The sequence below is a fragment of the Stenotrophomonas sp. NRRL B-14846 genome (genome assembly GCF_050473585.1).
In the GTDB taxonomy this organism is placed as follows: domain Bacteria; phylum Pseudomonadota; class Gammaproteobacteria; order Xanthomonadales; family Xanthomonadaceae; genus Stenotrophomonas.
This window is the reverse complement of the sequence record NZ_JBFLUN010000022.1, coordinates 1,475,964-1,531,428: the sequence shown is the minus strand read 5'-3', so window position 1 is coordinate 1,531,428 and position 55,465 is coordinate 1,475,964. Positions and strand designations below refer to the sequence as shown.

At 65.6% G+C, this 55,465-nt stretch carries 54 protein-coding genes (1 of these 54 running past the window's edge); 37 read left to right on the top strand and 17 right to left on the bottom strand.

Annotated elements, in window-relative coordinates:
* Positions 1–8: 8 nt before the first annotated feature.
* Positions 9–1,646 carry a fatty acid--CoA ligase gene (locus tag AB1281_RS09280; RefSeq protein ID WP_430345679.1) on the bottom strand — a complete coding sequence of 546 codons (1,638 nt, stop codon included), beginning with the start codon at positions 1,644–1,646 and terminating at the stop codon, positions 9–11.
* Between the two features lie 127 nt (positions 1,647–1,773).
* Between AB1281_RS09280 and AB1281_RS09275 the strand changes: the two genes are divergently transcribed.
* The gene (locus AB1281_RS09275; RefSeq protein ID WP_430345678.1) at positions 1,774–2,448 is read left to right on the top strand and encodes a response regulator transcription factor; all 675 of its coding nucleotides are present in this window, start codon (positions 1,774–1,776) and stop codon (positions 2,446–2,448) included.
* A gap of 4 nt (positions 2,449–2,452) precedes the next feature.
* Here the strand turns inward: AB1281_RS09275 and AB1281_RS09270 are convergent, their stop codons facing one another.
* Genes AB1281_RS09270 through AB1281_RS09255 form a run of 4 tightly spaced genes read right to left on the bottom strand, consistent with a single transcriptional unit; the run spans position 2,453 to position 9,415 of the window.
* Positions 2,453–5,788 carry a hybrid sensor histidine kinase/response regulator gene (locus tag AB1281_RS09270; RefSeq protein WP_430345677.1) on the bottom strand — a complete coding sequence of 1,112 codons (3,336 nt, stop codon included), beginning with the start codon at positions 5,786–5,788 and terminating at the stop codon, positions 2,453–2,455.
* 35 nt (positions 5,789–5,823) lie between these two features.
* Positions 5,824–6,309, bottom strand: coding sequence for a MaoC family dehydratase (locus AB1281_RS09265; RefSeq protein ID WP_430345676.1), 486 nt, complete (start codon positions 6,307–6,309; stop codon positions 5,824–5,826).
* Complete coding sequence (locus tag AB1281_RS09260) at positions 6,306–7,184, bottom strand: alpha/beta fold hydrolase (RefSeq protein WP_075678277.1); 879 nt, start codon at positions 7,182–7,184, stop codon at positions 6,306–6,308. The genes AB1281_RS09265 and AB1281_RS09260 overlap by 4 nt, the downstream gene beginning before the upstream one ends.
* 32 nt (positions 7,185–7,216) lie before the next feature.
* Entirely contained in the window at positions 7,217–9,415 is a 2,199-nt protein-coding gene (locus tag AB1281_RS09255) for a TonB-dependent receptor (protein ID WP_430345675.1), read from the bottom strand.
* 198 nt (positions 9,416–9,613) lie between these two features.
* Here AB1281_RS09255 and AB1281_RS09250 point away from each other — a divergent pair, with 198 nt between their 5' ends.
* From AB1281_RS09250 to AB1281_RS09240, 3 genes are all read left to right on the top strand, one after another.
* The gene (locus AB1281_RS09250) at positions 9,614–10,618 is read left to right on the top strand and encodes an extracellular catalytic domain type 1 short-chain-length polyhydroxyalkanoate depolymerase (protein ID WP_430345674.1); all 1,005 of its coding nucleotides are present in this window, start codon (positions 9,614–9,616) and stop codon (positions 10,616–10,618) included.
* Between the two features lie 85 nt (positions 10,619–10,703).
* A complete protein-coding gene (locus AB1281_RS09245; protein ID WP_430345673.1) occupies positions 10,704–11,060 on the top strand; it encodes an excalibur calcium-binding domain-containing protein in 357 nt (118 codons plus the stop codon).
* A gap of 135 nt (positions 11,061–11,195) precedes the next feature.
* Positions 11,196–12,011 (top strand): S1 family peptidase, encoded by an 816-nt coding sequence (locus AB1281_RS09240; RefSeq protein ID WP_430345672.1) that lies wholly within the window; start codon positions 11,196–11,198, stop codon positions 12,009–12,011.
* Between the two features lie 80 nt (positions 12,012–12,091).
* Here the strand turns inward: AB1281_RS09240 and AB1281_RS09235 are convergent, their stop codons facing one another.
* On the bottom strand, positions 12,092–12,904 hold the full coding sequence (locus AB1281_RS09235) for an endonuclease (RefSeq protein WP_430345671.1): 813 nt from the start codon (positions 12,902–12,904) through the stop codon (positions 12,092–12,094).
* A 123-nt stretch (positions 12,905–13,027) separates the two neighbouring features.
* Between AB1281_RS09235 and AB1281_RS09230 the strand changes: the two genes are divergently transcribed.
* Positions 13,028–13,597: a hypothetical protein gene (locus tag AB1281_RS09230; RefSeq protein WP_430345670.1), complete on the top strand. Its 570-nt coding sequence runs from the start codon at positions 13,028–13,030 to the stop codon at positions 13,595–13,597.
* On the opposite strand, the gene AB1281_RS09225 is transcribed toward AB1281_RS09230, so the two are convergent.
* The 3 genes from AB1281_RS09225 to msuE are packed head-to-tail and all read right to left on the bottom strand — an operon-like array spanning position 13,554 to position 16,245.
* Positions 13,554–14,588, bottom strand: a complete 1,035-nt coding sequence (locus AB1281_RS09225) for a methionine synthase (RefSeq protein WP_075678283.1) — start codon at positions 14,586–14,588, stop codon at positions 13,554–13,556. The two genes, AB1281_RS09230 and AB1281_RS09225, sit on opposite strands and share 44 nt — an antisense overlap.
* A gap of 40 nt (positions 14,589–14,628) precedes the next feature.
* The gene (locus AB1281_RS09220; RefSeq protein ID WP_430345669.1) at positions 14,629–15,606 is read right to left on the bottom strand and encodes a DUF1852 domain-containing protein; all 978 of its coding nucleotides are present in this window, start codon (positions 15,604–15,606) and stop codon (positions 14,629–14,631) included.
* A gap of 57 nt (positions 15,607–15,663) precedes the next feature.
* Complete coding sequence (gene msuE, locus AB1281_RS09215; RefSeq protein ID WP_188484868.1) at positions 15,664–16,245, bottom strand: FMN reductase; 582 nt, start codon at positions 16,243–16,245, stop codon at positions 15,664–15,666.
* A 176-nt stretch (positions 16,246–16,421) separates the two neighbouring features.
* Between msuE and AB1281_RS09210 the strand changes: the two genes are divergently transcribed.
* Both AB1281_RS09210 and AB1281_RS09205 read left to right on the top strand, forming a co-directional pair.
* The gene (locus tag AB1281_RS09210; RefSeq protein ID WP_430346986.1) at positions 16,422–17,336 is read left to right on the top strand and encodes a LysR family transcriptional regulator; all 915 of its coding nucleotides are present in this window, start codon (positions 16,422–16,424) and stop codon (positions 17,334–17,336) included.
* Positions 17,336–18,205 (top strand): methylenetetrahydrofolate reductase, encoded by an 870-nt coding sequence (locus AB1281_RS09205; RefSeq protein ID WP_430345668.1) that lies wholly within the window; start codon positions 17,336–17,338, stop codon positions 18,203–18,205. The genes AB1281_RS09210 and AB1281_RS09205 overlap by 1 nt, the downstream gene beginning before the upstream one ends.
* A gap of 30 nt (positions 18,206–18,235) precedes the next feature.
* Here AB1281_RS09205 and AB1281_RS09200 read toward each other — a convergent pair whose 3' ends face one another.
* Entirely contained in the window at positions 18,236–18,514 is a 279-nt protein-coding gene (locus tag AB1281_RS09200) for a hypothetical protein (RefSeq protein ID WP_430345667.1), read from the bottom strand.
* Positions 18,515–18,731: 217 nt separating this feature from the next.
* Between AB1281_RS09200 and AB1281_RS09195 the strand changes: the two genes are divergently transcribed.
* The 12 genes from AB1281_RS09195 (at position 18,732) to AB1281_RS09140 (ending at position 34,688) form a co-directional block, all read left to right on the top strand.
* On the top strand, positions 18,732–19,259 hold the full coding sequence (locus AB1281_RS09195; RefSeq protein ID WP_430345666.1) for a DUF6622 family protein: 528 nt from the start codon (positions 18,732–18,734) through the stop codon (positions 19,257–19,259).
* A 130-nt stretch (positions 19,260–19,389) separates the two neighbouring features.
* Positions 19,390–19,917, top strand: coding sequence for a hypothetical protein (locus tag AB1281_RS09190; RefSeq protein WP_188489706.1), 528 nt, complete (start codon positions 19,390–19,392; stop codon positions 19,915–19,917).
* Complete coding sequence (locus tag AB1281_RS09185) at positions 19,904–20,482, top strand: hypothetical protein (RefSeq protein ID WP_188489704.1); 579 nt, start codon at positions 19,904–19,906, stop codon at positions 20,480–20,482. The genes AB1281_RS09190 and AB1281_RS09185 overlap by 14 nt, the downstream gene beginning before the upstream one ends.
* A gap of 478 nt (positions 20,483–20,960) precedes the next feature.
* Positions 20,961–21,680 carry an RNA polymerase sigma factor gene (locus AB1281_RS09180; RefSeq protein WP_430345665.1) on the top strand — a complete coding sequence of 240 codons (720 nt, stop codon included), beginning with the start codon at positions 20,961–20,963 and terminating at the stop codon, positions 21,678–21,680.
* Positions 21,677–22,714: a FecR family protein gene (locus tag AB1281_RS09175; protein WP_430345664.1), complete on the top strand. Its 1,038-nt coding sequence runs from the start codon at positions 21,677–21,679 to the stop codon at positions 22,712–22,714. Before AB1281_RS09180 ends, AB1281_RS09175 begins: the two co-directional genes overlap by 4 nt.
* Positions 22,715–22,822: 108 nt before the next feature.
* Entirely contained in the window at positions 22,823–25,279 is a 2,457-nt protein-coding gene (locus AB1281_RS09170; protein ID WP_430345663.1) for a TonB-dependent siderophore receptor, read from the top strand.
* A gap of 46 nt (positions 25,280–25,325) precedes the next feature.
* The gene (locus AB1281_RS09165; RefSeq protein WP_430345662.1) at positions 25,326–27,209 is read left to right on the top strand and encodes a PepSY-associated TM helix domain-containing protein; all 1,884 of its coding nucleotides are present in this window, start codon (positions 25,326–25,328) and stop codon (positions 27,207–27,209) included.
* Positions 27,210–27,400: 191 nt separating this feature from the next.
* Positions 27,401–29,584 (top strand): TonB-dependent siderophore receptor, encoded by a 2,184-nt coding sequence (locus AB1281_RS09160; RefSeq protein WP_430345661.1) that lies wholly within the window; start codon positions 27,401–27,403, stop codon positions 29,582–29,584.
* Positions 29,585–29,642: 58 nt separating this feature from the next.
* Positions 29,643–29,936 carry a hypothetical protein gene (locus tag AB1281_RS09155; protein ID WP_133934670.1) on the top strand — a complete coding sequence of 98 codons (294 nt, stop codon included), beginning with the start codon at positions 29,643–29,645 and terminating at the stop codon, positions 29,934–29,936.
* Positions 29,923–30,222: a hypothetical protein gene (locus tag AB1281_RS09150; protein ID WP_133934669.1), complete on the top strand. Its 300-nt coding sequence runs from the start codon at positions 29,923–29,925 to the stop codon at positions 30,220–30,222. The genes AB1281_RS09155 and AB1281_RS09150 overlap by 14 nt, the downstream gene beginning before the upstream one ends.
* 11 nt (positions 30,223–30,233) lie before the next feature.
* A complete protein-coding gene (locus AB1281_RS09145) occupies positions 30,234–31,844 on the top strand; it encodes a PepSY-associated TM helix domain-containing protein (protein ID WP_430345660.1) in 1,611 nt (536 codons plus the stop codon).
* Between the two features lie 195 nt (positions 31,845–32,039).
* Positions 32,040–34,688: an excinuclease ABC subunit A gene (locus AB1281_RS09140; RefSeq protein WP_430345659.1), complete on the top strand. Its 2,649-nt coding sequence runs from the start codon at positions 32,040–32,042 to the stop codon at positions 34,686–34,688.
* A 106-nt stretch (positions 34,689–34,794) separates the two neighbouring features.
* Here the strand turns inward: AB1281_RS09140 and AB1281_RS09135 are convergent, their stop codons facing one another.
* Positions 34,795–35,748, bottom strand: a complete 954-nt coding sequence (locus AB1281_RS09135; RefSeq protein WP_430345658.1) for an alpha/beta fold hydrolase — start codon at positions 35,746–35,748, stop codon at positions 34,795–34,797.
* Between the two features lie 124 nt (positions 35,749–35,872).
* On the opposite strand from AB1281_RS09135, the gene AB1281_RS09130 reads away from it, so the two are divergent.
* The 3 genes from AB1281_RS09130 to AB1281_RS09120 all read left to right on the top strand — a co-directional run bounded on the left by AB1281_RS09130 (position 35,873) and on the right by AB1281_RS09120 (position 38,218).
* Positions 35,873–36,487, top strand: coding sequence for a TetR/AcrR family transcriptional regulator (locus AB1281_RS09130; RefSeq protein ID WP_430346985.1), 615 nt, complete (start codon positions 35,873–35,875; stop codon positions 36,485–36,487).
* Between the two features lie 61 nt (positions 36,488–36,548).
* A complete protein-coding gene (locus tag AB1281_RS09125) occupies positions 36,549–37,025 on the top strand; it encodes a DUF1348 family protein (protein WP_430345657.1) in 477 nt (158 codons plus the stop codon).
* A 272-nt stretch (positions 37,026–37,297) separates the two neighbouring features.
* Positions 37,298–38,218 (top strand): MBL fold metallo-hydrolase, encoded by a 921-nt coding sequence (locus AB1281_RS09120; protein ID WP_049463386.1) that lies wholly within the window; start codon positions 37,298–37,300, stop codon positions 38,216–38,218.
* A gap of 115 nt (positions 38,219–38,333) precedes the next feature.
* Here the strand turns inward: AB1281_RS09120 and AB1281_RS09115 are convergent, their stop codons facing one another.
* The 3 genes from AB1281_RS09115 to AB1281_RS09105 form a co-directional block, all read right to left on the bottom strand.
* A complete protein-coding gene (locus AB1281_RS09115; RefSeq protein WP_049401562.1) occupies positions 38,334–39,215 on the bottom strand; it encodes an RNA polymerase sigma-70 factor in 882 nt (293 codons plus the stop codon).
* 75 nt (positions 39,216–39,290) lie between these two features.
* Positions 39,291–39,695, bottom strand: a complete 405-nt coding sequence (locus AB1281_RS09110) for a cupin domain-containing protein (RefSeq protein ID WP_032127296.1) — start codon at positions 39,693–39,695, stop codon at positions 39,291–39,293.
* A 55-nt stretch (positions 39,696–39,750) separates the two neighbouring features.
* On the bottom strand, positions 39,751–40,230 hold the full coding sequence (locus AB1281_RS09105; RefSeq protein WP_043033451.1) for a carboxymuconolactone decarboxylase family protein: 480 nt from the start codon (positions 40,228–40,230) through the stop codon (positions 39,751–39,753).
* Positions 40,231–40,319: 89 nt separating this feature from the next.
* On the opposite strand from AB1281_RS09105, the gene AB1281_RS09100 reads away from it, so the two are divergent.
* From AB1281_RS09100 to AB1281_RS09035, 14 genes are all read left to right on the top strand, one after another.
* On the top strand, positions 40,320–40,628 hold the full coding sequence (locus AB1281_RS09100) for a sigma factor-like helix-turn-helix DNA-binding protein (protein ID WP_110712368.1): 309 nt from the start codon (positions 40,320–40,322) through the stop codon (positions 40,626–40,628).
* Positions 40,625–41,656 (top strand): LysR substrate-binding domain-containing protein, encoded by a 1,032-nt coding sequence (locus AB1281_RS09095; protein ID WP_430345656.1) that lies wholly within the window; start codon positions 40,625–40,627, stop codon positions 41,654–41,656. The genes AB1281_RS09100 and AB1281_RS09095 overlap by 4 nt, the downstream gene beginning before the upstream one ends.
* Positions 41,657–41,785: 129 nt before the next feature.
* A complete protein-coding gene (locus AB1281_RS09090) occupies positions 41,786–42,553 on the top strand; it encodes an SDR family oxidoreductase (RefSeq protein WP_430345655.1) in 768 nt (255 codons plus the stop codon).
* Between the two features lie 22 nt (positions 42,554–42,575).
* Positions 42,576–43,091: an OsmC family protein gene (locus tag AB1281_RS09085; RefSeq protein WP_430345654.1), complete on the top strand. Its 516-nt coding sequence runs from the start codon at positions 42,576–42,578 to the stop codon at positions 43,089–43,091.
* Positions 43,092–43,217: 126 nt separating this feature from the next.
* On the top strand, positions 43,218–43,550 hold the full coding sequence (locus tag AB1281_RS09080) for a hypothetical protein (protein ID WP_134950727.1): 333 nt from the start codon (positions 43,218–43,220) through the stop codon (positions 43,548–43,550).
* Between the two features lie 367 nt (positions 43,551–43,917).
* On the top strand, positions 43,918–44,565 hold the full coding sequence (gene paoA, locus AB1281_RS09075; RefSeq protein WP_032127303.1) for an aldehyde dehydrogenase iron-sulfur subunit PaoA: 648 nt from the start codon (positions 43,918–43,920) through the stop codon (positions 44,563–44,565).
* Positions 44,562–45,512: an FAD binding domain-containing protein gene (locus AB1281_RS09070; protein ID WP_430345653.1), complete on the top strand. Its 951-nt coding sequence runs from the start codon at positions 44,562–44,564 to the stop codon at positions 45,510–45,512. Before paoA ends, AB1281_RS09070 begins: the two co-directional genes overlap by 4 nt.
* A complete protein-coding gene (paoC, locus tag AB1281_RS09065) occupies positions 45,512–47,716 on the top strand; it encodes an aldehyde oxidoreductase molybdenum-binding subunit PaoC (protein ID WP_430345652.1) in 2,205 nt (734 codons plus the stop codon). Before AB1281_RS09070 ends, paoC begins: the two co-directional genes overlap by 1 nt.
* Before the next feature lie 9 nt (positions 47,717–47,725).
* A complete protein-coding gene (locus AB1281_RS09060) occupies positions 47,726–48,787 on the top strand; it encodes an XdhC family protein (RefSeq protein ID WP_430345651.1) in 1,062 nt (353 codons plus the stop codon).
* Positions 48,763–49,389 (top strand): nucleotidyltransferase family protein, encoded by a 627-nt coding sequence (locus AB1281_RS09055; protein ID WP_430345650.1) that lies wholly within the window; start codon positions 48,763–48,765, stop codon positions 49,387–49,389. Before AB1281_RS09060 ends, AB1281_RS09055 begins: the two co-directional genes overlap by 25 nt.
* A gap of 182 nt (positions 49,390–49,571) precedes the next feature.
* Entirely contained in the window at positions 49,572–50,132 is a 561-nt protein-coding gene (locus AB1281_RS09050; protein WP_430345649.1) for a hypothetical protein, read from the top strand.
* A gap of 108 nt (positions 50,133–50,240) precedes the next feature.
* Positions 50,241–50,594, top strand: coding sequence for a hypothetical protein (locus tag AB1281_RS09045; protein ID WP_430345648.1), 354 nt, complete (start codon positions 50,241–50,243; stop codon positions 50,592–50,594).
* Positions 50,595–50,681: 87 nt separating this feature from the next.
* The gene (locus AB1281_RS09040; protein ID WP_430345647.1) at positions 50,682–51,137 is read left to right on the top strand and encodes a hypothetical protein; all 456 of its coding nucleotides are present in this window, start codon (positions 50,682–50,684) and stop codon (positions 51,135–51,137) included.
* 433 nt (positions 51,138–51,570) lie between these two features.
* Entirely contained in the window at positions 51,571–51,939 is a 369-nt protein-coding gene (locus AB1281_RS09035) for a hypothetical protein (protein ID WP_430345646.1), read from the top strand.
* Positions 51,940–51,986: 47 nt separating this feature from the next.
* Here the strand turns inward: AB1281_RS09035 and AB1281_RS09030 are convergent, their stop codons facing one another.
* The 3 genes from AB1281_RS09030 to AB1281_RS09020 form a co-directional block, all read right to left on the bottom strand.
* The gene (locus tag AB1281_RS09030) at positions 51,987–52,457 is read right to left on the bottom strand and encodes a hypothetical protein (protein WP_430345645.1); all 471 of its coding nucleotides are present in this window, start codon (positions 52,455–52,457) and stop codon (positions 51,987–51,989) included.
* On the bottom strand, positions 52,458–52,814 hold the full coding sequence (locus tag AB1281_RS09025) for a hypothetical protein (protein WP_430345644.1): 357 nt from the start codon (positions 52,812–52,814) through the stop codon (positions 52,458–52,460).
* A 457-nt stretch (positions 52,815–53,271) separates the two neighbouring features.
* Complete coding sequence (locus AB1281_RS09020; RefSeq protein ID WP_430345643.1) at positions 53,272–54,027, bottom strand: tetratricopeptide repeat protein; 756 nt, start codon at positions 54,025–54,027, stop codon at positions 53,272–53,274.
* Between the two features lie 225 nt (positions 54,028–54,252).
* On the opposite strand from AB1281_RS09020, the gene AB1281_RS09015 reads away from it, so the two are divergent.
* Positions 54,253–55,465: the 5' portion of an RHS repeat-associated core domain-containing protein gene (locus AB1281_RS09015; protein WP_430345642.1), read on the top strand. 3,158 nt of this gene lie beyond the right edge of the window; only the first 1,213 of its 4,371 coding nucleotides appear in the window; it begins with the start codon at positions 54,253–54,255; its stop codon lies off the right edge, out of view.

Here is a 55,465-nt window from a genome sequence, read left to right as displayed (position 1 = left end):
CCCAGGCGTCAGCGGCCAGCGCTTGCCTCCGGGTCATGCAGTCCACGCAGCTTCTTCTTGTTGATCTTGCCGACGCTGGTGCGCTCGATCACATCGACGAAGCGGACGCGTTCCGGAATCGCATAGCGCGAGATATCCCCCGAGCGGCTGCGCGCCGCCACCAACGCGATGATCTCTTCCTCGGTCACGTCACTGCCGGGCTGTCTGACCACCAGCGGCAGCGGCCGCTCGCCCCATTTCGCATCGGCGACGCCGATCACGGCGACTTCGTTGACGGCTGGATGCAGGGCGATGATGTCTTCCAGTGCCAGCGAGGAGATCCATTCGCCACCGGTCTTGATCACATCCTTGATGCGGTCGGTCACCCGCAGATACCCATTCGCATCGATGTTGCCGATGTCCCCGGTGTGCAGGTAGCCACCCGCCCACAGCGCTGCCGATGCATCCGGATCGTGCAGGTAGCCCTGGGTGAGCCACGGTGCGCGTACCACCACCTCGCCGGTGGCGACCCCGTCGTGGGCGACACCCCTCATCTCCGGGTCGACAATGCGCAGGTCCACCAGCGGCACCGGAATGCCGGCCTTGGTCCGCAGTGACAGCGCCTCATCCGGCCCGGCCAATGCATCGGCATCAGTCTGTGCAAGGGTGAGCAGCGGGCAGGTTTCAGACATGCCGTAGCCACCGAAGATATCGATGCCACGTGCGAGTGCCCGCTGCGCCAGTGCTCGCGGCAGCGCCGCGCCGCCGATGATCACTTTCCAGTTGCGCAGGTCGGTCTGTGCCGCGTCGGGGTGTTCGAGCAGCATGTGCAGGATGGTCGGCACGCAGTGCGAGAAGGTCACCTTCTCGCGGGCGATCAGCCCCAGAAGAGTTGCTGGCAGGTAGCGGCCGGGATAGACCTGCTTGATGCCGAGCAGCGTGGCCACGTAGGGCACGCCCCAGGCGTGCACATGGAACATCGGCGTGATCGGCATGTAGACGTCGCCGCGGTGCAGCCGCCCCTGGCTCGGGGCACTGCCCAGGGCCGCCATCGCCGCCAGGGAGTGCAGCACCAGCTGCCGGTGGCTGAAGTACACGCCCTTGGGCAGGCCGGTGGTGCCCGTCGTATAGAACACCGTGGCACGCGTGTTCTCGTCGAAGTCCGGGAAGTGCTCGACCGGCGTGGCCGCGCGCAGGCCTGTTTCATACTCCGTCACGAAGCCCGGTGGCAGTGGCCCTTCCGCGTCGTCCAGCAGCACCCGCGTATGCAGGTCCGGCAGCTGATCTTCCAGACCCTCCAGCAGCGGCAGGAACTCGCGGTTGGCCAGGATCACCCGCGCGCCGCTGTGGTTCAGCGTGTAGGAAACCTGCTCCGGCGCCAGGCGGATGTTCACCATCATCAACACTGCGCCGATCATCGGTACGGCGAAGTAGGCTTCCAGGTAGCGGTTGCTGTCCCAGTCCATCACCGCCACGGTATCGCCCTGGCGGACGCCCAGCGATGCCAGCAGTCCGGCCAGCTGGCCGATGCGCGCCTGCAGCGTGCGGTAGTCGAAGCGGACCTTGTCGCCGTATACGATCTCCTGCCCGGGATGCATTGCCAGCGGGGTGAGCAGCAACTGCTTGATCAGCAGCGGGCAGGTATCGGCGGCGGGGGCGAATGACATGGGGGCTCCTGGTGGGCGGCGTAACGGTCGCCGGTCGTCCCTGCCCACACTAGCCATCCACGCGCACCGCGCCAGCGTACCTAGGTCCCCTGTCCACGCCCGCGTGATTTGCTAATCTCGCCTGGACATGCCAAGCCTGCTTATCGCCGATGACCATCCTTTGTTCCGCGCCGCGCTGCATCGCGCGGCGGCGGAGGCCGTCGCCGACCTGCAGATCAGCGAGGCCGATTCACTGGACAGCGTGCTGGAGGCCGTCGAGCGCCAGCCGGTCGACCTGATGCTGCTGGACCTGCACATGCCCGGCAATCACGGGCTTGCTGGATTGGCGACCCTGCGGGCATTGCAGCCCGGTCTTGCGATCATCATCGTCTCGGCCAATGAAGAACCGCAGGTGATCCGTCGTGCCATTGATCTGGGTGCCGCCGGCTATCTGCCCAAGAGTTCGGGACTGAGCGAACTGCAGTCCGCGCTGCATTCCGTGCTGGAAGGCGAACGTTGGATTCCGGCATTGCTGCGCGAGCCGGTGGCCAGGGTGGCCCCCTTCAGCAAGGATGCGGATCTCGCCGCGCGGTTGGCCAGCCTGTCCGCGCATCAGTACAAGGTGCTGAGCCTGGTGGCCGAAGGCCTGCTCAACAAGCAGATCGCCGACCGCCTGGGCGTGCAGTTGCGCACGGTCAAGGCCCACATGACGCGCATCATGGAACGGTTGGGGGTGCGCAATCGTGCGCAGGCCATACGCGTGCTGCACGAGATGGCCTTGGCTGATCCATCGCGGCAGCTTGAAGACGCGCAGGACGCCTGAATCGTCAGGCCCCGGCTGTGTCCCGTGTGGCCAGAAGATGGTTGATCGCCCAGCGCAGCGCCAGCGGCTTGAACGGCTTGTTCAGCAGCGAAAGCCCGGCTTCGCGTACCGCTTCGCGGGTATCGCTGCCGGTATCGGCACTGAGGATCACGGTCGGCCGCTGCCCGTGCACGGTCACCAGCCGCTTCCAGACCGCCACCCCCGTATCACCCTCATCGAGGTGATAGTCGAACAACCAGAGTGCCGCCTCACCCGCTGACGGCCCGATCGCTGCGGCATCACCTACTGTGGTGACGTCGCAGCCCCAGGACGTCAGCAGCTGCTGCATCGCCGCCAGCGCGTCCCGATCGTTGTCGACCACCAGCACGCGGATGCCTTTCAGCGTGCTGCTGCCGGCAACAGCGGGCAGGGCGTCCGGCGCGGCTGGCGGAGCTGCCCGTGGCACCCGGATGGAGAATGCCGAACCGCGGCCAGGGGCGCTCTGCAGGTGCAACGGCGCTTCCAGCAGGCCGGCGATGCGGTGCGCGATGGCCAGGCCCAGGCCGAGTCCCTGGCCATTGCTGCGGTCACCGCGATGGAATTCCTCGAACACCATCGCCTGCTGCTCCGGCGCGATGCCCGGGCCGCTGTCATGCACGCCGATCACCAGTGAGGTGCCCTGGCGGCGCACGCCCAGCAGCACGCCTCCGCGGTGCGTGTAGCGGATGGCATTGGCCAGGAAATTCTGCAGCACCCGGCGCAGCAGCAGCGGATCGCTGTGCACCCAGGCCCGGGTCGGCACATAGCCGAACTGCAGGCCACGTGCCGCCGCCAGCACCGCGAACTCCTGCGCAAGCGGATCCAGCACGGTGGACAGCGCGAACGGGCGTGGGTCGGCCACCCAGCCACCAGCGTCCAGCCGCGACATATCGAGCAGGCCCGACAGCAGGTCATCGGTGGAATCCAGCGCGCCGCGGATCTGGCGCAGGAAGCTGCCCAGGAACTCGGACTCGATGTGCTGGGACATCGCATCAGCCAGCAACTGGGCCGCATGCAATGGCTGGATCAGGTCGTGGCCGACCGCGGTCAGGAACCGCGTCTTGGCTACGTTGGCTCGTTCGGCCTCGTGCACCGCCTGTTCCAGCCGGGCCGTGCGGTCCTGCACACGGCGCTCCAGTGTCTCATTGCTGCGCTTGAGTGCATCTTCAGCGCGGCGGAATGCGGTGACATCGGTGAAGGTGGCCACGTAGCCGCCGCCCGGCATCGGGTTGCCGCGGATTTCCACGATGGTGTCGTCAGGGAAGATCCGCTCGGACAGATGCGGGGTGCCGCGCCGCATGTGGGCAACGCGGCGCTGCAGTGCCTTTTCGGGCGAGTCGCCAACGGCAGCGCCGATACCCAGTTGGTCCAGGGCCCACGCAGTAAGATGGACCACCGGCTGCCCGACCTGCAGCAGCGCCGGCGGGAACTTGAACAGGTCGGCATAGCGGCTGTTCCAGGCCACCAGCTGCAACTGCGCATCCACCACGCTGATGCCCTGGCTCATGTTCTCCAGCGCGGCTTCCAGCAGGCGCTGGTTGAAGCGCAGCGCCTGGGTGGCTTCACCGACCGCACGGGTGACCGCATCCAGTGGCGCCGCGCCACCCTCGCGTGCCGCCTCCACCAGCAGCCGGGCCATGCCGGCGCCGACCACGGCCGTCAGCTCACGTTCCACCGCCATGACCCGGTCGTCATCCAGCATCTGTCCCGCATGCCCGTCGAGCAGTTGCCGCGCCCGTTCCTGGCCAAGGAAGCGGCCGGCGGTCTTGCGCAGTGATGCCGTGGCCACCGCATCACGCTGGCGTGGCAGCGACGGGCGCACCGCGCGCGATACCAGCACCACGGCAACCAGGTTCGCCGCCAGGCTGGCGCCCATGCTGATGGCGATATGCCCCGGCTGCAGGCGCATCGACAGCAGCGACAGCCAGTGCAGCCCGTCGGGACGGGTCGACGGCGTTGCAGCAGGCACGATCATGGGCAACAGCACCAGCCACAGCCAGACCAGCGAGCCCACCACGATGCCGGTGATGATCGCCGGCGAGGGCGTGCGTGGCCGGTACACCGCCAGCAGCACGGCTGGTGCCAGCTGCGAGAGCGCGGTGAAGGACATCAGGCCGAAATCGCTGAGCGCCTCGGTATCGCTCATCGCCCGGCTGTACAGCCACGCCATCAGGAACACGGCGATGATGCCGGCACGGCGCAGGGCCAGCACGCGCGGGCGCAGGTCGCCGGCAGCCCGGCCGCCATCGATGCCGCCCAGCAGTCGCGAGCCCACGCCATGATTGCCGAGCATGATCGACAGTGTCAGCCCGGACAGGATCATCATGCCGGTGGCCGCGCTCAGGCTGCCCAGGTACGCCACCAGCGCCAACAGGTGGTGTCCGCCAGCCTGCGGCAGGGCCAGCACATACAGATCCGGCGACACCGATGCCGGCAGCTGGGCGGCGCCGTACAGCGCCATCGGCACCGACGGCAGGCCGATCAACAGCAGGTACACCGGGAACAACCAGCGCGCCGTCTTCAGGTCGGAAGGCTGGCGAAGCTCGACCACACCCACGTGGAACTGGTGGGGCAGGGTGAAGGCGGAGATCGCGCCCAGCGCCACCATGGTCAGGTAATCCGGAATGACTGCGGGCGGCGGCAGGTGGGCCATCTTTTCCAGCAGGGGCGTGCCGGCGCGGTGCACCGACAGTCCGGCATACAGGCCGATCGCCAGCAGTGCCACCAGCTTCAGTACCGATTCCAGGCCCAGCGCCACCACGATGCCGCGGTTGTGTTCGGTGGCCGAAGCCTTGCGTGCACCGAACAGCAGGGTGAACGCCGCCATCGTCAATGCAAACCAGAACGACATGTCCAGCTGCCAGCCGGCAGGTGCGAAACGATCGCCCAGCAGGACCCCCAGGCCCTGGCTGACCGCTTTGAGCTGCAGCGCGATGTAGGGAATGATGCCGAACAGCGCAACCAGGGTGATGGTGATGCCCAGGCCCTGGTCAGCGTGCAGCCGTGCGACCACCAGGTCGGCGATGGTGGCGCTGTTGTGCTGCTTGGCCAACCGCCCCAGCCGCACCAGGAACGGCAGGCCGAAAGCAAAGATCAGTGCCATGCCGACCAGGGTCGGCGGAATCGGGAAGCCCCATTGCACGCCCTGCGAGGCCGCTCCGTAATAGGTCCAGGCCGTGCAATGCACGGCCAGTGACAGCGCATAGATGACCGGCCAGATCCGTGCCAGGCGATGCCCCCGGCGCTCGCCCCACAAGGCCACGCCGAACAGCAGAACGGTCCACGCAATACAGGCGAACAGGACGATGGAGGGCGTCAACATCGCTCCAGTGTAGAGAGAAGCGGGGTGGGGCAGCGCTAGGTGGCGACCACGATCAGTGACAGCTGCTCAGCGACCACTGCAACCTCGCCATCGGCAACCCGTTCCACGGTCTTGCGCTGGGTCAGCAGCCACTGCCCCTGCTGCCGCGGCTGCAGGGAGACCAGCTGGGAACGTACCCGTACGTCCGAGCCGCTGGGCACCGGCGCCAGGAAGCGCACCTTGTTCAGGCCGTAATTGAGCACATGCGCGATGCCGGGAAATCCGGCCAGGGCGACCACATCCTCTTCCACCGTCAATGACAGCAGCAGGAAGCCGTGGGCGATGGTGCGCCCACCCGGCAGCTGCGCCTGTGCACGCACCGGGTCGACGTGGATCCAGTTGTGGTCACCGGTGGCGTCGGCGAAGGCAGTGATCCGCGCCTGCGAAACGTGGGTGATGCTGCCCAGCCGCTCGCCGGCCGCCCATTGCTGGAGAGGGCGCAGGGCGGCCGGCAACGCCTCGGTGGATGCGGCCGTGCTCACCGCACGTCGTCCAGCAGGGCCAGGATGGCATCGCGTGCCTCCGGCTCGTTCAACATCGGCGCATGGCCCACGTCCGGCACTTCAACCAGGCGTGCGCGGGGCGATGTCGCGGCCATCTGCCGGGCAACATCGGCTGGCAGGATGTCGGACAGGGCGCCACGCACCACCAGCACCGGCACGCGTGCGGTCAACCCGCGAACCGCCCGCCACAGCACCGGGCGCAGCAGCCACAGCACCCACGGTCGGGTGGTGCGGATCACCGCCGGGTCGTAGTCCAGTTCCAGCATGCCGTCTTCGCGCTGGCGGAACGTGCGCAGGGCCATGGCCCGCCAGTCCTCCACGGTATAGCGCGGGAATGCCGCCTTGCCGATGGTGCCCATGTAGGCGGCGGCCTGCTGCAGATCCATCGGCGGCACAGGCTTGCCGGCGTACTTGCCGATCCGTGCCAGCGCCTCGCGCGGCACCTTGGGGCCGGCATCGTTCAGTACCGCCGCGGCAATCGTCTGCGGGGCACGCGAGGCCAGGGTGATGGTGACCAGCACACCCAGCGACGTGCCGATGAATACCGCCGAGTCGATGCGCTGCGAGCGCAGCAGCGCCACCATGTCATCCGCATAGGCGCGTGGGTTGTAGCTGGATGGATCCTGCGCGCGTTCCGAGCCGGCACGGCCGCGCAGGTCGACGGCGATCACGCGCCAGCCCGCGCCGGTGAGCACGTCGGCCAGCGCATCGAAATCAGCGCCATTGCGGGTCAGACCGGGAATGCATACCACGGTGCCGCGTGGCAGCTGTCCTGCCCCCGGCGCATGGTCGCGCGCGTGCAGGCGCAGACCATCATTGCTGTTCCAGTACAGATCTTGGTAAGGCTGCGTCATGCAGGGGCTTCCTGGGAATCGTAACGGACGCGCTAGAAATCGTAACGGACGCTGAGGCTATACTGGCGCGGCGGGCCATAGAAGCCAATCAGCGTGCCGACTGCCGGAATGTTGTAACCGGTGGTGCGGTATTCCTTGTCGGCCAGGTTGGTGCCCTGCAGCGAGAACGTCCAGGCGTCATCCAGCCGCCAGATCACGCCGGCGTTGAGCAGCCCGTAGCCGTCCTGGCGGATCACCGGGCTCAGGTCGGTGGTCGGCCACACCTCGCTCTGGTAGCTGTAGCTCACCCGCGCCGACAGGTTGCTGCCGTTGGCCAGATCGGTGCGGTACTCCACGTTCAACGCCCCCGAGAACTCCGGCGCATTGGTGAACTTCATCTGCCGGGCCACGTTGATGCCGCGGTCCATGTACTCGTCGTACTTCGTGTCCAGCCAGGCCAGATTGCCGGAAATCAACCAGTGCCGGCTGGGCAGGTACTGGTATTCGACCTCGAGGCCCTTGACGGTGCCGGCGCCGGCATTGGTGAAATCACCAAAGAAGGAGTCATCAATGCCATCGCCATTGGTATCCAGCCCGGTGAACACCGACAGCTGGATGTCCTTGTACTTGTTGTAGAAGGCCGACAGGTTCAGGAACAGGCGCTGGTCGAGGAAGGCCATCTTGCTGCCGACCTCGTAGCTGTCCACGGTCTCGTCATCGAACGGTTCGGCCGAGCGCGGCACGGCCACCGCGTTGGCGCGGATGTTGTAGCCGCCTGACTTGAAGCCACGCGTGGCCAGCCCGTAGACCATGATGTCCGGGGTGATCTGGTAGTCCAGCGAGACCTTGGGCGAGACGTTCTTGAAGTTGGTCTTCTTGTCGAAGTCCGCGGTCACCGCCACCGGCCGGCTGAAACCCGGGTCGGCGTAGAGGCGGTTCAGCACGATCGCGCGCTTGTCTTCATCGGTGTAGCGGGCGCCCACGTCCAGCTTCAGCCTGCTGGTCAGGTCGAAGGTCCAGTCCGCATACAGCGCGATGCTGTCGGTCAGCACCTTGCCCTGGTTGTCGGCGAACTGCGCGCTGAAGTAGTTGTTCTGGATCTGCCCACCGGCCTCGCCACTGAACTGGTACAGGCCCACCACGCCGCGCACCCGGCCACCGGCATCGTAGTTCAGCTGCACCTCGTTGCTGACCTGGTTGTCGTTGTAGGTGCCGCTCACGTCGGCCAGCTTGACCGGCGTGGTGTCGAAGTCGATGTTGGCTTCACTGTCCGACTCGCGCTTGGCCACCACGTACTTCACTGCGATGTCGTCGTTCGGCCGCCAGTTCACCGTGGCCGACGCGCCCTTGGTCTCCACGTTGTTGAGGTTGCGCATGCCCGAGCGGATGTCATAACGGCTGTCCATCGGCGGGTAGGCGCGCAGGAACGGGTTGGGCGCCAGCATCTTCGAACCGCGCATGCCCGACTGGTCATCGATCCAGTCCAGCGCGAACTGCACATCGAAGTCGTCGCCCGCATACGCGCCGAGATTCAGGCGTGCCGCGTTGATCTGCTTGTCGCTGACCGGCTGGCCATTGAAGGTGTTCTCGCCGAAGCCGTCGTGGTTCATGCTGGCCACCGCCACGCGTGCTCGCAGGCCACTGTCGGCGCCGCCGATCGGGCCGCCGATCGCCGCCTTCGCGTCCAGCTGGCTGTAGTTGCCCACGGTGATCTGGGCGAATCCCTCGGTCTGGGTGGGCAGGCCGCGCGAGATGTACTTGATCGCACCGCCAATGGTGTTCTTGCCGTACAGCGTTCCCTGCGGGCCGCGCAGCACCTCGATGCGCGATACATCGAACACATCCAGAAGTGCGCCCTGCGGGCGTGCGATGTAGACGTCATCCAGGTAGATGCCCACCCCCGGGTCCGCACCCCAGGTCGGGTCGGACTGGCCGATGCCGCGGATGTAGGCGGTGACCGTGCTGCTGGCGCCGCGCGCCGCGTAGATGGTCAGGTTCGGCACCTGCCCGTCCAGGTCGCTGATGTCCTGGACATTCATCCTGTCCAGCGCCTCGGAGGTGAACGCGGTGACCGCTACCGGCACTTCCTGCAGGGTCTCCTCGCGCTTGCGTGCGGTGACCTTGATGCTGTCCAGGTTGGTGGGTGATGCATTCCTGCCCACGGTCGCCGCCCCCTGCGGCGCGTCCTGTGCCAGTACCGGGCCGGACGCCAGCAGCGCGCCGATCATCAGGCTCAGACAATTCCGTTTCATTCGATCCTCCCCAGGGCATGTCCATTGCAGATGGCACGATGCCACCCCTGCAGCCAAGGCTAGCGGTGTCATCGGGCAGCGGCGAGTGGACCTAGGTCCAGTCGGCAGCCGCCGCCGGATGCGGATACTGGGCGCGCCCCCAGCCGGACGCGTTCCCCGGTACTCCTTCATCCACGACTCACCCATGAGGATCTGGTCATGAAATCCGGAATCGATTCGATCAAAGCGATGGCGCTGGTGCTGTGCACCTGGCTGGCAACGGCGGGCAGCGCGCTTGCAGCAGGCCCGGCAGGGCATTGGGACATCGGCCTGTACGGCAATCTGTTCGGCGCCCGCGAATACCAGGTCTGGGTGCCGGCCGGCTACGACGCGGCCCAGCCACTGCCGCTGCTGCTGGTGCTGCACGGCTGCGTGACCGGCCCGAACCTGATGGGCGAGGCGTCCGGCTTCAACGAGGTCGCCGACAGCGAGGGGTTCATCGTGGTGTACCCGCGCCAGAACGTTACCTCCAATCCTGCACGCTGCTGGAACTGGCAGCTGCCGATCAACCAGGCGCGCGACAGTGGCGAGCCATCACTGCTGGCCGGCATCGTGGACAAGGTGAAATCCGGCTACAGCATCGATCCGCACCGGGTCTATGTAACCGGCATTTCTGCCGGCGGCGCGATGACCTCGATCATGCTGGCCTGCTACTCGGATGTATTCGCTGCCGGCGCCATCCACTCCGGTGGCATGTACAAGGGCGCGACCACGATTTCCGGCAGCGCCTACGCACTGTTGGCCGGCAGCATCTACTCACCGGACAGCAACGGTCGGCTGGCCTGGCAGTGCTCGGGCTCGCCTTCGCCGCGCCCGTTGCCGGTGCTGGTGTTCCATGGCAGCGCCGACCTCACCGTCAACCCGGTGAACGGTGAGCAGGCCGTGCGCCAGTTCCTGCAGACCAACGACCTGGCTGACGATGGCCTGGACAACGACTCGGTGAAGTACGTGCCGACCAGCACCTATCACGGCCAGGTGCCGGGCGGACGTGCGTATACGGTGGACACCTACGCCTACGGTGGCAGGACGCTGGTGCAGCACTATGTCGTGCAGGGGATGGGGCATGCGTGGAGTGGCAGCCAGTCGGGCCTGCCGTTCACCGATCCGAAGGGGCCTGATGCCACGCTGATCACCTGGTTGTTCCTGAAGGATTACCAGCGCTGAGTGGCAGCCATTGCAGCGTCAAGGCTGGCGGTCGAGACACCATGCTAGCCTTCCCCCTGGCAGGATTGCCTGAAAGGGGGAAGGCATGGATACCCGACGCCGGGATTCCACTGTATTGGCTGCATCCGGGATGCTCGCACTGGCGCTGTCCGCCAATGCGCTCGCGCATCCGGGCGGGCTCGACAAGCAGGGTTGCCACACCAACCGGAAAACGGGTGACTATCACTGCCATCGAGGCGCCCCAGCCGCACCTCGCTACGTCGACACCCCGCGCAGCAGTTTCGCCCCCGCTCCCGCGCGCAGTTCCCGGGCATTTGCCAACTGCGCGGAGGCCCGCGCCGCCGGGGCTGCGCCGGTACGGCGTGGTGATCCGGGGTATGGCCCGCACCTCGATCGTGACAATGACGGCGTGGGCTGCGAACCCTATCGGGGCCGCAGGTAGGGCATGGCCCGGCCGGCTTCAACTCCCGTTCCCCCGCGTTCGTCGGTCATCGCCGGGGATTGGTCGCACGATCTCCCCGTATGGCAGGGCCATGCCCTAGGCTGTTGTGACTGAACTGCAGGGCCGAAGGCTTCCATGAACCGCTGGCTTTTCCTCGCACTTGCTGCGCTCCCGTTCGCCGCCGGCGCCGTGGTCATCCGCGATGATGTCGACGATGCCAGGTATCAGATCGATGCATCCGTCTTCCCGGCACTGGCGGACATGCCGGGCGAGGGGCACGGCGTCCTGATCGCGCCGCGCTGGGTGCTGACCGCAGCACATGCCGCACCGATGGAGGGCATGGGCGCCACCATCACCATCCATGGGAAGGGCTACGGCGTCGAGCGTGTTTTCCTGCACCCCGGCTACCGGAGGATGCCCGAGGCGCTGGGCAAGGAAGCGATGGCAACGGGGAGTGCGTCGAAAATCCACGCGTTTCTGGCGGCGTCAGATGACATTGCGCTGATCAGACTTGCCACACCGGTGAGCGACGTGCAGCCGGTGGCCCTCTATCGTGGCAGCGCCGAGGTCACCCAGATCGCCGCCTTGATCGGCAAGGGCGCCACCGGCAACGGTGCGACTGGACTGGCGCCGGGCGGGCCGCATCGTACGACGCTGCGGCGGGCCTACAACGCGATTACCGGTGGCAACACGCGCTATCTCTGGTACCGGTTCGATCCGCCGCCGCAGGGCCTGCCCCTTGAAGGCGTGCTCGGCAACGGCGACAGCGGCGGCCCGCTGGTGATCAAGAAAGGTGGGGCCTGGCAGCTGGTGGGCCTCGGCTCCTGGATCACCGCCGTTCCCGAGCATGCGCTGGAAGCGGGCTTCTATGGGCAGGTGGTCTACAACGTGCGCGTGTCCCGCTACCTCGATTGGATCGAAAGCGTGGTCGGCCGTGACGCGTCACACTAATAGCCCGTTTCGCAGCGGGTCGCGTAGCGGCAGCGCCGGTCGCTGGCCGGCAACGCGCCGCCCGGTACACTGCTGTTCCACTAGAGGCCGATGACCTTCACCGACTCGCCGAGCAGCGGCCTTGCAAGCACGCTGTAGCCATCACGATCGAACCCGGCCGCCGGGGCATCCAGGCGGCGCGCAGCGGCGATCGTCGGCGCCGAGCCCAGGTACGTCCAGTTGCGCACCACATGGATCTGCTTGAGGTCCTCCGAGCGCTCCACGATGCCGATCGCCCCCGGGTAGGGCCATGCGCGCTGGTGATAGCAGGCCAGGCCGGCCTGCAGGCGCTCATCATGCGCTGACGTCGATTCCATTCCGTTGCAGACCCCCGAGCAGCGCTTGAGCAGATGGCGGAAGCAGGGTGCCCCGGCACGTACCGATTCGACACCCAGCCGCCCGTAGCAGAGCCGGTGCTCATCAGCCAGTCGCTGCAGTGCGGCGATGGCAGCGTGGCGGCTGGGGAAGAGGCCGTAGGCCTGCAAAGGATCGGCCGCGTGGACGTCCTCGATACGAACGGCGTCGCCGCTCAGTACGATCGTGCACAACCGCTTGTTGCGGCGGAGCTTCTGGTTGAACAGCGGCTTGGCCTGCTTGATCAACCGCGCTTCCAGCAGCTGTGCCCCGATATCGCCCGCCGTGCGGATGCAGGAGAACGCGTCTGTCCTGCCGACAAGCCGTTGTTCGTCCGATGCCCGCAGGTGATCCAGTACCCGGCGCCGGATGTCCACGCTTTTGCCGATGTACAGTGCCGTGCCCGCCGCATCGTGGAAGGTATACACCCCCGGCAACCGGGGCAATGAGGCGGCCTTGGCCACGAGCGTGCTGCGAGAGACGTTGAGCGCGGAAGGCATGGGGCAACAGGGTAGCGCCTTGAAACAGAGTTCACCCGGCGGCTTCTTGAACGATTCATGGTCACCGGCCATAGCGTCGTTGCAATCTCATTCCCTGCGACGGCCGATCGTATGCTTCCGGCCATGCATTCCTCCTTTGATCTTCCCGCGTACATGACGGTCACCCGGCCCTCCGGCTGGGTGCAGAGCGGCGAGCGCTGGGACCTGTGGTGGAACGGGCGCTCGGTGGCCAACATCGTGCCGCATGCCGTGCTTGGCTTCCGGGTGTACCTGGACGCACGCAAGATGTCCCAGACCAAGGTGGTGGCCGCCACGAATGTGCGACAGGCCAGGCGCTACGCAGAACGCTGGTGTGCTGCACGGCTCTGCCCGCAGCTGCGGCTGCGCGAGGCAGTGGCGCGCCTGGTGGACGTAGCGCCGGAGGCGAGCGCTGCGCCGTCGCCGGCACTTTCGGCGGAGCAACGGCAGCAGGCCCGCCGCCTGGCCGAGGCCGGGGCGGGGGAGGTGGCACGGATCAAGCAGGCGCTGGCACCGCGACCGCCCGCGATGGAGGCCAGGCCGGAGCTGCAGGCGCGAGGTGGAGCCTGGTCGATACCCGGCCAGGCGCCGTCAAGCCGCCATTCGAACGGCAATGCCTCCCCTGCCGGGGTTATGCCGAGAGTTCCTCGCGCACGATCCTCGCCCCTTCGCTGAGCGCGCGCAGCTTGCCCCTGGCCACGTCGCGCGCCAGCGGCGCCATGCCGCAGTTGGTACTCGGGTAGAGCTTGTCGGCGTCCACGAACTGCAGCGCCTTGCGCAGGGTGCTGGCTACTTCATCGGCGGTCTCCACCGTGCTGGAGGCCACGTCGATGGCACCGACCATCACTTTCTTGCCGCGCACCAGCTCGATCAGGTCGATCGGCACGTGGGAGTTGTGGCATTCCAGCGAGATGATGTCGATGTTGGAGGCCTGCAGCTTCGGGAACGACTCCTCGTACTGGCGCCATTCCGACCCCAGCGTCTGCTTCCAGTCGGTGTTGGCCTTGATGCCGTAGCCGTAGCAGATGTGCACGGCGGTCTCGCACTTCAGTCCTTCGATCGCACGCTCCAGTGCGGCTACGCCCCAATCATTCACTTCGTCGAAGAATACGTTGAAGGCGGGCTCGTCGAACTGGATGATGTCCACGCCTGCAGCCTCCAGCTCCTTCGCTTCCTCGTTGAGGATCTTCGCGAATTCCCAGGCCAGCTTTTCGCGGCTCTTGTAGTGCGCGTCGTACAGCGTGTCGATCATCGTCATCGGGCCGGGCAGCGCCCACTTGATCGGCTGCGTGGTCTGGCGGCGCAGGAACTTCGCATCCTCGACGAACACCGGCCTGGGGCGACTCACGGCGCCGACCACGGTCGGCACGCTGGCATCGTAGCGGTTGCGGATGCGCACGGTTTCGCGCTTCTCGAAGTCGACGCCGCTGAGGTGCTCGATGAAGGTGGTGACGAAGTGCTGCCGGGTCTGCTCGCCGTCACTGACGATATCGATGCCGGCATGCTGCTGTTCCTGCAGGGACAGGCGCAGGGCGTCCTGCTTGCCCTCGATCAGGCCTTCGTCCTGCAGCTTCCAGGGTGACCAGAGCTTCTCGGGCTCTGCCAGCCAGGAGGGTTTGGGCAGGCTGCCTGCGGTGGAGGTGGGGAGCAGCGTCTTCGTCGGCATTGTGTGGTGTGTCCTGGGGGGCGAATGGAAAATCGATGGATCAGCGGGCGGCCCACTGCTCAAGCACGGCGCGGTACGGCTTGATGAAGTGTTCTTCGGTGAACCGGCCCTGCTTGACCGCCAGCTGGCTGCGCTCGTCGCGGTCGTAGACGATGCGGGTGGAAGAGTAGTCCTGGTGCTTCAGGCTGGGCTGGTAGACCTTGCCGGCCACGGAATTGGCGTTGTAGATCTCCGGGCGGTAGATCTTCTGGAAGGCTTCCATCGTGCTGATGGTGCCGATCAGTTCCAGGTTCGAGTAATCGCCCAGCAGGTCGCCCTGGAAGTAGAACGCCAGCGGCGCGACACTGCCCGGCGGCATGAAATAACGCACCTGCAGGCCCATCTTGTCGAAGTACTGGTCGGTGGGGGAGAACTCACCCTGGCGGTACTCCACGCCCAGGATCGGGTGATGGTTCTCGGTGCGGTGGTAGGTCTTGCTGCTGGAAACGCTGATGCAGATCACCGGCCCCTTGCTGAAGTTGGCGCGGTAGGCGTCCGAGCGCAGGAAGTGCTGGAACAGCTTGCCGTGCAGGTCGCCAAAACCTTCCGGAATGCCGAAGGTGGCCTTGCCCTCGTTGCTGGCCGGCAGCACCACGCTGAAGTCGTAGTCGCGCACGTAGGACGAGAAGTTGTTGCCAACGATGCCCTCGGTGCGAACGCCGGTCTGCGTGTCGACGATGGTCGGCCGCAGCACTTCGATCAACGGGAACGGATCGCTGCCGTCGTCGCCGTCGATGTGCATCTCCACCGAGATGATGTCCAGCTCGACCGCATAGCGGTCCGCGCTCGGGTTGTCCCAATGCGCCAGGTCGTTGAAGCGGTTGTTGATCATGCTGATCGTGTTGCGCAGGTTCTCCTGCCGCGATGCGCCACGGGCCAGGTTGGCGAAGTTGGTGGTGATGCGCGTGCCCTCGGCCGGCTGGTAATCCTCGTTGAAGGGGATGCGCGTGATGCTGAAGGTGAAGGTGTCGGTCGTCATGGGCGGCGTTCCGGTTTGCTGGGTGGCATCCGAATGCAGGGTGCTGGCATCCGGTATTCAGAGAGTTGCGGCGGTCTCGGCGATGGCGGGCGCAGCGCGATGGGACAGGGCAAGCAAGGGCATTGCCCGCTGCACGGCCAGTCGCGCACGTTGGATCAGTGCCTCGTTGTGCACGCGGCCCTCGGCGAAATCGCGATCGGTGGCGTACACGCCCAGGGGCAGGGTGCGGGCCTGGAAGAAGCTGAAGAGCGGCCGCAGCTGATGGTCGATCACCAGCGCGTGGCGCTCGCTGCCGCCGGTGGCGGCCAGCAGGATCGGGGTGTCGACCAGTGCATCCTGGTCGATGAAATCGAAGAAGTGCTTGAACAGGCCGGTGTAGGAGCCGCGGTAGACCGGCGTGGCCACCACCAGTACGTCTGCCTGTTCAACCGCAACCAGCTGCCGCTCGACCGGCTCGGGCAACTGCGAGCGCCACAGCGCACCGGCCAGCTGCGGTGCCAGTTCACCGAGTTCGATCAGCTGCTGCTCGCAATGGACGTCTTCGCCGATCAGGCCCAGCAGATGCTCGGCCAGGGTGGCGGCCCGGGAGGGGCGTTGCAGTCCACCGGAAACGGCGACGATACGGAGGGGGCGGGTCATCTGTTCGCTTTCAGCAGGGGAGGGGCTGCTTCGGCGCAATCTGCGGGGGCGCAGCCCTGCAGGCCGGCAGGGTCAGCAGGCTGGCAGGCAACCGAAGGCATGACCCGATCCTAGCCATGCCCTTCCATGACGTAAAATGGTATTACTTCACCAATCCATGAGTGAGATTCATCGTCATGCTGGAACGCATCCACCTCAGCATCGTGCAACAGGTCGAACAGCAGGGCTCGCTCACCGCGGCCGCCGGCGTGCTCAACCTGACCCAGTCGGCGCTCAGCCACAGCATGAAAAAGCTGGAGCAGCAGCTCGGCACCGATGTCTGGCTGCGCGAAGGTCGCAGCCTGCGGCTTACCCAGGCCGGGCAGTACCTGCTGGCGGTCGCCAACCGGGTGTTGCCGCAGCTGGACCTGGCCGAGGAGCGGCTGGGCCAGTTCGCGCAGGGCGAGCGCGGTGCGCTGCGCATCGGCATGGAGTGCCACCCGTGCTACCAGTGGTTGCTGAAGATCGTCTCGCCGTACCTGGCGGCGTGGCCGGACGTGGATGTGGACGTCAAGCAGAAGTTCCAGTTTGGTGGCATCGGCGCACTGTTCGGCTACGAGATCGACCTGCTGGTCACGCCCGATCCACTGCTGAAGCCGGGCCTTAAGTTCATCCCGGTGTTCGACTACGAGCAGGTGCTGGTGGTGGCCAGCAACCACGCCCTGGCCAAGGTGGACCACGTAAAGCCGCGCCAGCTCAGCCAGGAAGTGCTGATCAGCTATCCGGTGCCGTTCGAGCGCCTGGACATCTACAACCAGTTCCTGCTGCCGGCCGGCATCACGCCACGGCGCCACAAGGCCATTGAAACCACCGACATCATGATGCAGATGGTGGCCAGCGGCCGCGGTGTCGCCGCCATGCCGCGCTGGCTGGTGGAGGAGTACGCCGCGCGCATGGACGTGGTGCCCGTGCGCCTCGGCGCCAAGGGCATCCCCAAGCAGATCTACCTGGGCGCGCGCGAGGCCGATACCGGCATCGACTACCTGCAGGCCTTCATCGAACTGGCCCGTAACAGCTCGCCGCTGGCCGGCAATGTACGCGGGGCGCGTTGATGCCGGCCGGCACCTCATCGCAGGCGGAGGCCTTCATCAACGCCTTTTCGCTGGAGGTCAGCGCGAAGGCCATGCCGGCACTGCGTGCCGAGGCGGCCCGCATCCCGCGCGGCACGGTCATCTCCATTCCCTGGCTGGGCAGCGAGGACGACGATGCACGCCTGGCCGCCGCACGCACGGTGCGCGAGCTCGGCTTCGAGCCGATGCCGCATCTCTCTGCCCGCCGCATCGGCTCGCACGCAGCGCTTGAGCGCTTCCTGGAGCGCGCCACCAGCGAAGCCGGGGTCACCCGCTGCCTGCTGGTCGCGGGTGACCTGGCCACGCCCGCCGGGCCGTTTGCCGACAGCGCTTCGATCATCCAGACCGGTCTTCTGGAACACTTCGGGATCCAGGTCGTTGGTATCGGCGGGCACCCGGAAGGCCATCCGGTGATGAGCGCTGACGACCGCTGGCAGGTGCTTGGGCGTAAATGCCAGGCCATCGAAGCACGCGGCATGGCCCCCTTGATCGTCACCCAGTTCGCGTTCGATGCCGATACCGTGCTGGCCTGGCTGGATGCACTGCGCGCGCGTGGCATCACGGTTCCGGTACTGGTTGGCGTGCCGGGGCCGGCCAGCATCACGCGGCTGCTGCGCTACGCCGCGATGTGCGGCGTGGGCGCCAGTGCATCGATGCTGGCCAGGTATGGCATCTCGATCGGCCGGCTGCTCGGCACGGCGGGGCCGGAGGTGTTCGTCGATCGGCTGGTGAAAGGGCTGACGGACGCCCATGGCCCGGTCAGCCCGCATTTCTTCCCGTTCGGCGGTATCGCACCGTCGCTGGAGTGGATCGCGCAGTACCGGCAGCGCGTTTGCGGATCCGGCCGCTGATCCGTATCGATGGCTGTGCTGCCGGGCCTGTCAGCCCGGCAGTTCGCACTTCATCTTGCCGTCCACGTAGTACGGCTTGGGTACGTTCGGGTTCGGGCTGGTCTTCTCGAAGACCACCTCGAACGAGGCGGCATCGGGCGAGCCCTTGCGTTCGGCACACGCGTCCTGCAGCTTCTTCTTGACCGCGGTGATGCCAGCATCCCGGTTGGCGCCCTCGGCGCTGTTGGTCAGGTTCACGGTCTCGGCCAAGGCCAAAGGGCTCAGCGCAAGCAGGCCGCCGGTCAGCATCAGGGTATGCAGCTTCGTCATGGTTGGTACCTGGCAGGTCTCCAATGAGGCCCCCAGCATAGGGCCGGGCCGTTAACGGTGTGTGCCCGGCGGGGTGAGGGGAGGGCGCGCACAACGCCCCGTAATCCGCGATGGCTGACAGCTGTCACTGGCTGCAACCCGGGCGGAAGCGAATAGTGAGCGCCAAGGCGAGGGCACCTCGCCACCACTCAGCCACCACTCACCAAGGGGACCGCTCATGAACATGCTCCAGCAACTCGCCGCGCAGACGCCGATCTGGGTCTGGCTGCTCCTGGCCTTCCTGATCACCCGCGGCATCGCCGCCATGAAGCCGGGGGAGACCTCGCTGCAGAAGCTGGCGATCGTGCCCGCCCTGTTCGCCGTATGGGGTGCGTGGTCGATCAGCCATCGCTTCGGCATGTCGCCGAGCGCCTGGGGTGAATGGCTGGCCGGCATCGCCACGGGTGCCGCGCTGGGCTGGCTGCTGCTGAATCGGCTGAAGCTGACGCTGGACAGCAGCACCGGCAAGCTCTGGCGCAACGCGGACTTCAGCCTGCTGCCGCTGCTGCTGATCACCTTCCTGGTGAAGTACGGCTTCGAAGTCGCATTTGCGGTGTCGCCGTCGCTGACCGCCAATGCTGGCTTCAGTGCCGCCTACCTGCTGCTGGCGGGCGGATTCGCCGGCATCTTCGTCGGCAAGTATTGCCGGTACCTGGCCTCGCTGCGGATGGCTGCGGCAGGCAAGGGGCTGGAAACCGCAGGCTGATCGCCCGGGTAGTGCCGGCCGCTGGCCGGCTTCGCAAGTCACCGGGAGTCGAGTTCGGCGCTACCATCGCAGCGGCTGCACCTCCCGTGATCGCCCGGGATGGATGGAACCATCTGAACAGGAATCGGTAATGGAAGCGATATATCCGGTCGGCGTTGTAGGGGGAAAGCGGATCATCTGGTTTGCCTGGGTATCGGGTGACCATGATCGGGTGATGTCCAGTACTGGAAGGCCTGTCTGCGATAGCAGTAAAGAAGGGCTCGAGGGTCAGGTCGCCGCTCGCGGCCGGGTCCTGGACTGGGAAGGAGAATCCATCATTGACCTTGATTCGCTGGTCTCGTCTGTAGATTCAGGGAGGGAGGTTGACCCAGGGAAGGTCGTGGATGCATGGAATTTCATGACTGACCTCTTCAGGGTGATCGACAACGCCCCCAGGCAGCTGTTTCACGCCGAGTCGATGGATACCTATGACGCCTTTTTCTCGCAGTGCGAGGTCGCTCAATCACTTGGTCTGAGATCGATTTCCATTGCGAGGCGCGATCTGGATCGAGCGCTTGCTGTCCTGCGCGACGGAATGCGAATGGTGCTGGGCATCCAATTGAACATCGAAGGTCCTGCGCCCTTGCCAACCGTCAGGCGCATGCATGAGATCCATTGATCTGTGGACAATGAAACGGAGCGCCAGGAAGGCTGGCTTGCGGGCGATTGGGAACTTTCTGATTGCTTCGTACACGCCTGACGTGATCTCCGGGTTTGCCATCGATCCAGCGCCGTCCTCCATCTATGTATGGACCTTCGCACTTCCGGCCTATGACGACCTGCCATTCCTGCATATGTCTCTCGGCCAGAGGGTCGCTTGCCCGGAAGATCCAAAGGATTTTTTCCGCGGCACGCACGAGGCCCACCTCGCAATGCTCGAAGGGGTGAGAACAGCTGCGGACCTCCTGATGTATGTTGAAGAGGCCGGCTTCGGGGGCGATTACTGCCAATGGGTGAAGTACCTGTCCGTCATTCGCCTGGGCGATTTCCAGGCAGCAGACGCTGCGCTGAAGGATCTGCTTGCACTGCCGATGTCCAGTGCGATTCGTGGAAGACTGGACAGGATGCTGGAGGCAATCGGGAGAGGCGGCGAATCAGGTGCGCAGCGGCTTCTGGAAGAATGGTCCATGCGGACGGCCCGATTGATGGGTGGTCGTAGCGCTATTGGGGATCGCCTGCAGTAATGAAGGGCGCCGCAGGATCCATCGATTGCTTCTGCCCGCCCAGCTGATCAGCGCACGGGCTGCGCCGCTCGCACTCGCACCCAGCCCGTGCACGCACCGGGACGTGTGTATCGAAGCACTTGTTGGAACCGGCCTGGAGTGGCGCGTGACCTTTACCTCGGCGAGCCAGCAGGGTCTACGATCGGCCGCAAAAGCGGGGCTCGCCATCACCATCGCTCTTCAGGACGACATCCAGGATGGCCTGGTCGTTGCGGGGGAGGGATTGGGCCTTCCAGCGCTGCCCGCCGTGAGCTTAGCGTGCGCTGGACCGGTGGATCTTCCCGCACGACCTGGATTCCCCTTCGTATCACGGCGCAAGGGAGGGGTAGGGAGTTCCAATTGCAAATGACTCTCACTACACTTAGGGCATCCCCCCCCCCCTTCCGCCGCCTGTCGCGGCCAGAACTCCGGCTCCCAACGTGAATTCCCCGCCCCACCTGTGCAGACCGCAGGCATTTGCCCTGAGGGTGATGTGTCCACGCTAGGCCGGGGCACGGGCAGCAACGCGGAACGGGTCTCTTCCACGGAGGCGGGCATTCCGGAAGACGCCTCGCCAATGGGCGGAAACCTCCTTGCGAAGGCCTATGCCCGCTGGCGCGGGCCCATCCTGCGCAGCCTTGCGCGTGTGAGAGGTGCCGACGGTGAGGACGCCCTGCACGACGGTGCAGTCAAATGGCTGGCGGCAAACCCTGCGCTGGCGTCGTGCGACCAGCAAGGTGCCTATTTCCGGCGAACGGTGATGAACACCGTGGCCGATGAATATCGTGAGCACACCGCAGGCCGCCGTCTCCAGACCCTGCCGCTGGCAGATGCCGAGGATGCGGGCCAGGCCATCGCCAGCGATGAATCACAGTGCCCGTTGCAGCTCAGCGCACAGCGGCAGCGCCTGGAACGCCTGCAAGAAGCACTGGCCGAGCTGCCGGAGCGGCAACGCGAGGCCTTCGTGCTCTGCCGCTTCGATGGGCTGGCCCAGGAGGACGTAGCCGCTCGCATGCAGATCTCCCGCCGCATGGTGGTCAAGCACCTGTCGCGAGCGGTTGCCTACTGCGAAGTGCGGGTACGCTATGCGTCTCTGGCACAGATGCAGGAACTGCATCGCCCGATCAAGGCGGGCGAGGCGTTGGCGCCTGCCATCGATGCTGATTTTCCCTGCCGATGACCGATCTCCCTTCTGCCGCAGATTCCGACCCGTTTGCCCTGCATGAGGCGGCCGCCGCGTGGATGGTGCGGCGGCAGGATGCGGACTGGCAACCGGAAGAAGAGGCGGCCCTGCAGCACTGGCTGGCCGAGAGCGAAGCGCACCGACAGGCGTTCGCCGACGTGGCCAGAACCTGGCACGACCTGGGTCAGCTGCCACGCCCCGTGCTGGCCTCGGACAGGCATGCGGGGATCGCCCCAGCAGTACCTGCCGTTCAACGGCGGGGCAGGGCGGTGCGGCGTGCACGGTCATGGCGCCTGCCACGCGTTGCGGCGGCTGCGGCCGTGGCGATGCTGGCCTTGGGGTACGTCGGCTACGGTTGGTACACCGCGCCCAGCTACGTACAGGACGTGGCCACCGGTACGGGCGAGACACGTGATCTTCAATTGCCGGACGGCTCACGGATTTCGCTCAATGCACGCAGCACGCTGGTCGTGCATTTCTATCGATCCCGTCGTGAAGTGGTACTCAGCCAGGGCGAGGCGTACTTCGAGGTCGCCCCGGCGGCCGACCGGCCCTTCACCGTCGATGCCCAGCGCAGCCGGGTGACGGTGGTCGGCACGGCCTTCAATGTGCGCAATGGCCCGGGCGAAGTCGTGGTCAAAGTTCTGCATGGGCACGTGCAGGTACAGCCGGATCGCGCCGAAGGTGCCTCGCCGGTCAGCCTGCACGCCGAACAAGGCCTGGCCGTTACCACGCTTACAGCCGCCTACCGCTCCATTGCCGCCAGCGCAGACAGCATTGGCGGCTGGCGCAACGGGCGCCTGGTGTTCCGGCGCACCCCGCTGGACGAAGTGGCGCAGGAGGTTGGGCAGTATCTGGGTCATCCCGTCACGCTGGGCCAGCCAAGGCTGAAGTTCCTGCCGGTCTCCGGCTACGCAGCCACCGATGCCCCAGCCACCTTCCTGGAAGCGCTGCCGGATCTGTTGCCCGTGCAGGTGACCCGCACTGCGCAGGGCGGCTATCGCATCGACGAACGGCCTGTGACCCGCTGACGCCGGAACGAAAATTTCTTCCGGCGCGGGTTCCCACTCCACCGCCATTTTCCGTTTACCCCAGTGAGGCCAGTAGCGGCCAAGCATGATGGAGCGGTAATGGGGTACATGAAGATCAAGCGCGCACTTGTTGCTGGCGCGTTCTCTACGGGGGTACACGCCAAGCGGCTGCCGTTGCTGGCACTGTGCATTTCCAGCGCGCTGGCAGCGCCGGCCGTCGCACAGGCGCAGCCGGCTGCGCGCCTGCAGTTCAATATTCCGGCGCAACCGCTGGATGCCGCACTGCGCCGCTTTTCCGAGCAGTCCCGGCAGCAGGTGCTGTTCAGCGAATCGGCGGTGGCGGGCCGTCGCGCCCCGGCCCTGACCGGCAGCTACACGCCGCAGGAGGCACTGGCGCGCCTGCTGGAGGGGAGTGGAGTGCGTGTCAATGCCACACGCCCGGGCGTGTTCACGCTGGCCCAGGAAGCAGCAGCACCTGCGCGCAGCAAAGACACCCAGACCACCCTGCAGACGGTGAACGTCACCGCCAATGCACCAAGCGACGGCGCTTACACGGCACGTGAGCTGAGCCTGGGCAAGCTGGGGCAGAGCATCCGGCAGACCCCGCAGTCGGTCAGCGTGATCACTCGCCAGCAGCTGGACGACCGCAACCTCACCACGCTGGACGAGGCACTGGCGCAGACCACGGGTGTGACCAAGACCGCCCGCAACTTCGGCAACCACAAGTTCTCGATCCGCAGCTTCACCGTGGACGACAGCAACTATCTGGTCGATGGCGTGGCCGGCATTGTCTATGCCCCGGTGGGCTGGCTGCCTATCGACACAGCGGTGCTGGAGCGGGTTGAAGTGCTGCGCGGTGCCGGCGGCATGATGCTTGGCGCGGCCGACCCCAGCGGGGCGATCAACATGGTCCGCAAGCGCCCCCGCGACCAGGCCCATCTGGATCTGGCGGCCACCGTGGGCTCGTGGGACAACTACCGTGTCGAAGTCGATGGCGGTGGCCCGCTCAATGCCGCCGGCAGCGTGCGCGGCCGACTGGTTGCCGCCTACCAGGACCGCGATTACTTCCAGCGGGGCACCTCATCGAAGACGCCGGTGGCCTATGGGGTGATCGACGCCGACCTGGGTGCGGACACCACGCTGACCTTCGGCCTGCGCCATCAGGCCAGTGACACCGACGGCTACTGGCTGTTCGGCCTGCCGCGCTACACCGATGGCGGCGCGCTGGACATCAAGCGTTCCACCTCGCTCATCCAGGACTGGAATCGGCAGGAAGGCTCCGTCGACGAAGCCTTTGCGGAGGCGGAGCACCGTTTCAACGAGCGCTGGAAGGCACGCCTGTCGGTGAACCGCACCGAGTCGGACCTGGACCAGCGTGTCGCGGTTCCGCTGGGCGGGGTGGACCGCGCCACCGGCATCGGCTCGCGCTTCTATGACATCTATTTCAACCGCTCGCGCGTGCGCAGTGATGGCATCGACCTGCACACCACCGGCAGTTTCGAAGCCTTCGGCCGCAGCCACCAGGTGCTGCTGGGCGCCATGTGGTCGCGGCAGCGTACCCGCCAGAGCTCGGCGGACCTGGCCATCGACGTGCCGATCAATGTCTACGCGCCGGACCACAGCGCCATTGCGCAGCCGCTGCAGCCCGCGTGGGACTGGTCAGAAAACGCCCGCGCCCAGCAGAGCGGCGTGTACAGCAACCTGCGCCTGCAGCTGGCGGAACCGCTGCATCTCACGCTGGGTGGCCGGCTGAGCTGGGTGAAGTACCAGTCCAGCGATGGCTTCAGCGGCGCCAAGAGCCGCGACTACGAACAGAAGCACGAATTCACCCCGTACGCCGGCCTCGTCTACGACCTGGGCCCGCAATGGTCGGTCTACGCCAGCTACGCCGATACCTTCCAGCCGCAGAGCTCGTACGTCACCGCGTCCGGCTCGGTGCTGGATCCGGCCATCGGCGCCAACTACGAGCTGGGCGTGAAGGGTGAGTTGAACGATGGCCGCCTGAATGTCTCTGCCGCGGTGTTCTCCATCCGCAAGACCGGCAACGCCGTGGTGGACGAATCCGACCCGGGCACCTGCCGTGGCTCGCTGGCGTCGTCCGATTGCTACCGCAATGGCGGGAAGCTGCGCAGCAAGGGCTTTGAGCTGGAAGCCAGCGGCGAACTGGCGCCGGGTTGGCAGATGATGGCGGGCTATACCCACGTCACCAGCCGTGACGACGAGGGCGCGACCATCAGCGCCGAGACGCCGCGCCACCTGCTGCGCCTGTCGACGTCCTACCAGCTGCCGGGCAAGTGGAACGCGTTCTCCGTGGGCGGTGGTGTATCGGCACAGAGCAGCTATTCCTATCCGGCCTACGACGACCCGGACTGGCGCATGGGCGCAGCGGGACGTGCCGTGTGGGACCTGCGTGCCGGCTACCGGATCAATCCGCGCTGGAGCGTGGGCCTCAACGTGGCCAACCTGTTCGACACCCGCTACTACGCGATGATCAGCCAGATCCGCCGCGGCAACTTCTTCGGCGAACCCCGCAACGTGATGCTGACGCTGCGCGGATCGCTGTGATTCCCCGCAAGCAGCGGAACAACGGCCTGCCCGCCACGGGGCAGGCATGAAAGCGGGCTTCCGGCAGAGCATGTCGTGGCTGCACACCTGGTGCGGCCTTACCTGTGGCTGGCTGCTGTGCGCGATCTTCCTGACCGGCACGCTCAGCGTGTTCCGTGAGCCGATCACGCGTTGGATGGAGGCCGGCCCCGTGCCGGCCTCCTCGCCGGCAGTGGGCACCGCAACGCAGGCGATGCGTGCGCAGCACTGGCTGGCAGCAAATGCCGCCGATGCCCGGTCATGGCAGATCCGTTGGCCTGCCCAGCAGGGTTGGCCACTGGAGCTGTCGTGGGAGGATGGCGACGGCACCGCGCACGAACGCTGGGTGGATGCCGGCACAGGCATGCCACAGCCTCCACCTCGTCTTCGGGAAACCGAAGGCGGGCGCCACTTCATGTCCTTCCACTACACCCTGCACGGCGGCATGACCGGCTACTGGCTGGTGGGCTGGATCACCGCCTGCATGCTGCTGGCGCTGGTGTCCGGCGTGGTGGTGCATAAACGCATCTTCAAGGACTTCTTCACCTTCCGCCCGGGCAAGGGACAGCGCAGTTGGCTGGATGCGCACAATCTGAGTGCCGTGCTGACCCTGCCGTTCCTGTTCATGATCGGCTACACCGGGCTGACGTTCTTCTACAGCAGCTATCTGCCGTGGCCAGTGCACGTTGCCTATGGCGATGCGGAAGGCGCCTATGCGCGCTACGAAGCGGAGCTGTCGCCTGCGCAGCCGGCTCCGCCAGGCATTCTGGTATCCACCGCGCAACTGCCAGACCTGCAGCAACTGCTGGAACGCGCGCAGGCCGTCAGCGGGCAGCCGCCGGCATTGATCATGGTCCAGGCGCCCGGCACCGTGCACAGCGTGGTGGAGGTGATCGGTCGCAAGCCCGAGGGGCGCGCAGACAGGCATCTGCTGACCGAGGCCAGCCGCGCGGTGTTCGATGCTGCCAGCGGCACGCTGCTGCAACAGCATGGCGCACACCCGCATGCCATTGGCGCTGTGCAGGTGCATGAGACGATCGAAGCACTGCACAAGGCCGATTTCGGCGGCTGGCCAATGAAGTGGCTGTACTTCATCAGCGGCCTGCTGGGCACGGCGATGATCGCCATCGGCACGCTGCTGTTCTCCATCAAGCGGCGCAAGCGCAGTGAGCATGAGTTCGGCGCGGCCACGGCAGGCATCTATCGCTGCGTGGAAGCCTTCAACGTGGCATCGCTGGCCGGGGTGGCGCTGGCAAGCATCGTCTACCTGTATGGCAATCGGTTGCTGCCATTGGAAATGAGCGGTCGCAGCGCATGGGAAATACGCATTTTTCTTACGGCCTGCGCCGCCTCGGTGCTGCACGCGCTTTGGCGCCCACCTCGCCTGGCCTGGATCGAGCAGCTGTGGCTGGCCGCAGCACTGTGCCTGGCGCTGCCGCTGGTGAATCTGGCAACCACCGGGCAGGGGCTGCTGATGTACCTGCAGCGGGGCGCATGGCAGCAGGCTGGGGTGGAGCTGGTCGCACTGGCCTTCGGGCTGATGCTGGCAAGGACGGCCCTGATGCTGCAGCGCCGTTGGCCAGGGGCGCAGGAGGCGGCGCGCCCTGCCAAGCCTCCGGCCGGGCGGGAACCGGCCTATCGCTGGCAGGTGGCGAGCCGTGTGCTGGCCGCCTCGCTGGGCGGCTACGTGTTCACCGCCGTTACCGCTTCGGCACTGGCGTTGTTGTTGCCCGCGCTGGTGGGGGTAAGGACGTCCGTTTCGGTACTGGCCAGTTCACTGCTGGGGTTCGTGCTGTTGATTGCCGTTGCTGTGGGCGTCTTCAGCGCCCGCAGTGTTGGAAAGGTGTGGCTGAGTCTGGCGGCGGGGAGTGCCCTGATGGGGTTGCTGGTGGCGATGCTTCGGACAGGGTGAGGGCAGGGTGAGGGCAGGGCGCTCCCAAAGAAGCATGGAGGGAGTGGGGATGCTAGTGCGAATGATTTGCGTTTGATACAATTTAACGTGAAATTAACGCCGCCGCAGCTGCCGCCTAGGGCGCACTTCCTACCGTAGGCCCTCCAATGTCCAAAAAGATCCTTGCTTCCCGCGCTCCCATGCGCACCCTGTTGTCCACGTCCGTTGTGCTGATGCTGGCCTTGCCGCTGGTGGGGCATGCCGAGGAGGCTTCGGCAGAATCGCCCGATGCCAGCGCCACGACCCTGGATGCGGTGCGGGTCAACGCTTATCGAACGACCACCCACACCTCCGGCGCGACCAAGACCGATACCCCGGTTGCCGAGATGGCCAAATCGGTTTCGGTCATTGCCCGCGAGGAGCTCGACGCCCGCGGTGTGCAGAACCTCAATGAGGCGATGCGCTACGTGGCGGGCGTCGTTCTGGAGAGCGGCGGCATCGACAACCGCGTCGACGACTTCCGCATCCGTGGCTTCGACGCCGGCAGCTGGAGCAACAACGTCACCATCGACGGCATGCGTGCGCCGCAGGGTGGCCAGTGGAACCGGACCATGGTGGACAGCTGGAACCTGGATCGGGTCGAGGTGCTGAAGGGACCGTCGGCCGTCATGTATGGCCAGGTGGCTCCGGGTGGCATGGTCAACCAGGTCAGCAAGACCCCGACGCCTGACCAGCAGCAGGTGCTGCAGGTTGGTCTGGATGGAAACGGCCAGTACAGCAGCGCGTTCGATCTGGGCGCGGCATCGGACGACAAGCGCCACCTCGGGCGCCTGGTGGGCCTGTATCGCGACGGTGACACCCAGATCAAGCATACCCAGCAGCAGCACTGGTTCCTGGCCCCCAGCTATACCTTCCAGATGGCCGAGCGTACGCGGCTGACGGTGCTGGGCCTCTATCAGCGCGATGACGGCGGCTCGACCTACCAGTTCCTGCCGATGGACGGCACGCTCAAGGCCACCCCCTATGGGCGCATGAAGAACACGACCTTCATTGGCGAACCGAACTGGAACACCTACGACCGCACGATCTGGACGGCCGGCTGGCTGTTCGAACATGCCTTCAACGAGAACTGGACCCTGAGCCAGGGTGCCCGCCGCACCAACGTGGAATCGACCTTCCGCACCGTGGTGACCAACGGTGGCCTGAACCCGGATGGCCGCACGCAGAAGCGACGTGCCACCTGGGGCGAGGGAGACTCCCAGGGCGACACCATCGACACCCGCGTTACCGGCAAGTTCCAGACCGGCTCGGCTGAACACACGCTGCTGGTGGGCGTGGATTGGCAGAAGGCCGATTGGGATGCGGCACGCGGTGCGATGCGTGATCCGGCGCCGATCGACATCTTCAATCCGGTCTACACCGGCTATGTCCCGGTGACCAACAGCATCAGCTACTCGGGAGGCGTCAACCGCCAGACGGGTGCCTACCTGCAGGATCAGATCGCGCTGGACAAGTGGCGCTTCACCGTGGGCGGCCGTTACGACTGGACCAAGGACGACACCTGGACGCAGTCGTACACCGCGGCTACGGATCGCTACGGCGCACGCGCGCCGAGCCGCATCAAGAACGAAGCCTTCAGCGGCAACGCTGGCATCCTCTTCGTGGCTGACAACGGCCTGACGCCATACCTGAGCTATGCCGAGTCGTTCCAGCCGGCAGGCAGCACGGCGACACAGTCCTTCGACCGGACGCCGTTCGACCCGATCACCGGCAAGCAGTGGGAAGTGGGCGTGAAGTATCAGCCGTCTGGATTCGATGGTCTGATCACGCTTTCAGCCTACGATCTGCGCCAGCAGAACATCCTGACCAACGATCCGGATCCCAGCCACAACACCTGCGGCACGACTGGGTCCAGCCAGTGCCAGGTGCAGGATGGCGAGGGTCGCGTGCGTGGCGTGGAACTGGAAGGCCGCATCACCCCCCTCGATGGCTTCAGCGTGATCGGCGCCGCGTCGTGGATGGACTCGGAAGTCACCAAGAGCAACAACGGCTACCAGGGCAAGCAGCTGGCGATGGTTCCGGACTGGACCGCCGCGCTGTGGGGCGACTACACCTTCCAGGGCGGGGCACTCGCAGGCCTGAGCCTTGCCGCAGGCGTCCGCTACAACGGCGAAAGCTACGGTGACAGCGCCAACGTCTACCTGATTCCGTCCTACACGATGTGGGATGCGGCCATCCGTTATGACGTCGGTGCGATCGGGAGTGTGGGCACGCAGTTCGCACTGAACGTCAGCAACCTGACCGACAAGCGATTCGTGACCACGTGCAGCGGTGTCTCCTCATGCTTCTTCGGCACAGGACGCACCGTCACGGCCACCGCCCGGTTCACCTGGTAACCCTTCTGCCCCGTGACCGGCCAGCCAGGTCACGGGGCCTCCAAATGAGACTTCCAGAATGTCGGTCGTGATGGCAGTGCTGGCTTCAGCCGCGGGTGTGGTCGGGGCGTGGCTGTTCTATCTGGCGTCACCGAAGCAGCAGTGGCGGCGCGCCGGACCCTGGCCTGTCCGTGGGAAATGGATTCCCGGCAGCACCTTGTCGCTGGTCTCGCTGGCCATGTTCCTGTCCTTGATGGGAAGCGGTGCGGCCTTCTTCACCTGGCTGACGATTCTGATGCTGGTCTGGTCGGCCGCGCCCTTCCTGGGCGTCTGGCGCGCTCGACAGCGTGGAGGTGCCCATGGCCGGCCCTGACAAGCTGCAGAGCCGACACTGGTTCGGGAAGACATGTGCCGGTGTACTGCTGGGCTTTGGGCTCTCCCTGGCCCTGTCCGGCGTGTTCGCGTGGTTCGGACCCGGCGGCATTGATGGCGGGGGCGGCAAGGCCCAGTTCAATATGTGGCTGGTCGCGCTGCTGTGGGCGCCGATCCTGTCATTTGTTTTCCTTTTTCGTAGCAGCGCAAGCGCCTGGCTGTGGCTCGGTGCTGCCAACGTGGTCGCCTTTGGCGCGCTCTGGCTGGCGCGCAGCCATCTGGGCTGACTGGACCTCACATGAAGATCCGCAACGACATCATCAAGGTCTATAAGGACGTGCACATCTGGGTCGGCATCTTTGCTGGCCTGATGCTGTTCGTTGCCTTCTATGCCGGCTCGATCACCATGTTCGAGAAGCCGCTGGAGCGATGGGCAACACTCCCGTCTGCGCTGTCTGCGCCGGTCCCGATGGAACGTGCACCTGACCTGTTGGCCGCGGTGCTCAAGGCGCACCCCGAGGCGGCGAAGAACTACAGCGTGATGGTGCAGACCTCACCTGAGGCGCCTGCCAGGGTGATCTGGCGAGTACGCGGCGACAAGCCACGGCAGTTCACCGAATTTGGCGCAAGCTTCGACGCGGAAGGGCGGCTTCAGGTGGAGCAGCTGCGAAAGGCACCGGTGGCGCAGCTTGTCGACACCTTGCATCAGTTCGTCGGCCTGCCGTTCCCCGGTGCGATTTCGCGCCCCATCATGGGCATCATTGCGCTGATGTATGCCGTCGCATTGATCTCCGGCGTCATCGTGCTGTTGCCGACGTTGGTGAAAGACTTCTTCGCCGTGAGGGTAGGCAAGAACATCAAGCGCATGTGGCTGGATGTGCACAACGCGCTGGGCATTGTCAGCTTGCCATTCCACCTGATCATGGCCGTGACCTGCGTGGTATTCGCGTTCCACGATCAGATCTACGACATCCAGGACAAGGTGGTTTATCCCAATGGCATCCAATGGGGCGAAGAGCACGATGACCGGCCCGCTCCGGGCGCCCAGCCTCTGCCTGCTCCTGCACTGCTGGAAAAGGTAAAGGCACAGCTGCCGGGCTTTGAGGTCTACAGCCTGGGCTTCCAGCAGAAGGGCAGTGTGGTCGAGGGGCGTGTCACCGGCCTGGATATCCGCTACGGGACCCGTGCCCGCACCTACATGAGTACCCATCTCGATCCGTACACTGGCGTGGTGGACACACATGACCTGCCGGGACACATGGGCGGCTGGGATACGGCGGTCAATGCCTTCTTCATGCTGCACTTCGGCAGCTTTGGCGGGAACCCCGTGCGCTGGATGTACCTGCTCCTGGGGCTTGGCGGTGCGATCGTGTTCTACACCGGCAACCTGCTGTGGATCGAGTCACGACGCAAGAAGCAGCGCGATGCCAACCTTCCCGAGCAGAAGCGATCCACCCGTGTGCTGGGATCGCTGACCATCGGTGTGTCCCTGGGCTGTGTCATCGGCATATCGGCAACACTGGCAGCTACCAAGTGGCTGCCTGGGCTGGTTGCCAATGTCCCGGCATGGCACGAAGGCATCTACTATGCGGCCTTCCTGCTGGCAGTGGCCTGGGCATTCCTGCGTGGGGCCGCGCGCTCCGCTTATGAGCTGCTGTACGTTGGCGCAGTAGTGACGGCACTGATCCCGGTCGGCAGCCTTGCGGCGTTGGCTGGCGTCCCCGGCACCTGGAACCATTCAAGTGCCGGGGTGGCCGTGGATGCGACCGCAATTGTCGCTGCTGCCATTTTCTGGCAACTGGCGAGGCGATCCAGGAAGCGCGCAAAGATGGGCCACAAGGACAGCGTTTGGGCCATCGAAGGAAATGCGACCACAAGGGCAGGGCACATCCAAGCGGCCGGGGAGTAGATCCGTCCTGCCTGCCGTTGGCCGGCCACATTGAATGGGCGGCGGCGGACAGCGTGTATCGCCTGAGAAGTGTTCTGCAGCCAGAAGATCACGCGTTGCACGAACGCCCATCACCCACATTCACCCCGCAGCAGCGAAAATGCATCCCTGGGCGTGCCCTGAAGCGCGCCGCTCACTGCCTGCAGGATCGTAACGATGTCCAACACCCCCTTTGGTGAATCGTCATGCGCTGCCGCCGCCAGCGGTTGCGTCGAGGTGCGCGGTGCGCGCGAGCACAACCTCAAGAATGTCGATGTCTCCATTCCGCGTAATGCACTGGTGGTGTTCTCCGGCGTATCGGGTTCCGGCAAGTCATCGTTGGCCTTCGGTACCGTCTTCGCTGAAGCACAGCGGCGCTACTTCGAGTCCGTTGCGCCGTATGCCAGGCGCCTGATCGACCAGGCGGGTGTGCCGGACGTGGATGCCATCGACGGGCTGCCACCGGCAGTGGCCCTGCAGCAGCAGCGCGGGGCCAGCAATGCGCGTTCGTCAGTGGGCAGCGTGACCACGCTGTCCAGCCTGGTGCGCATGATGTACTCGCGTGCGGGTGCGTACCCGGCCAACCAGCCCATGCTGTATGCCGAGGACTTCTCACCCAACACGCCGCAGGGCGCCTGCACCACCTGCCATGGCCTGGGGTATGTCTACGAAGTGACCGAAGCGCTGATGGTTCCGGACCCCTCGCTGAGCATCCGCGAGCGCGCCATCGCCTCCTGGCCGCCGGCCTGGCATGGCCAGAACCTGCGCGACATCCTGGTCACGCTGGGCTACGACATCGACGTGCCGTGGAAGAAGCTGCCCAAGAAGGACCGGGACTGGATCCTGTTCACCGAGGAAGCGCCCAGCGTGCCGGTCTATGCCGGGTTCACGCCCGCCGAGACGCGTGCTGCGCTCAAGCGCAAGCAGGAGCCCAGCTACATGGGCACCTATACCGGCGCGCGCCGCTACGTGCTGCACACCTTTGCAAACACCCAGAGCGCACTGATGCGCAAGCGCGTGTCGCGCTACATGGAAGGCAAACTGTGCCCGGCCTGCCACGGAAAGCGCCTGAAGCCGGAAGCACTCTCCGTCACCTTTGCCGGCGTGGATATCGGCGAGTTCATGCGTCTGCCGCTGGATCAGCTGGCGGCGCTGCTGGAGCCCATCGCACAAGGTGATTTCGGCGCGCACAGCAAGGGCGCTCGCACCAGCAGGAGCGCGACACCACGCGATCGCGCCCGGCGGGCCGCGAGTGGCCAGGCGACCCACGAGGGCGCTCCGGACGTGCGCCTGACCTCGGCCTTGTCCGAAGAGAAGCGCCTCGCCGCACAACGATTGGCAGGCGGCGTGATGGCGCGGGTGCACCAGCTGCGTGACCTGGGCCTGGGGTACCTCTCGCTGGACCGTGCGACGCCAACCCTGTCGGCCGGCGAACTGCAGCGGCTGCGGCTGGCCACGCAGCTCAGCTCCTTGCTGTTTGGCGTGCTGTACGTGCTCGACGAACCCTCGGCCGGCCTGCATCCGGCCGACAGCCAGGCGCTGTACGACGCGCTGGAACGGCTTCGCGATGGCGGAAACTCGGTGTTCGTCGTTGAACATGACCTGGAGTTGATGCGCCGCGCGCAGTGGCTGGTGGATGTTGGGCCCGAGGCGGGCGAGCACGGCGGCCAGGTCCTCTACAGTGGCGAGCCCGACGGCCTGCGCCAGATCCAGGCTTCGCGCACGGCGCAGTACCTGTTCGACCAGGTGCCCGCACCCGCCAGCCGGCAGCGCAGCGCCAACCGCTGGCTGGAATTGAAGGGCATCCACCGCCACAACCTGCAGGGCGTGGACGCACAGGTGCCGCTGGGGCTGCTGACCGCGGTGACCGGCATTTCAGGCTCCGGCAAATCCAGCCTGATGGCGCAGGCGCTGCCCGAGCTGTTGCTGCTGCACCTCGGGCATGAGCCTGCGGACGACAGCGCCGATAGCGCGCCCACCGACGGGCCGACCGTGATTGAAACGACGCGGGGCACATTGGCAGGCGATATGGACGCCATCCAGCGGGTGGTGCAGGTCGACCAGAAGCCCATCGGCCGCACGCCACGCTCCAACCTGGCCACCTACACCGGCTTGTTCGATCACGTGCGCAAGCTGTTCGCCGCCACGCCCGCCGCGCGCCGCCGCCGTTTCGATGCCGGCCGCTTCTCGTTCAACGTGGCCAAGGGCCGGTGCGAGACCTGCGAGGGCGAGGGTTTCGTCAGCGTCGAGCTGCTGTTCATGCCCAGCGTCTATGCACCATGCCCCACCTGCCACGGTGCGCGTTACAACGAGGCCACGCTGAAGGTGCAGTGGAATGACCGCAACATCGCCGAGGTCCTGCAGATGACGGTTGACCAGGCGCGTGCGTTCTTCAGTGAAGAGGATGCCATTGCGCGCCCGCTGCAGTTGCTGCAGGAAATCGGCCTGGGCTACCTGCGGTTGGGCCAGCCGGCCACGGAACTTTCAGGTGGCGAGGCCCAGCGCATCAAGCTGGCCACCGAGCTGCAGCGCAGCCAGCGCGGGCGCACGCTGTACGTGCTGGACGAACCCACCACCGGCCTGCATGCGTCGGACGCCGACAGGCTGCTGGTGCAGCTGCAGCGGCTGGTGGACGCTGGCAATACGGTGGTGATGATCGAGCATGACATGCGCGCTGTCGCGCAGGCGGACTGGGTGATTGATGTAGGCCCCGGAGCGGGTGGGGCAGGGGGCACCATCGTCGCGAAGGGAACGCCGCAACAGGTGGCGCGCGCCAAAGGCAGCAGAACGGCGCCGTTCCTGGCGAAGGAGCTGGCTTCCCTGTAGCGCCGAGCCATGCTCGACCATCGATGTCCGGCGCCGGAAGGCCAGCACCGAGGCAGCGCCTTTCAACAGGAAACGGGCTCCGGCACATTGCCGGAGCCCGGGTTGCTTACTTTTCCTGCAGGAACGTCAGCAGGTCCTGGTTGACCTTGTCCTTGTGGGTGTCGGTCAGGCCATGCGGCGCGCCCGGGTACACAATCAGCCTGGCGCCCTTGATCAGCTTCGCCGACTGGCGGCCGGAGATGTCGATCGGCACGATCTGATCGTCATCACCGTGGATCACCAGCGTCGGCACGTCGAACTTCTTCAGGTCGGTGCGGAAGTCGGTGGCCGAGAACGCGGCGATCGAATCGTAGGTGTTCTTGTGGCCACCCTGCATGCCCTGCGCCCACCAGGCATCGATCAGGCCCTGCGACACCTTCGCGCCCGGGCGATTGAAGCCGTAGAACGGGCCCGACGGGATGTCCTTGTACAGCTGCGCGCGGTTGTCCATCTGCGCCTTGCGGATGCCATCGAACACTTCCATCGGCAGGCCATTGGGGTTGTCGGCGGTCTTCAGCATGAGCGGCGGCACCGAGCTGATCAGCACCGCCTTCCTCACCCGGCCGGTGCCATGGCGGCCGATGTAGCGCGCCACTTCGCCGCCACCGGTGGAGAAGCCCACCAGGGTGACATCGTGCAGGTCGAGCGTGTTGATCACCGTGGCCAGGTCATCGGCGTAGTGATCCATGTCGTTGCCATCCCACGGCTGGCTGGAACGGCCGTGGCCACGACGATCATGCGCGATGACGCGGTAGCCGTGGTTGGCCAGGAAGATCATCTGCGATTCCCAGCTGTCCGAGTTCAGCGGCCAGCCGTGGCTGAAGGTGACGACCGGGCCGTCCTTCGGGCCCCAGTCCTTGTAGTAGAGCTGCACGCCATCGGCGGTGGTGATGTAGCTGGCGGTGCGCGCAATGCTGGTGACTGCTGCCGGCTTGGCCGGTTCGGCGGCCTGCGCGGACAGGCCGGCCTGGACCGAGAGGGCGAGGGCGGCAACGGCCAGGGAACGGGCAAAGGTGTTCATGCGGGGCGTCTCATGGGTGGGTGGTGAGACGTACTTTGCGGCCGAAATCGGGCGTCTGGATGATGACATGTACGAATTTCTTGATAGATCGTCCTGTTCCAACGCGCCCACCCGGCAGCTCGCGATGCCGTCGGTTGACAGGGTAGAACGATCGTTCTACCTTGGCGCCGTGAACACAACCACCACCGAAACCCAGCAGAAGATCCTGGCCACGGCCGAGGCCCTGATCTACCAGAACGGGATCCACGCCACGGGCATGGACCTGCTGGTGAAGACCTCCGGCGTTGCCCGGAAGAGCATCTATCGGCACTTTGAAAACAAGGACCAGGTGGCCGCTGCGGCATTGAACGCGCGCGACGTGCGCTGGCTGGACTGGTTCCAGCAGGAGTGCGACAAGGCCGACACCGCGGAAGCACGCATCCTCGGCATGTTCACCGTGCTCAAGGGCTGGTTCCAATCCGAGGGTTATCGCGGCTGCGCCTTCATCAACACCGCAGGCGAGGTCGGCGACCCCGACGATCCGATTCGCCACATCGCCAGACATCACAAGCAGAAGCTGCTCGATTACACGCTGGAACTCACCACGCAACTGGATATCAAGCAGCCCGCCACACTGGCGCGGCAGCTGCTGGTTCTCATGGAAGGCGCCATCACCGTCTCGCGCGTGATGGGCGACTACACCGCCGCAGACACTGCAAGGGATGTTGCAAAGGTGTTGTTGGAGCAGGCCAGGCGCTGACGCCTGAGTCATCAAAACCCGTCGAAACACCCCGTTCATCCACTTGATTGGAGGCCCCACCGTGTCCATTGAAGCACCCCGTCCGCCACTTCCCCCGTTCACCCGTGAATCGGCCATCGAGAAGGTGCGCCTTGCCGAAGATGGCTGGAACTCCCGCGATGCTGACAGGGTTTCGCTGGCCTATTCGCTGGACACCGAGTGGCGCAATCGCGCCGAGTTCACCCGTGGCCGCGAGGAGGCCCGGCAGTTCCTGGCCCGCAAGTGGAACAAGGAGCTTGAGTACCGGCTGATCAAGGAGCTATGGGCCTTCACCGACAACCGCATTGCCGTGCGCTACGCCTATGAGTGGCATGACGACTCCGGCAACTGGTTCCGTTCCTATGGAAACGAGAACTGGGAATTCGGCGCCGATGGCCTGATGCAACGCCGCTTTTCGTGCATCAACGACATGCCGATCAAGGAAAGTGACCGCAGGTTCCACTGGCCGCTGGGGCGCCGCCCGGATGATCATCCGGGGCTGTCTGATCTGGGGATGTGATTCGCATTGCTTCCCGGAATGCAACATCACGTCCCCCTCCACGGGCCTACCGCAGCAACGGTGTGCTGCCTAGGCTGATCGCACACGGCATATGCCGTGTTCCGGGCCCACCGCTTGCGCAGTGGCCCGTCTTCCCATGAACCCTGCAGCGCTGGCCTGCCAGGCATCCGTGCCCTGGCAACGCCACGCCCTGCGCCGTGGGAAAGCGTCCGGAATCGTTCGCGCCAGCCTTGCATCGCTGCCCGCCCAATGCCCCTTCGTGGAGATCCCTCATGTTCAGTCTGGAAAACACCGCCGCGCCCATTGCCCCCGCTCTCGATGAACTGGTGCCCTCGCGCTACGCCCTCAAGGTGGGCGACGTCGAAGTGCTGGTGATCAGCGATGGCGTCCTGCCGTTGCCCACCCAGATGCTCGGCCACAACGTTCCGGCCGCCGACCGTGCCGAATGGTTCGAAGAGATGTACCTGCCGCAGGATGCCTTCGACTGGGCATTGAACGTGATGGTGGTGCACAGCGGTGATCGCACCATCCTCATCGATGCCGGCCTGGGCATGGACCCGGACCTGCAGCTGCCGCGGGCCGGCCAGTTGATCCGCCGCCTCGGTGCCGCCGGTATCAACCTGGGCGAAATCACCGATGTGGTGATCACCCACATGCACATGGACCACGTCGGCGGGCTGCTGGTTGAAGGCGTGAAGGAACAGCTGCGCCCGGACCTGAAGATCCACGTGGCCGCGGCGGAGGTGGAGTTCTGGAAGTCGCCGGACTTCAGCCGCACCAACATGCCGCAGGGGTTCCCCGATGCACTGCGTGCCACGGCCAAGCACTTCTGGGCCGAGTACAGCAGCTATGTGCACACCTTCCAGGACGAACAGCAGATCGCACCGGGCGTGACGGCCCGCCGCACCGGAGGGCATACCCCGGGCCACTGCGTGGTGCGCGTGGCGTCTGCCGGCCAGGCCCTGACCTTCGCCGGTGACGCGGTGTTCGCGGTCGGCTTCGACCAGCCGAACTGGCACAACGGCTTCGAGCACGACCCGGAGGAATCCGCGCGCGTCCGCATCGCCCTGCTGAAGGACCTGGCAGGCACCGGCGAAATGCTGGTGGCCACGCATCTTCCGTTCCCGTCAGTGGGCCGGGTGTCGCTGGAGGGCGAGACCTTCCGCTGGGTACCGGTGTTCTGGGACTTCTGATCGGGTCCTGCGGCCATTGCGCAGGCAGGCGTTAACGATCGGGGCGCATCGGCGCCCCGGTCAAATCGCGCAAGGATGAGGTCGACAATGGATGCCATCCACGCGGGGCGCGGATCTACTGGATGGAGGTGGGCAGTGCCAGCCGCTGCAGCTTGTGCGGGTTGCGCTGCACCAGGATCTGCGTGATCCGTTCGCCATCGGTCTCGAAGGCCATCGCCGCTTCCAGCTCGCCATCGAAATAGCGCAGCAGTCCCAGCCGTCCGTTGAGCATGGCCGGCACCATCTGCAATTGCGCGCTGCGCCGCAGGTGCGGGGCATACAGCAGCTGGGCAATGCGAGCGCCCCCGACCATCGGTTTGGGGAAGCTGGTAACGATGCCGCCGCCGTCACCCACCAGCTCGGCCGACTCGGCCATCAGTGCCTTCATCGTTCGGAAATCGCCACTGGATGCGGCCTCGGCGAAACGGCGCAGCAATCTCTGGTGTACGTCCTGCGGGACGTTGTAGCGCGGCCGCTCCTGCCTGAGCTGCTGGCGCGCACGATGCACGATCTGCCGGCAGGCGGCTTCTGTCTTGTCCAGGGTGCGCGCGACCACCGCGTAGTCCTGATCGAACACGTCGTGCAGCAGGAAGGCCGCACGCGCATCCGGGGCCAACCGCTCCAGCACGCTGAGGAAGGCGACCGACAGATCACTGGCCGTCTCCAGCACATATTCAGGGGTGCTGGTGTCATCGGTCAGCAGCGGCTCGGGCAACCACATGCCGACATAGTGTTCGCGCGTATGCCGTGCCAGGCGCAGGCCATCAATGGCGCGACGGGTGGTGGTAGCCACCAGCCAGGCTTCCGGATTCTCGATCTGTGACGGGTCGGCGCCATGCCATCGCAGCCAGACATCCTGCACTACGTCCTCGGCTTCGTGCGAAGACCCGAGCATGCGGTAGGCCACGCCGAACAGGCGCGGGCGGAGGCGGGAGAACAGCGCAGTGGAATCGTCCATGCCAGCGTAGACGGGACAGGTCCCCGGATTGTGACACCCGGGGACCTGTCGTTGGTGCCAGCGCCGGACGTGCGATCAGTGCGGCGGCAGAACCGCCGGCTTGCCGATGTCCTTGATCAGGAACACCACGAACTTCGCCGGCTCGGTAGCGCTGGCGTTACGACCCACGGTGTGCAGATCGGCTGGGCCTTCATGGAAGGCCTCGCCCGGGCCGAGGGTGACTTCCTTGCCGCCGGCCACGCCCATCACGATCCGTCCTTCCAGGACGTAGACGAATCCATGGGCATCGTGGCGGTGCACCGGATCGGCGCCACCCGGCGGGTATTCCACGGTAAGGATCAGCGCTTCCTTGCCGGGCTGCTCCGGCAGGGCGCGGGTCATCACCTCGCGCACCAGGGGCTCGGGCGCAGCAGGGGGCGGGGTGGCGGCAGCGCTGCACAGTGGCAGTAGCGCAAGCAGGGCCAGAACAGAACGACGCATGGCAGGTCTCCAGTGCGGTAGGGGAGGGCCGCTGCATGGGGCAGCGGCGGAACGATCAGGCCAGGCCGGCCTTGTCCAGGCCAAAGGCCGTATCCAAGGTGCCGGGCGTAGTACGGAAGGCGACGTTGGCGCGGTTCCAGGCGTTGATCGCCATCACCGCGTGGGTCAGGTCGACGATCTCCTGCTCGGACAGCTGGCCGCGCACGCGCGCGTACAGCTCGTCGGGCACACCCTGCGCCGGCAGCTGGGTCAGCACCTCGGTCCAGGCCAGGCAGGCACGCTCGCGCGGGCTGAACAGCGTCGATTCACGCCATGCCGCCAGGTGATGCAGGCGCAGTGGGCGCTCGCCGCGCAGGGTGGCCTCCTTCACGTGCATGTCCAGGCAGAAGCCGCAGCCGTTGAGCTGCGATGCACGGATGTTGACCAGATCGATGATGGCCGCTTCGATCGAGGCGGTATGGGCGGCATGCGAGTACAGGCCGAGCTTCTTGAACAGTTCGGGGGATTGCGCGGCGTAATCCAGGCGTGCGGTCATGGCGTGTTCCTGTAGCGAGTGAAGGACACAGCGAGGCTAGGCCTGCGCCCGCACTGCCGGTAGGCCGGGGCCGGGCCGCATGCTGTTGCATGAAAAACACCAATGGCCTGTCACAGCGGCCGATGCTCGGCCGTCTGCCGGGCATGGACACCTCAACGCACCTGCGCACCGCATTCCGCCCTGCCAGCGAGCAGGTCTGGCAGACCTTCCTGGCCGCACTGCGTGAATTGCCGCCCGATGCACGTGCGGTGCTGTTGCTGCACGACGTGCTGGGCGCCGGTTTCGAGGACATCGTGCCCCTGCTGGGGCTCGACCTTTCCGCGTGCAGGCAGCGCCTGGCGCTGGCGCGGAACCACCTGCACGCACAACGTGCTGGCCTGGAGCCAGGCCGCCCATGAACACCGCACAGCCCAGCCCGGCCAGCGACGGCCACGATGCGCTCAATGCATCCTTCTCCACCAGCTACGCCGGCGTGCTGGCCTTCATTGCAGTGGCGGCCGAGGGCAGTTTCGCCCGCGCGGCCGACCGCCTTGGCATCTGCCGTTCGGCCGTCAGCCGCAGCGTGCAGAAGCTGGAAAGCCAGCTGGGCGTGCGGTTGTTCCTGCGCACCACGCGCTCGACCACGCTGACCCGCGAAGGCGAGCTGTTCCTGGAAGGCTGCAACCCGGGCGTGAACTGCATCCTGCAGGCGCTGGAGGAAATGCGCGACCTGCGCGAGGGCCCGCCGCGCGGGCACCTGCGCATCAGTGCCAGCCACGGCTTCGGCCGGCGGGTGATCGCCCCCTTGCTGGCCGCCTTCCGCGCCGAGTACCCGCAGGTCTCGGTAGAACTGCTGCTGGACGAGCAGGCCCCCGACCTGGCGGGTGACCGCATCGATGTGGCGTTCCGCGACGGCCTGCTGGAAGACAGCCAGGTGATCGCCAAGCAGCTCGTGCCGATGCAGCTGGTGGTGTGCGCGTCACCGGCGTACGTGCAGGCGCAGGGTCTACCGTCGTCGGTGGATGCGCTGTCCACGCATGCCTGCATCGGGCGGCGCCTGCCGGGTGGGCGCATGCAGCCCTGGGAATTCCGGGTCGACGGCACCGATGTGCACCTGCAGCCGCCGGCCGCACTGGTGTTCAACGATGCCGACCTGGCCCTGCAGGCAGTCATCGACGGGCTGGGCATCGCCCAGCTGCCCAGCTATCAGGTACGTGAAGCGTTGTGGGCGGGCAGGGTGGTGACCTGCCTGGATCGGCATGCACCGCTCGATCGCGGCCACTACCTGTGCTACCTCAGCCGCCGCCAGCTTCCCAAGCGCGTGCGGGCCTTCATCGACTTCAGCACGCAGCGGGTGCGCGCGCTCGAACTGGATGTGATCTCGCATTGGGAAGCGCGCCAGCAGGCGACCCCCATGAAGCCAGGCGCACAGCACGCCTGGGCCTGAACGCATTGGTGCGTGCCGGGCAACAGTGCGCGCCCCAGCGCGGACCTACTGCCCCGCACCCACGCTGCCTACGATTCCAGCATGACCGGCCACAACCGGTCGCCCCTTCTACATTCCAGGAGACACGTCATGAAATTCCTCGTCATCGGTGGTACCGGCCGCATCGGCAGCAAGGTGGTGGAGCGCCTGCGCACCGCCGGGCATGACATCGTGGTGGCAGCGCCCTCCACTGGGGTGGATGTGCTGACCGGTGAAGGCTTGGACGCCGCCATGGACGGCGTCGACGTGGTGGTGGACCTGGCCAACTCGCCCTCGTTCGAAGATGCAGCAGTGCTTTCGTTCTTCGTGACCGCTGGCCACAACATCCTGACCGCCGCCGCCCGTGCCGGCGTACGCCACCACGTTGCGCTTTCCGTCGTAGGCACCGACAAGCTTGCGGCCAGCGGCTACTTCCGCGGCAAGATCGCCCAGGAGCGCCTGATCCGCGATTCGGGCCTGCCGTACACCATCATCCATTCCACGCAGTTCTTCGAGTTCCTGCCGGGCATCATCCAGTCCGCCGGCAATGGGGCGACCCTGCGCTTGCCCGCCGCCGACGTACAGCCGATTGCCGCCGAGGATGTTGCCGCAGCGGTGGCACGCATCGCGCAGCAGCCACCCCGCAATGGCGTAGTGGAAATTGCAGGCCCCCAGCGCGCCGCGATGGCGGATCTGGCTAGGCAGTATCTGCAGCGGACCGGCGACCCGCGGCAGGTCGTGGCAGACGCCGAGGCCCTGTATTTCGGCGCGCCGCTGCAGATCGATACGCTGGTACCGGTGGGGCAGGCGTGGCTGGGGCAGGTCGGCTTCGAAGCCTGGCTGCAGCAGTCCGGCCTGTTGCAGCGGCAGCCCGCCTGAGCGACGAATCGATCGCCTGCCAATGACCGAGCTGAAGCCACCTTCGCCCGCCATGCTGGACCGCTACCAGGGCGACGACGTGCAGCCGCTGTACATCGGCCGCGTGCGGGTGAGCGGTGGCCAGGCCCAGCACGGGCGCGCGTCTGGCGTGGTGCGATCGGACGACGGTGCACTGGCGGTGGACCTGCGCCTGCCGCCGGAACTCGGAGGGCCTGGCGGCGGTTCGAATCCCGAGCAGCTGTTGGCCGCAAGCTACGCCGGTTGCTTCCACGGCGCCATGGCACTGGTGGCCGCGCGTGCCGGCCTGCTGCTGCACAACCCCAGCGTCGAAGTGGCGGTCACCTTCGCCCGTGATCCGGCAGATGGGCTGTACCTGCTGTCGGCCGAGATCGTGGTCCATCTTCCCGGCATGGATGCGAACCTGGCCGGCGAACTGGTGCGCAACACCGAACGTGTCTGCCCGTACGCCAAGATGTTCCATCGTGGCATCAGCCATGTGGTGCATGTGCGTGTCGGCCCGCAGGCTGCGCCTCTGTAGAGTCGAGCCATGCTCGACTATTGCCCTGACGTCCGCTTCCGGCCAACGGATGCACTCCTCATGTAAATCCGGCTAAGCTGCGGGGCGTCCACGCGTGGAAACGCCAGATCCCCTCGAGAGGCTGCCATGGAACCGCACTATCAGCTGCTGGCGAGCGTGCTCATGGGGGTGTTTGTCTTCCTGTTCTTTCTTGCACGTGACTACTTCAAGAGCCTCGGCTGGATGCTCGGCCCGTTCGACCCCAATCTGGGGTATCCCTCTGCTGCCAAGCTCATCTCAGCAGCCAACAAGACCATGCTCGTGATTGGGGCGCTCCTGTTGATCTGGGCCTTCATCGGGCCTGCTCCGTACCGCAGGAACTGGGAACTCGAGGCCATGGGCCTGGCCCTGGGGGCGTTGGCCTGCTATGTGCTGCTCATCCTTCTGGCGTCTTCCCGCAGTCGATCCACACGGCAATGAGTCCAGCATCACGCACGGCCGTGGCAGCTCGCCCGGACCACAGCGATTGCTGACCACCGACGCGGCACCGTATCCGAGCGCCGCATGATGCAGTTCCGCAGACCAGCCCACGGCGCGCTTTGGGCTTGTCTGGGCGGCTTTATCTGGGCATCAATACGCTGTCCACCAGGCGCACGTTTGCCAGAGGCGGCGTTGAAGATGACCGGCCAGCAGGCTCGGCCGATGATGCCGGCACACCCTGGACTGGCTTCACAGATCTGTACTACCCAGCCGGGCATAGTGGCCCTTGGGCAGTTTGAGCGCGTCCATCCAGCCACGGGGTTTCCCCGAACGCCAGGAGGTCACTGTGCCAAGTTGGGACGAAGGAATGAAGTTGACGCGTCGCCAGGTGATCGCCGGCGGCGCCACGACCATGGCGATGTCCGCCGCACCGGGGGCGTCATCGCTCGCCGCCGAACTGGCGGCATCCCCGCCGCCCAGGCCGCCGGTCATCAGCACGGTGGCGTTGACCGTCAACGGCACGCATCGCGAGCTCGAGCTGGACACGCGGACCACGCTGCTCGACGCCCTGCGCGAACATCTGAAGCTGACCGGCACCAAGAAGGGCTGCGACCACGGTCAGTGCGGCGCCTGTACCGTGCTGGTCAACGGTGAACGCATCAATGCCTGCCTCAGCCTGGCGGTGCAGCACCAGGGCGATGCCATCACCACCATCGAAGGCCTCGGAACCCCTGATGACCTGCATCCGATGCAGGCCGCCTTCATCAAGCATGACGGTTACCAGTGCGGGTATTGCACGCCGGGGCAGATCTGTTCGGCCGTGGCGGTACTGGACGAGATCAAGCGCGGTGTCCCCAGCCATGCGCAGGCCGATGTCAGCGCACGGCCGCAGGCCACCAACATGGAAATGCGCGAACGCATGAGCGGCAACCTCTGCCGCTGCGGCGCGTATTCCAACATTGCCGAGGCGATGCAAGAGGTCGCTGGCGCGGCCTCTGGAAGGGGGCGCTCATGAAGGTCTTCAGTTACGAGCGCGCGAAGTCTCCTGCCGAGGCCGCCAGGGCCGTCGCCGGCACCGAGGGCGCGAAGTTCCTGGCGGGAGGAACCAACCTGCTCGACCTGATGAAGCTGGAGGTCGAGACGCCCGCGCACCTGGTCGACGTGCAGGACATCGGCCTGGACAGGATCGAGCCCACCGACGACGGCGGCCTGCGCATCGGCACGCTGGTCACCAATACCGCGCTGGCCTCGCATGAGCGCGTGCGCCGCGACTACGGTGTGCTGACCCGCGCGATCGTGGCAGGCGCGTCCGGGCAGCTGCGCAACAAGGCCACCACCGGCGGCAACCTGCTGCAGCGCACGCGCTGCCCGTACTTCTACGACCCCCATCTGCCCTGCAACAAGCGCCTGCCCGGATCAGGCTGCGGCGCGCTCGAAGGGTTCTCCCGGCAGATGGGCGTGATCGGCACCTCGGACAGCTGCATCGCGACCTATCCCGGCGATATGGCGGTGGCGCTGCGCGTGCTGGACGCCTCGATACAGACCGTCAAGGGCGATGGCAGCACGCGCAGCATTCCGATTGCCGAGTTCCATCGTTCCCCGGGCGACACGCCACAGCAGGACAACGTACTGCAACGCGGTGAGCTGATCACCCACGTTACGCTGCCGGAACCGCTGGGCGGCCGGCACGTGTACCACAAGGTACGTGACCGCGCGTCCTATGCGTTCGCACTGGTGTCGGTCGCCGCGGTCGTGCAGCGTGACGGCTCGGCGCGGTTCGCGTTCGGCGGGGTCGCACCGAAGCCGTGGCGCATCGAAGCAGCCGAACCCCTGCTGCGCGACAGCGTCAAGGCTGCGACCCGGCAGGTGTTCGCCGGTGCCCGTCCAACGCAGGAGAACGCGTTCAAGATCGCGCTCGCCGAGCGCACGCTCGCAGCCGTTCTGGCCGAAGGAGAGCGCTGATGCCCCTCGAATTCAACGCCCCCGCCGGCGACAACCTGTTCGACAAGGCCAAGGTGGTCGGCAAGTCGACGCCGCGCATCGATGGCCCACGCAAGACCACTGGCACCGCTCCCTATGCCTACGAGCGCCATGACGTGGCGCCGAACCAGGTCTACGGCTATATCGTGGGCGCGGGCATCGGCAAGGGGCGCATCATCTCGATGGATGCCTCCCGCGCACGTGCCGCACCCGGCGTACTGGCGGTGATCACCGCACCGGAGACCAAACCGGTCGGCACATCCAACTGGAACAATGCGCCACTGTTCGGCGGGCCCGAGGTCGCCCATTACCACCAGGCCATTGCCTGCGTGGTGGCCGAGACCTTCGAGCAGGCCCGCGCCGCTGCGGCGTTGATCCGCACCCGCTACGAGCGCGGCAAGGGGCGCTTCGATTTCCCAGCGCTGGCGCCGTCCGCGCCGCTGGCAAAGGGGCGCGGTGGCAAGCCCGACCGGCAGACGCTCGGCGATTTCGACACCGCCTACGCGAGCGCGGCGGTCAAGCTCGACGAGACCTACCACACAGCCGACGAAAGTCATTCGATGATGGAGCCGCACGCCACCATCGCCGCCTGGGAAGGCGACACGCTCACCCTGTGGACCTCGAACCAGATGATCGACTGGGCCAGGCAGGGCATGGCCGCGATCCTCGGCATCGATGCTGGCAATGTGCGCGTGGACTCGCCCTATATCGGCGGCGGCTTCGGCGGCAAGCTGTTCATCCGCGCCGATGCAGTGCTGGCCGCACTGGCCGCCAAGCAGGTCGGGCGGCCGGTGAAGATCGCGTTGCAGCGTCCATTGATGCCCAACAACACCACGCACCGGCACGCGACCATCCAACGCGTCCGGATCGGTTGCGCGAAAGACGGCAGGATCTCCGCCATCGCCCATGAGAACTGGTCGGGCAATATCAACGGCGAGGACGGCGAGAACGGCACCCTGCAGACGCCCAAGCTTTATGCAGGCGCCAACCGCCTGGTGGCCAACTACATCGCCACGCTCGACATGCCCGAAGGCAATGCGATGCGCGCGCCGGGCGAGGCGCCGGGCCACATGGCGCTGGAAGTGGCGATGGACGAAATGGCCGAGAAGCTGGGCCTCGACCCGATCGCGTTCCGCATCCTCAACGAGCCCGAGGTCGTGCCCGGCGATCCGTCCAAGAAGTTCTCCGACCGCAACCTGGTGCGCTGCCTGCGCGAGGGCGCGGAGCGCTTCAACTGGAACAAGCGCAACGCCAAGCCGGCGCAGGTAAGGGAAGGGCACTGGCTGGTCGGCATGGGCGTGTCCGCGGGCTATCGCGGCGCACCGACGATGAAGTCGGCGGCGCGGGTCCGGCTTGACGGCCAGGGCGGGGTGATCGTGGAAACCGACATGACCGACATCGGCACCGGCTCCTACACGATCATCGCGCAGACGGCAGCCGAGACCATGGGCGTGCCGCTGGACCGGGTCCAGGTGACCCTCGGCGACTCCCGCCATCCGGCCTCCGCCGGTTCCGGCGGCCAGTGGGGTGCGGCAAGCTCCACCGCAGGCGTGTACGCGGCGTGCGTCAGCCTGCGCCGCAAGGTGGGCGAGAAACTGGGCTTCGACGGCGACACCGCAAACTTCGCCAATGGCCGTATCCAGGCGGGCGGGCGGACCATCGACCTGGCCGAAGCGGGCACACTGTCGGCAGAGGACGGCATTGCCTTCGGCAACTTCAAGCAGGGGTACGACGTCGGCACCTATGCAGCGCATTTCTGCGAGGTCGCCGTGCATGCCTACACCGGAGAGACGCGCATCCGCAGGATGCTTGCCGTATGCGATGGCGGCCGGATCCTCAACCCGCTGTCCGCACGCAGCCAGGTCATCGGCGGGATGGTGATGGGCGCAGGCGCGACCCTGATGGAGGAACTGGTGGTCGACAAGCGGCTTGGCTTGTTCGTCAACCACGACCTTGCGGGCTACGAGGTTCCCGTGCACGCCGACATTCCACACCAGCAGGTGGTCTTCCTCGACACGCTGGATCCGGTGATCTCGCCGATGAAGGCCAAGGGCGTGGGCGAGTTGGGCATCTGCGGGGTCGGGGCCGCGATTGCCAATGCGGTCTACAACGCAACCGGCGTGCGCGTGCGCAACTATCCCATCACCCTGGACAAGCTGTTGCCCGGCTTGCCCGACGTGGGCTGACCCTTGCGCATGGACCGACCCGTGGCCTCACCCGCCCTGGAGACCTGTACGGTAGAGGGAGTGGAGCCCAAGCATGCTGCGGGGCACCTGTCCGCAGCGCCGGGCTTCCTCACCAAAGGCAGCCCGCGCGGCGTGCTCGAGACGGCCTTGACGCCCGTGCGCGCGGGCGAGCACGCCGTGCTCGCGCTGGTGCTGGAAACCGATGGCTCCACCTACGCCGGTGCCGGCGACATGGTGCTGTTCTGCAACGGCAGCCAGGTCGGCTGGCTCAGCGGCGGATGCCTGGAGCCCGAGCTCGCGCGACGCGCGGAGCAGGTGAGCGCGGCAGGGCAGGTCGACTGGATCGAGATCGACACCCGCAGTGACGACGACCTGTTGAGTGGGTCCGCGCTCGGCTGCCGCGGCCGGCTTCGGATTGCACTTCTGCCGTTGCGCGCCATGACCGGTATCGACGCCGTGATCGAGGCGTGGCTGCGCGAGGGCGTGTCACTCCAGCGCGACCTTCGCACGTCGGGGCAGATCGTTTTCCGCGCCGGCCATCGCGAGCAGGCATGGCAGCTGAACCCGATGGACGGGGCGCAGCCCTTCGGAGAAGCAGCGTGGCGTTTGCCATTGCCCCGGCTTCCACGGGCCCTGGTGTTGGGCGGCGGTCCCGAAACGCCCTTCCTGGTTCCGTTGCTGCGGGGACTGGGATGGCGGGTCAGCGTAGCCGAACGACGAGCGCGCTGGTCCTCAGCGGGGCAGGGCGCGGATGCACAGCTCCAGGTGAGCCCGGCCGAGGCCCTCCACGCCGACCCGTGCGACGCGGTGCTGGTGATGCACCACGACTTCGAGCTGGACCGCGAGGCGCTGGTGGCCCTGGCCGATACCGAGGCTGCCTTCATTGGGCTGCTGGGTCCGCGGCGAAGGCGTGAGGATCTGTTCAAACTGCTGACACCGGATCAGCGCCACCGCCTGTCTTCCAGACTTCGATCACCGGTCGGCCTCAACATCGGCGGGCGGGGGCCGGAGGCGATTTCGCTCAGCATCGCGGCGCAGCTGCAGCAATGGCGAAGCACCGCCGGCACGTGACCGCCGCTCATGCAGTCGTCGTGCTTGCTGCGGGCGGGAGCACCCGGCTTGGCCAGCCCAAGCAGCTTCTGACCCGGCAGGGCGAGACCCTTGTACATCGCGTAGTGCGGTTGGCCTTGGAGCTCGCGCCAGCTCAGGTGCTGGTGGTGGTGGGCGCGAACGCACAGGCCGTGACATCCAGCATTGCCGGACTGGATGCGACTCCGGTAACCAACCACCACTGGGAAAGCGGCCTGGCCGGCAGCCTGCAGGTTGCTGGCACACACTTGCTGCCCGCGGTGGCCGCCGTGATGGTCGTGGCATGCGATCAACCCGCGATCGAGCGCGCCCATCTGCAGGCGTTGCTTTCGGGGGCCAGCGCCTCTGCGTCAGGATGCGCTGGCACCCGTCACGGAAACGCCCTTGGCGTTCCTGCAGTGGTGCCGCGCGCATGGTTCAATCAGGTGGGTGCAAGCGGTGACCGCGGCTTCGGAGCGCGCCTGCGGCAACTTCCTGTCGATACGGTGCATGTCCTACAGGCACCGGAACTGGGCCTGGATATCGATACGCCAGAAGATCTCGCGCGTGCGCGCCTTGCGGGCTGGATCGATGCCGGGAGGTGAGTCGCATGATCACTGGACCAATGCCCGTCGCGCAGGTGACTAGCGACGACGATTACACGGCAAGGCCGTATGCCGCCCCAAACCAAGCTCGGCTACGATGCACCTCGGCGAGGTGACGCCCGCCGATCGCCAGGGAGTGCTGAACGCCCTAGGATGCAACTGCGACTGTGGAGGCTGATATCATGCGTTCGATCCTTAAGTTGCTTGCCATGTCGATAGGCCTGTTTATTTCTTTCTCGGCCTGCACGACGGATTTTCCTGGGCGAGACCTAGATCCAATAGTATCCGACCTTGTCAAAAGATTGGCGGGGACGCAGAAGCAGCGCCAGGCTGCTGTTGATCAGATCGAGTTGCTGGGGGGAGGTGCAATCCCTTACCTTGTTGGGCATCTTGAAGATAATCGACCACTCGCCTCTCCAGGCCTCGTAATGACGAATAGAGATCCCTCTGGATTTGAAAGTCATCGCGAATACACCCCGGAGACCGTTCACGATGTAATTTCAGCAATACTCAATGAGACTACTGGCCAGAGTTTTGTGTTTGTATATAACGGCGGCACAGCAATAGAGCGGAAAAATAACGCATCTCAGTGGGTGCTTTGGTGTCAAAAATCCTTTCCAGATATGCGAGATATTTGCGCAAAAAGCGACCCGCCCCCGAAAAAGCCGAGCCAGGGCAAAGTCGAGACTTTGCCTCGCGCGGGCTCCGTGGATCGCAAGGAATCAGGCCTCGGCATTCACTAGCGGGTTGCTCGATGGAAGGGATGCACGAGGCGTAGCCCATGCAGTCGCGACAAGGGGTTTTTATCGGGGGGGGGGTACACACAGCCACCTCACAACTGGCAAGCGGTGGTGACCGAGCTTCGCGAATTCCCGCGCGTCCAGCGTGAGCGGCGCCTCAAGTACGTCAGCCAGCTGCGCACGAACATGATTGAGCGCATGGGCATGATGTATGGCGGCCTGCAGCGGCTTGGACCGTTTCCGCTGTTGATTGCCCTTTACCTGCAGTTCCGCGGATGGAAATGGGGCGACTGGGCAGGCGCTTTCGATGTTGGCCTACTGGGCACACTGCTGATCTTCGCCATGGTGCTGCTGTACCTGTTGGGCTGGATGCTGATCGGCATTCGCACCAGGCTGGATACCTACGTTGCCCTGCTTGAGGGCTCCATCCACGAACCCGAGGCCTCGCACCCGGCTCTTTTGTAGAGTCAAGGCATGCTCGACAGAACACCCGAAGGGGAAAGGACAACAGCAATCCTGGGGCGTGAATCTCATGACCGAGGGCGGCGTCAAATGACCATATTCAAGAAAACCGGTCTTCTCCTGTGCCTGGCGGGCGCCGGGTTGGTTAATGCGCAGGTGCCCCCTCAACCGGACGGGCCGAAAGTTGAGCTTGACGGCTCGATCGCAACGGATAGTGGCGCGGAGCTTGACGACAAGCAGCTACTTGCGTTGATTGGGCGCGCAGATGCAGGCGATGCTGAGGCGGCGTTTCGGATTTCACGCCACTTTGAGGACAACGGCACGATTGAGAACTCCCATATGTGGCTCGTCTATGCCGCAGCACTGGGACACCCGATTGCACAGTACAACGTGTTCTTCATGTTGAGGGACAAACAGGACTGTGAGTCATCTAGTGAGGCATTCGCATGGCTCAAGAGTGCCGCGCTGAAGGGCGTGAGGGACGCGGATTCCGAGCTTGAGCAAGCGGCTCGCATGGCGGCTCAGCGATGTGCCAGCAAACGATAGGAAGAGAGACGCCGTCTTCCTACGTGGGATGCGAGCTTGGCGGCTCAGTCAGGCTCTACGTGATTGGGTTGCAGGCGGGGAAAGGGTCCGGGTGTCCTTGAGATGAGTAGATACAAGAGATTTCTTCGGGCTTACTACATCATGTTCTTCTGGGCACTCAGGCTGGTTGCCTGCCTTGGGGCTGCCGTGAATTCAGTACTCCTTGTTTTCGTGCTCATTGATCTTGCTGATGGCGGGCGAGACTATGGGTTTGCGGGCTTGGCATTTGTGGCTTTCTCTCTTTGCATAGCATTTGCCATGTGGAAAGTCGGGTCTGTCGGCCTGCTTCGTCTCCGGGAAGCGAAGGCTTCATAGGTTTTGCCAGATCGTACGGTGCTGGAACGAAATCTACCGGCAGGGCGACATCAGGCAGCTACGGAGGGAGGGACATATCATGAATGGATTGATTCGAAAGGGCTGTGGCCTGGCTGTCGCGGTCGGACTCGGAGTGGCGCTGTTCCCGCCTGTTGCGCTGGGGTCAGAAGCAACTCAGATCTCAGGGTCGATTGTGATTTCTGCCTTTTCCAAGGCCTATCAGGACTTTGGCCGCAGGCTGAAGGCACAAGCACATGGCACTACTGGGCTGGATCGCCACTTGGCGGATATTGATAACTACAAGGCAATCGTCTACCTGGAGGGTTCAAGTGTGGTTGTGCAGCTCATGCCACTTCCCTATGAGGGCTCCAATATTCGCGGAGGAGGCGGGAAGTACATCGTCGAGGGCGGTCCCGATGGCGAAATGACTTTCGAGCCTTACCGCTAGCCGAGGGGGCATCAACCCACGCCCTTGTAGCGTCGAGCCAGGCTCGACTACTGCATGCCACATCGCATCCTGTCAGGCACCTCGCCCGCGAACACCTGCAGCACCCAATCCAACAGAACAGGTTCCGGCACGCCAGCCAGCACCTGCTCCAAGTGGCCCAACGGTTGCAGCTGCCATTGAAGCAACGTACCAAGCTGCAGAACGGCGGGCGCCCGCTGCTCCGCGTCCAATGAGACCCGCAGCAGCAGATGTTGCGAGCGTCTCTCCAGCCACAGCACGGGTACGCCTCGGCAATGAACCTGGAACTCGGTATCTCGATGCCGCTCGACGAACTGGAAGCCCTGTCGTGGCCGAGACTCCACGAACTGCATCGCCTGGCGGCGCAGCTGTGAGAGTCGATCGTCGTTGATGCTTTGGAACCCGATAGGCGAGGGCACCGGTGGCGCGGGCCACTTCGCCTGTGCCGCAACCACCGCGACGAGACAGAGCGCGGTGGCCGCCCAGCGATGCCGGGTCACTCAGCCGTCCGGGCGTACCCGTGTACTGGCGTGTGCCGCGAGGCCAAGCCCAGCCATGATCAGCCCTTCCATGACGCGCGGGCCGACGTATTGCTCCAGTTCGCCGTTCTCGCGGGCACGCTGTGCGGCCAGCAGGATCTCCAGCACCACCCGAAGGCCGGCCAAGGAGTAATCGGTGTCCGCCAGGGCGATGCGTCTGCCCGGCATCTGATGGCGCTCAGGCCAAGGCTGACCGTCGGAGGCGGCGCCGGCGCCGATGCTGTGCAGCAGGGCGATGAGCGTGTTCGGATCCAACGCTGGGCCGTTGGCGGGCACGTCGTGGATCGGGTGCGGGGCAGGGGAGTGGGGCTGGGTCATGGCTGGGCTCCTTGCGTGCATGCAGAAGCCGCCACCGATAAAGGTGGCGGACGATGCGTGGTTCGAAACCCCGTGTGTGGATGACCGGGCAGGCGCAAGGCCTCCACGCACCGCCCGCCATAGCCGACTGACGGATTGCCAGCCGGCACCGCGCGAAGCAGTGCCGGCTGGCAAGTGCGAGCAACATCCACACAACCGGGGTTTCGAATCCCGACCACCGATGCACGGTGGCAGGGCAAGGAATACGCGGACCTATGCGTGATGCCAATGCAGTAGGGCTGATGACGTCACTACTTTCAACATTTTCAGAATCGTTGCATACGACGCAACCAAGCTGGAGCCTTGCGCTGCAACTCTATCGGCGATGTCGGTGGTGCAAGCCTAGCGAGTGTCGGCATCTGCCCGGCGAGGCTGTGAGCGAGGCAGATGCGACAGGATTGCCAACGGCTGCCAGGCGTCAGTAGCCCTTCAACGCGGCCTTGGTCCGCTCCAACCAGACGGCATTGTGGCTGCGCGCGTGGCGCGACCAGTGCTGGGCATCGTCGATGATGCTGGCGAACAGGCTGCGGGCTTGCTCGCGGTCGGCGGGCTGCGGTTGCGCCATCAGCCACTCGGCGTACAGGAAGCGGGCGGCCGCATCGTTTCCGCATTCCACAGCGCGCTCGAACGCGGCGCGGGTGCCGGGCGCCTGAGAGGCTGCAAGTGCCTGCGCGTAAAGCAGGGTCTGTTCTGGCTTGCGGCGCACGTCGGGGTGGCGGGCAAACAGGCCGTCCAGCGTCTCAACCGCAAGCGCGGGATGCCCGGACTCGAGGCGGGCACGCGCCAGGCCGGTCAGGATGTGGGGATCGTCGCCCAACGGCGAGCTGGCCGCCTGCTCAAGCAGGGTTCTGGCTTCCTCCGCCTGGCCGGCATCCAGCAGCGTCATGCCCAGGCGAACACGATTCTGCACGGTGGGCGTGCGCGCAAGTTCGGCGCGAGCGTTGCGCAGGTCCTGGCCCGGGTCCATGAGCTGCTTGGCGGAACGGACGACCTGCCGGGCGCCACGCGAGTGACGGACTTCCGGGAAGTAGATCGCCAGGAAGTAGACGACGCTGCCGAGCAGCGGGAACGAGAAGAGCAGGATGAGCCAGTAGAGGCTCTGGCCTGAGCGGATGGCGTGCACCGCGAAGTAGATGGCTGCCAGTACGTGGAGTCCGATTCCGATATAGGGCATGTGTGCCGTCTCGTCCTTGTGAGGGCTGGCACTATAGTGGGCGAAGGGCGGCGTGAAAACGGGTAATCACCCGAATGACCCTCACATGACCATAACGTATGACCGCCCGGAGCAAACTAGACTCGGCCGCACTCACTGGCTGCTGATGCGGCGGTGACCGACGCCGGAAGGATGCCGCGTTGATGCGGGTTCGGCCGCTTTAATGGATTGCCGGGAGACCACAGGATGGGTCGAATTGCATGGATGGGTGTCTTCGCTTGCTTGGCCGCAGGACCGGCATGGGCTGAAGTTCCCACCGAATGTGTGGAGCTGTACCAGGAGGCAGGCGCGAGCCCCGGGTCACAATCATGCTGGGATGATGCGTCAAACGCCCTGTTCGGTCTCGGGACCTACCACTGCGAAAACCCGCGGATCGTCGACGAGTACTGCGGCGGCGTGGTGCTGCCGCCTTGGGATCCTGGCAAGAACAACCAGTGCGACGTGACCACCGGCTCCACGCAGGTGGGTAATCCGATCAATGCACTGCTGGGCATCAAGGTTCAGACCGAGACGGATGTGTCGGACGCGTCTGGCCACCTATCGTTGCAACGTCATTACAACAGCCTGTCCATCGACAGCAATCCCGGCATCGAGCTGGGGCCGCGCTGGCGTCACAGCTTCCAGATTTCGCTGGCCACTGCCGACGAGGGGGCAGTACTGGTGCGCCGGCTGAACCTGCCCAGCGGCGACAGCTATCGCTTTGTCGGCCAAGACCAGGATGTCTGGTTACCCGACGCGGACGTGCGTGAGCGCTTGAAGGTGGTGAAACAGAATGGCGCGCAAACCGGATGGGAGGTCACTGGTGACGACGATATCCGTTACCAGTTCAATCTCGATGGCAAGTTGGTACGCATAAGCTATGTTGACGGCGATGTGCTGAGCCTGCGCTACACCTCGGCCGGCGCATTGCGGGACGTCACCGATAGGCGAGGGCGCCGCTTGAGCATGAGTTACTCCTCCGGCCGCCTGAGTACGGTAACTCGTCCAGATGGGCGCACCGTCAAGTACATCTACACCCAGCAGAACCTCAGCCGGGTGAGGTATGACACCACGGAAGGAGCAAGCGCGACGTTCTCCACCGTCGGCTATGCCTACACTGACAGCGACGACCCCCTGCTGTTGACGGGAATCGTGGATGAAACCGGCCAGACCTTTGCGAATTGGGAGTACGACACCCAGGGTCGCGCCGTTGCAAGCTGGCATGGCGGCTTGGACAGCCCGATCGATCGGGTGTCAGTGTCCTATGGCTCACAACAATCACAGGTTACCAATGCGCTGGGCAACACCACCACCTATGCCTACACTCTTGCCCTGGGCCGCACCAAGCAAACGTCGATTGACCAGCTATGCAGTCAGTGCGGCGGCTCGCAGATCAGCCAGCGCAGCTACGACGCCAATG

What these genes read in the sequence shown, in the direction of transcription:
- AB1281_RS09280 (WP_430345679.1), bottom strand. Translation starts at nt 1,646, where the DNA reads ATGTCATTCGCCCCCGCCGCCGATACCTGCCCGCTGCTGATCAAGCAG.
- AB1281_RS09275 (WP_430345678.1), top strand. Translation starts at nt 1,774, where the DNA reads ATGCCAAGCCTGCTTATCGCCGATGACCATCCTTTGTTCCGCGCCGCG.
- AB1281_RS09270 (WP_430345677.1), bottom strand. Translation starts at nt 5,788, where the DNA reads ATGTTGACGCCCTCCATCGTCCTGTTCGCCTGTATTGCGTGGACCGTT.
- AB1281_RS09260 (WP_075678277.1), bottom strand. Translation starts at nt 7,184, where the DNA reads ATGACGCAGCCTTACCAAGATCTGTACTGGAACAGCAATGATGGTCTG.
- AB1281_RS09255 (WP_430345675.1), bottom strand. Translation starts at nt 9,415, where the DNA reads ATGAAACGGAATTGTCTGAGCCTGATGATCGGCGCGCTGCTGGCGTCC.
- AB1281_RS09250 (WP_430345674.1), top strand. Translation starts at nt 9,614, where the DNA reads ATGAAATCCGGAATCGATTCGATCAAAGCGATGGCGCTGGTGCTGTGC.
- AB1281_RS09245 (WP_430345673.1), top strand. Translation starts at nt 10,704, where the DNA reads ATGGATACCCGACGCCGGGATTCCACTGTATTGGCTGCATCCGGGATG.
- AB1281_RS09240 (WP_430345672.1), top strand. Translation starts at nt 11,196, where the DNA reads ATGAACCGCTGGCTTTTCCTCGCACTTGCTGCGCTCCCGTTCGCCGCC.
- AB1281_RS09235 (WP_430345671.1), bottom strand. Translation starts at nt 12,904, where the DNA reads ATGCCTTCCGCGCTCAACGTCTCTCGCAGCACGCTCGTGGCCAAGGCC.
- AB1281_RS09230 (WP_430345670.1), top strand. Translation starts at nt 13,028, where the DNA reads ATGCATTCCTCCTTTGATCTTCCCGCGTACATGACGGTCACCCGGCCC.
- AB1281_RS09225 (WP_075678283.1), bottom strand. Translation starts at nt 14,588, where the DNA reads ATGCCGACGAAGACGCTGCTCCCCACCTCCACCGCAGGCAGCCTGCCC.
- AB1281_RS09220 (WP_430345669.1), bottom strand. Translation starts at nt 15,606, where the DNA reads ATGACGACCGACACCTTCACCTTCAGCATCACGCGCATCCCCTTCAAC.
- msuE (WP_188484868.1), bottom strand. Translation starts at nt 16,245, where the DNA reads ATGACCCGCCCCCTCCGTATCGTCGCCGTTTCCGGTGGACTGCAACGC.
- AB1281_RS09210 (WP_430346986.1), top strand. Translation starts at nt 16,422, where the DNA reads ATGCTGGAACGCATCCACCTCAGCATCGTGCAACAGGTCGAACAGCAG.
- AB1281_RS09205 (WP_430345668.1), top strand. Translation starts at nt 17,336, where the DNA reads ATGCCGGCCGGCACCTCATCGCAGGCGGAGGCCTTCATCAACGCCTTT.
- AB1281_RS09200 (WP_430345667.1), bottom strand. Translation starts at nt 18,514, where the DNA reads ATGACGAAGCTGCATACCCTGATGCTGACCGGCGGCCTGCTTGCGCTG.
- AB1281_RS09195 (WP_430345666.1), top strand. Translation starts at nt 18,732, where the DNA reads ATGAACATGCTCCAGCAACTCGCCGCGCAGACGCCGATCTGGGTCTGG.
- AB1281_RS09190 (WP_188489706.1), top strand. Translation starts at nt 19,390, where the DNA reads ATGGAAGCGATATATCCGGTCGGCGTTGTAGGGGGAAAGCGGATCATC.
- AB1281_RS09185 (WP_188489704.1), top strand. Translation starts at nt 19,904, where the DNA reads ATGAGATCCATTGATCTGTGGACAATGAAACGGAGCGCCAGGAAGGCT.
- AB1281_RS09175 (WP_430345664.1), top strand. Translation starts at nt 21,677, where the DNA reads ATGACCGATCTCCCTTCTGCCGCAGATTCCGACCCGTTTGCCCTGCAT.
- AB1281_RS09170 (WP_430345663.1), top strand. Translation starts at nt 22,823, where the DNA reads ATGAAGATCAAGCGCGCACTTGTTGCTGGCGCGTTCTCTACGGGGGTA.
- AB1281_RS09165 (WP_430345662.1), top strand. Translation starts at nt 25,326, where the DNA reads ATGAAAGCGGGCTTCCGGCAGAGCATGTCGTGGCTGCACACCTGGTGC.
- AB1281_RS09155 (WP_133934670.1), top strand. Translation starts at nt 29,643, where the DNA reads ATGTCGGTCGTGATGGCAGTGCTGGCTTCAGCCGCGGGTGTGGTCGGG.
- AB1281_RS09150 (WP_133934669.1), top strand. Translation starts at nt 29,923, where the DNA reads ATGGCCGGCCCTGACAAGCTGCAGAGCCGACACTGGTTCGGGAAGACA.
- AB1281_RS09145 (WP_430345660.1), top strand. Translation starts at nt 30,234, where the DNA reads ATGAAGATCCGCAACGACATCATCAAGGTCTATAAGGACGTGCACATC.
- AB1281_RS09140 (WP_430345659.1), top strand. Translation starts at nt 32,040, where the DNA reads ATGTCCAACACCCCCTTTGGTGAATCGTCATGCGCTGCCGCCGCCAGC.
- AB1281_RS09135 (WP_430345658.1), bottom strand. Translation starts at nt 35,748, where the DNA reads ATGAACACCTTTGCCCGTTCCCTGGCCGTTGCCGCCCTCGCCCTCTCG.
- AB1281_RS09130 (WP_430346985.1), top strand. Translation starts at nt 35,873, where the DNA reads ATGCCGTCGGTTGACAGGGTAGAACGATCGTTCTACCTTGGCGCCGTG.
- AB1281_RS09120 (WP_049463386.1), top strand. Translation starts at nt 37,298, where the DNA reads ATGTTCAGTCTGGAAAACACCGCCGCGCCCATTGCCCCCGCTCTCGAT.
- AB1281_RS09115 (WP_049401562.1), bottom strand. Translation starts at nt 39,215, where the DNA reads ATGGACGATTCCACTGCGCTGTTCTCCCGCCTCCGCCCGCGCCTGTTC.
- AB1281_RS09110 (WP_032127296.1), bottom strand. Translation starts at nt 39,695, where the DNA reads ATGCGTCGTTCTGTTCTGGCCCTGCTTGCGCTACTGCCACTGTGCAGC.
- AB1281_RS09105 (WP_043033451.1), bottom strand. Translation starts at nt 40,230, where the DNA reads ATGACCGCACGCCTGGATTACGCCGCGCAATCCCCCGAACTGTTCAAG.
- AB1281_RS09100 (WP_110712368.1), top strand. Translation starts at nt 40,320, where the DNA reads ATGAAAAACACCAATGGCCTGTCACAGCGGCCGATGCTCGGCCGTCTG.
- AB1281_RS09095 (WP_430345656.1), top strand. Translation starts at nt 40,625, where the DNA reads ATGAACACCGCACAGCCCAGCCCGGCCAGCGACGGCCACGATGCGCTC.
- AB1281_RS09090 (WP_430345655.1), top strand. Translation starts at nt 41,786, where the DNA reads ATGAAATTCCTCGTCATCGGTGGTACCGGCCGCATCGGCAGCAAGGTG.
- AB1281_RS09085 (WP_430345654.1), top strand. Translation starts at nt 42,576, where the DNA reads ATGACCGAGCTGAAGCCACCTTCGCCCGCCATGCTGGACCGCTACCAG.
- AB1281_RS09080 (WP_134950727.1), top strand. Translation starts at nt 43,218, where the DNA reads ATGGAACCGCACTATCAGCTGCTGGCGAGCGTGCTCATGGGGGTGTTT.
- paoA (WP_032127303.1), top strand. Translation starts at nt 43,918, where the DNA reads ATGAAGTTGACGCGTCGCCAGGTGATCGCCGGCGGCGCCACGACCATG.
- AB1281_RS09070 (WP_430345653.1), top strand. Translation starts at nt 44,562, where the DNA reads ATGAAGGTCTTCAGTTACGAGCGCGCGAAGTCTCCTGCCGAGGCCGCC.
- paoC (WP_430345652.1), top strand. Translation starts at nt 45,512, where the DNA reads ATGCCCCTCGAATTCAACGCCCCCGCCGGCGACAACCTGTTCGACAAG.
- AB1281_RS09060 (WP_430345651.1), top strand. Translation starts at nt 47,726, where the DNA reads ATGGACCGACCCGTGGCCTCACCCGCCCTGGAGACCTGTACGGTAGAG.
- AB1281_RS09055 (WP_430345650.1), top strand. Translation starts at nt 48,763, where the DNA reads ATGGCGAAGCACCGCCGGCACGTGACCGCCGCTCATGCAGTCGTCGTG.
- AB1281_RS09050 (WP_430345649.1), top strand. Translation starts at nt 49,572, where the DNA reads ATGCGTTCGATCCTTAAGTTGCTTGCCATGTCGATAGGCCTGTTTATT.
- AB1281_RS09040 (WP_430345647.1), top strand. Translation starts at nt 50,682, where the DNA reads ATGACCATATTCAAGAAAACCGGTCTTCTCCTGTGCCTGGCGGGCGCC.
- AB1281_RS09035 (WP_430345646.1), top strand. Translation starts at nt 51,571, where the DNA reads ATGAATGGATTGATTCGAAAGGGCTGTGGCCTGGCTGTCGCGGTCGGA.
- AB1281_RS09025 (WP_430345644.1), bottom strand. Translation starts at nt 52,814, where the DNA reads ATGACCCAGCCCCACTCCCCTGCCCCGCACCCGATCCACGACGTGCCC.
- AB1281_RS09020 (WP_430345643.1), bottom strand. Translation starts at nt 54,027, where the DNA reads ATGCCCTATATCGGAATCGGACTCCACGTACTGGCAGCCATCTACTTC.